Source organism: Brucella tritici (assembly GCF_008932295.1).
Classification (GTDB): Bacteria; Pseudomonadota; Alphaproteobacteria; order Rhizobiales; family Rhizobiaceae; genus Brucella; species Brucella tritici.
Map to the genome: position 1 here is coordinate 52,616 of NZ_WBWA01000002.1, position 57,671 is coordinate 110,286.

Below are 57,671 nucleotides of genomic sequence, written 5' to 3' on the forward strand. Positions count from 1 at the left end.
CGCTAAACAAACGATGGACGGATACAACGCCGCACTATCGACCGAACTTTCGGCCGCCGAGGCGCAGATTGACGCGTTCATGGCGCGCATCAAACAGAAAATGGCGACGACCCTTAGCCCGGTGATTTCACCGCGCCTTGATACGTCGTCAATCTCGGGGCTTCACGCTGATATAGGGGTTGAATGATGCTTTTCCTTCTCGGCGCATTGTCATTCGAGATTTGGCCGCTCAATCCGACTGGCACCGATAGCGAGAACGGCGGCGACTATGTCGAGAAACCAGTAATGGGCCGACGCCCCCCACTGGAATTTGTCGGCGAAGCTACAGAGAGTTTTTCGTTCTCGGCCGTGCTGTTCCCTGAAAAACTTGGCGGCCTTGAAAAGCTCGACCAGCTTCACGCCATCCGAAAGAGCGGTATTCCTCAATACCTCATGCGAGGAGACGGAAAGCCGCTCGGTTGGTTCGGTGTAACGGCCGTAAAGGAGCAAGGGACGTATCTTTCGGCGAAGGGTGTCGGACAGCAAATCAACGTCGAAATTAGTTTGCTGCGGGGCGACCCTCCGCAAGACGCTGACTATTTCGCATCGGTTATAGGGATGCTGGAATGAGTTACCAAGGCAGCGCAGAAATGATCGTCGTCCAAGGGGAAGCTATCACGCTTCCCCTTCTTGTTTGGCGGCGATTTAAACGGCAACCCACCGGCTTTGTTGAGCGTGTTCTTGACTTGAACTCCGGCATTGCAGACCTCGGCCCCTTCCTCCCGGTCGGAACCGAAATTCTGTTTCCGATCGATGCGCCAGAATTGCAGACGAAGGACCGAGACACCGTTCATCTTTGGGATTGATCGCATGGCGACGAGCAAAAAAACCGAGTGCGTTGTCATTGTGGACGGACGCGACATTTCGAGCGCCCTTATGCCCCGGCTTCTCAATCTGAATATCTCGGATAAAGCCGGCGCTTCGAGTGACACGGTCCGCATCGACCTCGACGATGCGGACGGGAAAATCCTCCTCCCGAGTGAAGGGGTTACTATCTCTGTGTCGCTTGGCTCCGGCGGGAAAGGTGCAGGCGTTGCTTTTCGTGGCGTAGTCGACGAGGTTCGTTCAAAGGGATCGCGGAGCGAGGGCCGCGTTCTGTCGATAAGCGGAAAAGGCTTCGACGCACAAGGAAAACCGAAACAACAGCAAGAAAAGCATTGGGACGAAAAGAAACTCGGCGACGTGTTTGCCGAGGCGGCGAAGCTCGGAGGGATCGAAAACGTTCGCGTCGACGAGGAGCTTGCATCGATCATGCGGCCTTATTGGGCGATGCAATCGGAAAGCTTCATTCATTTTGGCGAACGTCTCGCGCGCGAAGTCGGCGGCACATTCAAAATCTCGAATGACGTCGCGATCCTTGCCAAGCGCAACGGAGGCAAGTCGGCCAGTGGTAAGCCGCTCGCGATTATTAATGCCGCATACGGGGACAACCTGATCGCATGGGATATAGCGCCCGTTACCGGCCGGCCTCGATACTCCAAAACAAAAACGCGTTGGTACGATGCCAAAACCGCCACGTGGAAATCGGAAGAAGTTGAGATTGAGGACGAAAAGGCCAAGGCCGAGTTTATGAGCCGGTACCCGGCCGGGGATGCAGCCGAAGCAAAGCGACTGTCAGAAAGCAGAAAAACGGACAGCGAGCGCGCCAAGGGCGAAGGTTCGATCACCATCGACGGCAATGCCGAAGCCCAACCCGAGGGAACCGTCAATCTAAGCGGTTCGCGCCCCGGGATCGATGGAACGTATCGCATCGACACCGTCAATCATGACTTTTCCCGCTCGACTGGTTGGGTAACGCGCCTCGACGTCAAGCAACCGCAAGGCGACGCGGGGACAGACAAGCGAAAGTCTTCAAACAAAAGCCGCACCGGAGGAAGGACGGCCGCCCGGCCGCCTTCTTCGTCGAACGCCGAACAGGCTGGAACGCCTTCCCTGTCAGGCAACCCCGGCACCAATATCGCTTAAGCGCCGCCCCGGCGGCATTCACCGAAAGGAAATCGCATGACTACCGTGCTGACTATTCAGCGGCGGTTGGCTTCGCTCGGCTATAATCCGGGCGCGGCTGACGGCCTGATCGGGCCTAAAACGCTCTCCGCTATCGATGCGGCGCTTACGGCATTGGAGGGCAAAGGGAGCGCGCAACCAAGCCCCGCGGTTCGGTTCCTGCCGGAAGAATGGCTCCCATGGGCGCAGATGCAACGTGTCATCGTCCATTGGACCGCCGGGGCAAACAAGGCGAGCGCGGTCGATAAGGCTCACTATCATGTGCTTATCGAAGGCGACGGCACTCCGGTGAAGGGCGATCCGTCGATCGCTGCAAACCAAGCGCCGGTATCGTCCGGTTATGCCGCTCACACGTTGAATTGCAATAGCGGCTCGATTGGCCTGTCGCTCTGCGGCATGGCCGGTGCGGTCGAGAAGCCGTTCAACGCTGGCAAATATCCAATCACCCGGGCGCAATGGGAGGCGGCAATAAAGGCCGTTGCCGACCTATGCCGCCGCTACTCGATCCCGGTCACCCCGTCGACCGTGCTTTCGCACGCCGAAGTGCAGCGCACGCTTGGCATCCAACAGCGGGGGAAATGGGACATTGCGATCTTGCCGTTTGAGCCTTCGCTCAACACGGCCGCTAAGGTCGGCGACGCATTCCGCGCCGCCGTCAAAACCATCCTCTAACCGAAGGAGAATTCGGAATGAGATTTTTTTCTATGATCGGCGTGGCAGTGTGCGCGGTTGCGGCTCTTGCCCTCGCGCTCCCGGCCGTTGCGACGGCCGAGGCCGCTTCGTCACCGCCGGGCTTTTTTGAAAGCGTGAACCCGCTTCTCTTTAACCTCGTGTCGGCTGCGATCGCCGTCGGCGTGGGCTACGCGATCAAGCGGTTTACCGATTGGACCGGGATCGCAATCGAGGCGAAGCATCGCGAGGCGCTTCAATCGGCTCTCGAAAACGCCGCTCGGCTCGCTATCGGGCATCTGGAAAGCAAGCTGGTTGGCAAACCTGTCGACCGAAGTAATCCGGCCCTCTTGGCTGCGACAAAATACGTTCGGCAATCGGTTCCCGATGCGGTCGGCTTCTTCAAGCTGACGGACGATAAGATTACCGACCTTATCAGTCCTAAACTCATTCCGAAGGCATAGCGCCAATGACTGCGACCCTTCTCGGCATTCTCACGGGGGCGGCTGCAATAGCCGCCCTTTTCTACAAGGCGTTTTCTGCGGGCAAACGGGTGCAATCCGCCGAAGACTTAAGGGGCAAGGCGGATAGCTATGAAAAGGAAATCGAAAGGATTGGTCGCGCTGCCGATGCTCGCGCTTCTGCCGAGCGTAATGCTCGCGGCGGGATGCTCGATGACGAATGGACTAGGGATTAAGCAAGATGTGGATACGGACGCAGTTTGCGCAGTCTGGTTGCCGATCTCGTCGAGCAAGAGCGACACGGCCCAAACGAGGATCGAGATTAAGGGCAACAATGCCGCCCGGAAAGAATGGTGCAATGTCGCTTCATGAATTCTTGACGAGCCTCGGCCTCAATCCGAACTTCATCGTTGCGGGCACTGCCGGCGGCTTCCTGCGGGCGCTATCCCGAAAGCAATTCAAAATCCGCGAAGTCGTGTTCTCGCCGATTTGCGGCGCACTTGCAGCCGCTTATCTAACCGAGCCGATCATCCATTACGCCCGCATGATGAATTGGCCTATGCCGACCGACGGCGCTCCCGAGGCGACGAACAACGCTGCGGCCTTCATTGTCGGCGTCATAGCAATGTGGATTACCGACATTCTGGCCGACCGCCTTTTGCGCTTTGTAAAATCGCGAGACAAAGAATAGTAAAAGCCCCGCTCGGTTAATCGCCGAGCGGGGCTTTTTTTGTTTTCCGGCTTTATCAGGCGTAAAACCGGCCGATCCTATGCGAAATCCGTTGTTTTTGGTGTGGTAGCGTATGGGGAGTTCGAACAGAACGGGCCTCCGCTACCATCGCTCTCCCTCTCCAGACATTTGTGCCATATTCGCATAGCTTGACCGGCTATCCGTGCGCTTTATGTTGTGCGCATCATTATTTAACGTCGGCACGTTCATGCAGATCATCGCTCTTGATCATGTTCAACTGGCAATGCCTGAAGGTCAGGAGCAGAAAGCACGCGATTTTTATGGCTCGATCCTCGGCTTTGCGGAAGTTCCAAAGCCTGAGAACCTGGCCGCGCGCGGCGGTTGCTGGTTTGAGAATGGAGCAATCAGGCTTCATCTGGGCGTCGAGCACCCCTTCACGCCCGCACGTAAGGCACATCCTGCATTTCTGGTCGCCGACTTGCACGAAATGATTGCGCATCTGACGCGCGCAGGCATCGAAACTATCGTGGATGAGCCACTGCAAGGTTATGAGCGTTGCTACATCCACGACCCATTCGGCAACCGTATCGAATTGATGCAGAAGATAGCCTGACGGCAATAGCCATCAGGCTATAAGTTTTAATTCGCTGCGGCAGCGATGATACGGCATAGTCCGTCGCGTACCACCGACTTGCTGGTCGCCTGCCCCGCCTGAATACTGAAGATCGCGTCGACACGAGTGCCCTTGCCCTGCGCCCGTGCAGTGACGCGCAAGGTTTGAATACGGCCTGATCCGGTCGTTTCCTGAAAAGCGTCTATGGAAGCGAGTTGCTTGTTGATCTTGATGCCCGAAAACCCTTCGGCTGCGACGGCTTGCGCCAGACGCTGCAAGGCTGTCGATGATTTCACACCGGCAAAGCTTTGTGTCGAGCGATAGCTAATCGCAGTGACGAGCGGAACACCCTCGGACTTGAAATTCTGTTCGCACGAAGCGGCAAAGCCTGCTCCGGTTGTCGCCAGGGTCAACAGACCCGCAAGCAGAAACACCCGCATTCATCTCTCCCTCAACTATATTAGACATTTAGACTATTAAATCGTGGCAGCGGTTTCGCCAACGGGAAGTTGATGGCCATGCGGCAACACTTCACTGGATTGTAGCCGGTGCAGCGGCTATATCCGGCTCAGAGTCCGCTTTCCCGCGCAACGACATCAAACAGCGATCATGACCGTTCTCATCAATCAGCCTCATCCGTCCATCGATCCGGCCTCCATTGAAAAGCTGGTGGCCACTTTCTACGGACGCGCACGCGAGGATGAAGTCATCGGGCCGATCTTTGCCGATGCAGTTCACGACTGGGATCATCACATCGCGCAGATCGCTGCATTCTGGTCGTCGGTTATCCTCAAGACCGGCAATTATGATGGGCGCCCCATGGCGCCGCATCTCAAGCTGGGGCTGAAGAACGAACATTTCGATCGCTGGCTCGACCTTTTCGAGAAAACCGCGCGGGAAATATTCCCTCCGGAAGCCGCAATCATTTTCATTGATCGGGCTCGACGCATTGCCGACAGTTTTGAAATGGCAATCGCCACCAACACGGGCCGGATTTCCGCACCACGGCATTCACGCCGTCCGCTTTAACCAAGGTCGCACGCAACCCCTGCGCGCAATGCAACATATCTTGTCATCGAATATTTAACTATATAAGCACGTCCACAGAATAGGCGGACTGTAGTTCAGTCACGTCAACAGAAAATAAAGGCTTGTGGGAGCACAAAAGGCCAAACGCACGCTGGTGTGTTTGCGATATCACTAATATTCGCAACATATCACTTGCATAAAGGGGCAGAATTTCGAACAGTCACCACAGCTTTTTTGAAAGCTCGATAGATCGTGTATCGCGTCAACCCAGACGCGAAGCTTCGACTTGAGCGGATATGCAGGGAGTTAAACTATGAATGAATCCATTCGCGAACTTTTGGCCAAGGTCGGCGGACTGCCGGGCGAGGTGACGGACATTGCCGACGACGCTGATCTTTACAGCGCAGGCCTGTCTTCCTTTGCCTCGGTACAGCTCATGCTCGGTCTGGAAGACAAGTTCGACATCGAATTTCCGGACCAGTATCTCAATCGCAAATCTTTCGCGAGCATCAAGGCCATCGAACAGACGGTCACCCAGATTCTCAAGGACAAAGAGGCTGCATAATGAATGCCGGGGCGGGGAACAGTCTTTCAGAGCGCGTGGGCCGCGTTGCGGCCATAGCGGGTAAATTTTCCGATAGCGTCGATAAGGAAGGCCGCTTCCCGCGTGAAGCTATCGATGCGATGAAGGCCGAGGGCCTGCTTGGCATTCAGGTGCCGAGCGAGTTCGGCGGAGAGAGCGCGGAAATCGACCAGGTTGCGGAATTGTGCTGCGTTCTTGGCCAGTCCTGTGCGTCGAGCGCAATGATTTTCGCTATGCATCACATCAAGCTTTCGAGCCTGGTGGAACACGGCCAGACGGTCGAATGGCACCGGGATTTCATGCGCAAGGTCGCAAAAGACCAGCTTCTGCTTGCTTCGGCTACGACCGAAGGTGGCATTGGCGGCGATCTGCGCAACTCGATCTGCGCTATCGAGGTCGAAGGTAATATCTGCCGTCTGGAAAAGAATGCCACCGTCATTTCCTATGGCTCTCACGCGGATGCCATTCTGATCACATCGCGCTCCCACAAGGATGCCGCGTCGTCGGATCAGGTGATGACCGTGTTCCTGAAAGACCAGTACACGCTCGAAAAGACCCATGACTGGGACACGCTCGGCATGCGCGGCACCTGCTCGGAAGGCTTTGTGTTCCGTGGTGAAGCGGACAAGGTGCAGATTCTGCCACATCCCTTTGCTGAAATCGCAGCGCAATCCATGCTGGCGCAGTCGCATACGCTGTGGAGCTCGCTCTGGTATGGCATCGCCGTCGATGCGGTCAACCGGGCGCAGGCATTCGTGCGCGCCGCCGCAAAGCGCAATCCGGGCGCGCCGCAGCCGGGCGCCCTGCGCGTGGCTGAAGCATCGAACATGCTGCAGATGCTGAAGTCCGAAATCGTCGCCTGCCTCAAGACCTATCGCGAAGCGAAGCACGATCCGGACAAGCTGGCCTCCATGGGCTTTGCGATTGCAATGAACAATCTCAAGATTGCCGCGTCACAGACGATCCTTCAGATCATCAATCACGCCATGCTGGTCTGCGGCATCATGGGCTACAAGAACGGTACGCCTTTCAGCCTTGGCCGCCATTTGCGTGACGCGCATTCCGCGCAGCTGATGATTTCAAACGAGCGCATCCTCGGCAATACGGCCACCATGCTGCTCATTCACAAACAGAACACCAGCCTTTTGGGATAATTGCCATGGATGCTCAGAGATCATTTCTAGACCGGCTTTTCGATTCCGGTCTCCTGATCGACACCGGCGTGGAAGGTCTTTACGGACGCTCCGGCCAGTTCGAAGATGTCATACAGGCATTTGAACGCCTGATCGACCGCACCGGAGGCAATGACGGCGCCGAAGCGATCCGCTTCCCCCCCGGCATGAACCGCGCTTTTTTCGAAAAAAGCGGCTATATGAAAAGCTTTCCGCAGCTCGCTGGCACGGTGCACAGCTTCTGCGGCTGCGAGCTTGACCACGTCAATCTCATCAAATGCATGGATGAAGGCACGGACTGGACGCTGGAGCAGAAGGCGACGGACATCGTGCTGACGCCTGCGGCCTGTTATCCGCTCTATCCGACAGTCGCCAAGCGCGGACCGCTGCCGCAGGGCGGCGGACTCTACGACCTGCAATCCTATTGCTTCCGCCATGAACCGTCGGTCGACCCTGCGCGCCAGCAGCTTTTCCGCATGCGTGAATATGTGCGCATGGGCACGGAAGCCGATGTGATGTCGTTCCGCCAGCTCTGGATCGACCGTGGCACGGAAATGATGAAGAAGGTCGAACTGCCGGTCGAGATCGACGTCGCCAACGACCCGTTCTTCGGACGTGCTGGCAAGTTGCTGGTCAACAACCAGCGCGACCAGAACCTGAAATTCGAACTGCTGATCCCGATCACCAGCGTCGAAAAGCCAACCGCCTGCATGAGCTTCAACTATCATCAGGACCAGTTCGGCGTGAAGTGGGGGCTCTCGCTTGATGACGGTGCCGTGGCACACACGGCTTGCGTCGGGTTCGGGCTGGAACGTATCGCGCTGGCGCTCTTCCATCATCACGGTCTGGATGTTGAAATCTGGCCGGAAAACGTACGCAAGGAATTGTGGGGCTGATCGCGACCATGCAGGCAGTTTTTCCGAACATCGCGCCCGACCGTTACACGCCGCACGCTTTGCATGCCCAGACGCGTATCTGGCCGGAAACCAACTGCTATGTCGATCTTTGGATCGAAGTGCTCGCAACATTGGGTGCCGCCCCGGAAGCCATGCTCGGCTTCACGCTGACACAGGATTTCGAGGGCGACCAGTTCACCTTCTTCAAGGTGCCGCTGGAAGACCTCGAAGCCCTTTATGGCGTTCGGGCGACGGAGCTTGCGATTTTTGATCATGTGGAAAGCCATGTCGCCGAGCAGATCGCGCGCGGACGTCTGTGCATGATCGAAATGGACAGCTACTTCATGCCGGATACGCATGGCGTCAGCTACCGCACAGAACACGGCAAGACGACCATCGCCATCAACCGTATGGACGTCGAAAACCGCTCGCTCGATTATTTCCACAATGGCGGTTTCTATCACCTCGAAGGTGAGGATTTCGACGGCGTTTTCCAGCGCCATCTGACGGAAACCGACTTGCCCTTCCTGCCCTATACGGAATTTGCCAAGTTTCCGAAGAATGTGCCGGATGAGGCGCATCAGCGACGCATCGCCGAAATCCTTCTGACGCGCCATTTTGCGCGCAGACCGAAGGAAAATCCGATCCGCGCTTTTGCCAGCGTGTTCCCCGCTCAGGTCGAAGCAATCGCGGAACGCCCGTTCGGCTTCTTCCATAAATATGCGTTCAACACGCTGCGCCAGCTCGGCGCGAATTTCGAACTCGCGGCAAGCCATCTCGACTGGCTCGGCCAAGGAAAGCACTTCGCAGCGGCCTCGGCAGACGCCTTGCAGATTGCGGAAACGGCAAAGGCTGTTCAGTTCCAGCTCGCCCGTGCGGTCATGCGCAAGAAATTCGACGCATTGGCCGGAACGCTACAACCGGCGGCAGATGCCTGGGATCGGATGACGGCAGCGCTTGCAGCGGAACTTGGTCGCGATGCGGCTTGAACTAAACCCGACCAGCCGACCGCTCTCGACCGGGTGGCGGCTTGTCATCACCGGCCCGGATGCGGCGCAAACGCCGCTTGACGCGAAGTCCGGTGAGGCGATCGATGACGCGCCGGTGCCCGGCACAGTGGCGGAAGCTCTGGAGAAATCAGGACGTTTCGACAGAAACAATCCCGTAGCGCTCGACAATCAGGATGCTTGGTATTTCCTCGATGTCGAGGAGGCACCCGGCCCCGCCACACTCCGCTTTTCCGGGCTTGCCACGATTTGCGACATCTTTTTCAATGGCGAATTGCTGCTGCAAACCGACAGCATGTTTCTCGGCTATGATTTGCCGGTTACACTGACCGGCAAGGACGAGCTTGCCCTCTGTTTTCACGCGCTCGCGCCTCGCCTCAGCCAGAAAGGCCCACGCGCCCGCTGGCGCACGCAACTGATGAACACACAAGGCCTGCGCCTTATCCGCACGACAGCACTCGGCTATATGCCGGGCTGGTGCCCGGAAGTGCATGCCGTAGGTCCATGGCGTCCGATTTCAATCAGCCGTTCCGATGCTGAAGCCATATCCGACATCGCCATTCAGGCAAGACTGACCGAAACCGGTGATGGCGAACTTCAAGTCAGCTTTACCTATAGCGGCAAGGCCGAGGCACCCATTCTCCATTGCGAAGGGCAACAATTCGCCTGCAAGCGCCAGACTGACAATCAGTGGACGGCAAGACTAACGCTTCCCAGCGTCGAGCCGTGGTGGCCGCACACGCACGGCAATCCAGCGCTTCACAATGTCGAACTTTCACTTGACGGCGAACTACGCCCGCTCGGCCGCACCGGCTTCCGCCGCATCGAGGTTGATCGCGGACCGGACGGCAAGGGCTTTGCACTCAGGATCAATGGCGAGAAGATTTTCTGCCGCGGCGCGGTATGGAGTTCTGCCGATATCGTCCGCCTTCCCGGCGCCCGCGACGATTACGAACCATGGCTGAAGCTCGCGCAGGACGCGGGCATGAACATGCTGCGGCTGAGCGGCATCACCGCCTATGAGACACCGGATTTCTATGCGCTTTGCGACGAGCTTGGCATCATGGTGTGGCAGGATTTTATGTTCGCCAATTTCGACTATCCGGTGAAGGACGAAGCATTTGTCGCAAAAGTGCAGGCAGAAGCGTCTCAGCTTCTGGCCGCTGTCAGGCATGCGCCATCGCTGACGGTCTTTTGCGGCGGCAGTGAAATTTACCAGCAGGGCGCAATGATGGGCCTGCCGGAAGCGACCTGGAAAGGCCCGCTTACCGAGGAGATCCTGCCCAGTATTGTCGGCAAGCTTTGCCCCGATATTCCCTATGTGCCGAATTCGCCCTGTGATGGTGCCCTCCCCTTTATCAGCAATGAAGGCGTCAGCCATTATTATGGTGTCAGCGCCTATTGCCGTCCTCTGGAAGATGCGCGGCGTGCGGAGGTACGTTTTGCGACCGAATGTCTGGCCTTCTCCAACGTGCCCGAAGCGCGCACGCTGAAAACCCGCCTCGATGTGCCGCCGGTTCACGATCCGCGCTGGAAAGCACGTGTGCCCCGCGACCGCGGCGTATCCTGGGATTTCGAGGATGTGCGGGACGCCTATCTGGAGATGTTGTACGGTTACGATCCAGCGCGACTGCGACGCGAGGATGTGGAACAATATCTCCACCTTTCCCGCGCCGTCACGGCGGAAGTAATGGAAGCGACCATCGCCGAATGGCGGCGACCGGGAAGCACCTGTTTCGGTGCGCTTCTCTGGATGTTTCAGGACCTGTTGCCCGGCGCGGGTTGGGGCATAATCGATGCGACCGGTGCACCCAAAGCCTCATGGCATGGCCTGAAACGTGCTTTCCGTCCACAGCAGGTCGCCTTGACAGACGAAGGCGTTAACGGCCTCGCGATCCATGTTTTAAACGAACAGGCCGAAACCGCTGATCTTTCGCTTGAACTGACATGTCTGCGTGCCGGTTCGCAGCCGGTGGTTTCCGGTCGTCGCGATCTTTCGATTGCCGGTCGCTCAGCGATCACCATTGCCGCAACGGATATGTTCGGCGCGTTCTTCGATGTCACTTATGCCTATCGTTTCGGCCCTCCGGCCCATGACGTGACCGTTGCGCGACTGAAGCGCAATGACATTACGATTGCTGAGGCGTTTCACTTTCCGCTCGGACGAACAAAAGCCTTTCATGACGCCGCTGTCGAAGCCGCTCCATTCGAAGAGAACGGCAACTGGTTCCTCGATCTGAAAACGCCGGTTCTGGCCCAATCTATCAGCATCGATGCAGGTGACTGGCTGGCTGCCGAGAACTGGTTTCACCTTGCTCCCAACGAGGCGAAACGCATCGCCCTTATTCCGCGTAAGGCGACATCTGAAAAGCCGTCTGGAGAAATCCGCATCGCCGGTTCGTCACGGATCTTCTGGTTCTAATCCCGTAAGGTCATTGCGCGGATCGTGTCGATATAGATTTCGCGCGAATGTTCCGGTGTGAGATTATGATCGGCATCTGGAATGATGGCGACTGACGCATTGTCGAAGCCCTTCAGGCCGGTGCCCATCTGATCGAAATAGAAATTGAAATGCTCGCGCCCAACATCCTTCTCAGCGTAAACGAGCGCCAGTGGCACCTCACGCTGCTTCAGTTCGTCAAAAGCCGAATAGACTGCCCGTCCTTCCACTGTGCGGCTGCGCAGAAGCTTGCGCGCCAGCCCGCGAATACGCCCTGCAACCCCGCGCGTGAGGTTGCGCAGGATGGCACGGATATCCAGTTCACCGCGAAACAGGCGCTGGAATGTTTCGGCGCGGAGCGCGCGACTGCCATAATCCTCCAGCGTGCGCTTGCCTTCTCGAACTGCATCTTCGACCGAGCGTCCCGGCGCCCAGTAGAATGTCTCCGGATTGACGAGGACCGCGCCTGAAATGCGCTCATCTTTCACAGCGCTGTGGAACCCCAGAAATGCACCGCTGCACCGCCCGGCGATCACTGGACGGCCCCAGTCAATGGCGTCGAGATAGTCGAGGGCTTCGGCAACATCGGCCTCTGCCCCGTTGGTGTAAAGTACCTGTTCCGGCATCCCAGGATTGGGCGGGCTGTCGCCTGCATTCGCAATATCGAAGCGCAGTGACGCTATCCCTTCCCGCGCGAGCTTGCGCGCCATATCGACAGTCGTGCGTCCCCATCCTATACGTCGATCATAGGCTGCGGAGAGAAACAGGACCGCCCTGCCCCGCCGCTCACCCAAGGGGGCGCAGAGAACACCGGAAAGTCGATTGTCGGAACCGAACGAGACAGGCGTTTCGACAAAACCGCCGCCCGTCAAAGTGCCGCCAAGTGCACTTTCATCCGGCTTGTTCCGTGCGGGCGCGGAACCTGCAATAACTGCCGCCCAGTCCACAAGCCGGTCCGCGACTTCCACCGGCAGGCGCGAGATGACCGGGTTCGAAATCAGCTTGTCATAATCGGTAAAGGCTTCAACCGTCACATCCGCGCCAAGCTTTTCCAGATGCGTTGCCAGTTCGGCATCGTTCGGACGATCCGTCCGCGCCAGCAAAAGACATTGACGCGCAGGCTTCGTCTCCAGCGACAGAAGATTTATCTTCTTCACACCGGCTGCCACTTCCGGCTGCATTGTCAGCGATGCGATGGAAACGCTGTTCTTGATCCTTTGCTCGTCCGTCAGTCCCAGATCGGCATCAACCATGCTCGACCAGACGGCCAGTTCACGCGTGTAGAACCGCCCGGAAATGACAGGTGCCAGAAGCGCCAATGCCGCAACACCTTCGATCCGGGCCGCCGTTTGGGCAGCAATCGCTGCACCAAGGCTCTGTCCAATGATGATGATGCGGCTTGCCCCCGACAGGTCACGCGCCTTCCGGGCAGCTTCGGCAAGCGTATTGTGCCAGAGTTCCAGCCCGTTGGAAAAATCGATGTCGTCGCGTCCGTCACCCGTACCGGGCCAATCGAAGCGGAAGGAACCTATCCCCCGCACCGCAAGTCCGTCGGCGATGATGCGCCAGAATTTGCGTGTCGTGCAGAGTTCCTCCAGCCCCCAGGGGCTTGCAAAGACCACAACCGTATCGAGAGATTGGCCGACGGGCGCCTGATAAAGGCCCAGCGTGTCGCAGAAGACGACCGGACTGGCGGCAGACCGCACAACATTCGCCGTTTGCCTGTAGGATGTTTCGTTTTCCACCCTGTCGCCCATGTCTGATGCACCCCATCACAGAAATCACATCCTGCAATAATGGAAATCGCGCAAGGCACCAAGGATTTATCGCATTGATTGCGACAGTTCGACCCCGCCGTGCATCAAGCGCGGCAGGGTTGCAACAGGTAGAGCCCATCTTCCAAAAGTGGAAGCTGGTCAAAAGACCGGATCAGGCCGCTGGCTTGGTCTTTTCGCCTTCCAGCAGCTTTTCGTGACGCAGCAGCATGCCATAGAGATCGCGCGGCTCATCCGGATCAGCAAGCAGATCAAGCTGCTCATAGAGCCCGGTATCCTTCAGCTTGTCACGCACATAGCGCAGAGCCGAGAAATCCTCGGTCGCAAAGCCGACAGAGTCGAACAGCGTAATCTGGCGGGCATCGTTGCGTCCGGCGATCTTGCCAGTGATAACCTCCCAAAGCTCCTTGACCGGATAATCTTCCGGCAACTGCTGGATTTCGCCTTCGATGCGGGTCTGCGGCGGATATTCGACGAAGATGTCCGAACGGCGCAGAATATCGCCGTGCAGTTCCGTCTTGCCGGGGCAGTCGCCGCCAACCGCATTGATGTGCACGCCCGATCCGACCATGTTGTCGGTCAGGATCGTCGCATTGGCCTTGTCGGCAGTCACGGTCGTGATGATGTCCGCACCTTCGACAGCCTCTTCGACCGTCTTGCAGGCAACGATGTTGAAACCCGCACCCTGCAGGTTGCGCATGCACTTGGCAGTCGCTTCCGGATCAAGATCGTAGAGACGCAGCTTGTCGACGCCGAGCAGCGCCTTGAAAGCCAGAGCCTGGAATTCGCTCTGCGCGCCATTGCCGATGATGGCCATCGTGCTGGAATTCTTCGGGGCCAGATGCTTGGCGGCAACTGCCGAAGTCGCGGCGGTGCGCAGTGCGGTGAGGATGGTCATTTCGGTCAGCAGCATCGGATAGCCGCTGCCCACATCGGCAAGAACGCCGAATGCCGTAACGGTCTGGAGACCTTCACGCGTGTTCTTCGGGTGGCCATTCACATATTTGAAGCCGTAGAGCGTACCGTCGCTCGTCGGCATCAGCTCAATCACGCCTTCCTTCGAATGCGAAGCCACACGCGGCGTCTTGTCGAAGTTTTCCCAGCGACGGAAATCTTCTTCGACATAGTCGGCGAGTTCCTTGAGGAAGGTTTCCACGCCGACGGACAGCACCAGCTTCATCATATGATCGACGCTGACGAAGGGGACGATATTGAGGTTCGGTTGGGTCATTATTGCTCCTTGAGCGCATCCCGAAAAGTGCGAAGCGGTTTTCGGAACAAGATGCGCGTAATACAATTAGCTTGAGCATTCTACCCCGGATGAACCCATCCGGCGCTTTACGAATGCGGCCTCCTGAATTCAGTAATTAATGGTTGGACGGTCCATGACGCTGCGGCCCAGCAGGCTCGCCATCAGGTCGACCATCACCGTTGCGGTACGTCCGCGCTCATCGAGAAACGGATTAAGCTCCACGAGATCGAGGCTCGTCACCAGATCGCTGTCATGCAGCATTTCCATGATGAGATGCGCTTCACGGAAGGTCGCGCCACCCGGAACCGTGGTGCCAACAGCAGGTGCAATCGAAGGTTCAAGGAAATCGACATCGAGGCTGACGTGCAGAAGGCCGTTTTCGTCCTTCACACGCTGCAGGAAGCGGCGCAACAGCGCTGCCACACCATGCTCATCGATGAGGCGCATGTCATAGACGGCAACTTCGGTCTGCTTGATCGCAGTGCGTTCTGCCGGATCAACACTGCGAATACCCATCATGCAAACATTGGCGGGATCAATCGGTGCTGCCAGAGCCGGGAAATAACCCTCAAAGCCCTTCTGTCCTGTATAATAGGCAACAGGCGTACCATGCAGATTGCCGCTGCCCGTCGTTTCCAGAGTATGGAAATCCGTATGCGCATCAAGCCACAGCACAAATTGCTTGCGACCCTTTTCAGCGGCCCGGCGTGCGATGCCCGGAACGGTGCCGGCAGCGAGCAAATGATCCCCGCCAAGGAAGATCGGAAAACCTTCTTCGCTCTCACGATAAGCGGCTTCGCTGATTGCTTCGATCCAGGCAACAGCCTGCGGCAAGGCATTGATTACAGGATTAGGATGAGACACCGGGCGCAGTTCAGCCGGAGCCAGATTGCCGAGATCGGTAAACTCGTGACCGAGTTCGCGAATTGCATCCGCAATGCCAGCGGCACGATAACCGTCTGGTCCCATATTGCAGCCCAGACGACCCGTGCCTTCCTGAACCGGCAATCCCAAAATCTTGCAATGCATAAAGTGCTACTCCAGAGAAATTATTATCCTAGATTGACCATTTACGCTTGGCGATGTGAAGCAACCGGATTGGCAATTTTAACGGTTTGGTTTATCAGAATGTCGGATTGGCTTTTCAAAATGGAGAAAACATGGACGATCTGGATGAAAAGCTGATTACGCTTTTGCGCCACAATGGACGACGCAGCATTTCGGATATTGCAATCGATCTCGGCGTTTCACGGGCCACCGTGCGAGCACGCATGGAGCGCCTGGAAAATTCCGGTGACATCATCGGCTATACGGTGATCCTGCGCTCGGATGCTGTCGATCTGCCGGTGCGCGGCATCATGATGATAGAAATCGAAGGCAATGTCGCCGACCGTGTGGTCAAGGCGCTTGGCGGTTTTTCGGAAGTTTCCGCCGTCCACACCACCAATGGCCGTTTCGACCTTGTGGTGGAACTGGGCGCTGCCACGCTCACCGATTTTGATGCCGTGCTGCGCCGCATCCGGCTGGTGCCGGGCATCAAGGCCAGCGAAACCAATCTACTGCTGGCAACACCACGTTCGACGCGAGCGCGTCTGTAACAAAAAGCCCGGCAATTCGCCGGGCTTTTTTCGCTGTTAGGCAAGGATCGGATAATCCGTATATCCCTTGGCGCCGCCGCCATACATATGCTGCTGGTCCAGCTCATTAAGCGGCGAGTTGTCCTTCAAACGGCGAACCAGATCAGGGTTGGAGATGAACGGCTTGCCAAAGGCAACCACATCAGCGCGACCGCTTTCGATTTCCTGTTCAGCCAGTTCGCGATCGTAGCCATTATTGACCATCCAGGCAGCTTCGCCACCGGCATCGCGATAAACCTGCTTGAGACGCGTATAATCGAATGGCTGCGGACCCTGCTGGAAGTCGCGCGGACCGCCCGTCGCACCTTCAATGATATGAACATAAGCAAGACCGTAAGAGGCAAGCTTTTCGACCACATAGTCGAACAGCGGCTGCGGATCGGAATCCGATGCGTCATTGGCTGGCGTCACCGGCGAAAGACGGATACCGACCTTTCCAGCACCGACCGCCTTCGTCACGGCGTCAACGACTTCGAACAGGAAGCGGGCACGGTTTTCAATCGAGCCACCATATTCATCAGTACGGTGATTGCTGCCCGAGCGCAGGAACTGGTCGATCAGATAGCCATTTGCAGCATGGATTTCCACACCGTCGAAACCAGCCACTTCAACCGCATCCTTGGCCGCCTTGCCATAGGTGGCGACGATTTCCGGAAGCTCGCTCTTTTCAAGTGCACGTGGTTCGGAGGTTGGTGCGAAGCCGCCCGTGCCATCAGGCTGAACCAAATAGGTCTTGGACTTGGCCGTGATGGCCGAAGGCGCCACCGGCTTGCCACCATTTGGCTGCAACGTATTGTGCGAAATACGGCCCACATGCCACATCTGCACGACGATCTTGCCGCCTGCGTTGTGAACAGCGTCGGTGACGCGCTTCCAGCCTGCAAGCTGCTCGTCCGAATAAAGGCCCGGCACATCGGCATAGCCCTGCCCCTGATGGCTGATCGGCGTTGCCTCAGTGATGATGAGACCAGCACTTGCGCGCTGTTCATAATAGGTGACGTTGAGATCATTCGGCACGGCGCGAGGCGAGCGATTGCGCGTCAAGGGGGCCATGACGATGCGATTGGCAAGCTTTAAATCACCGATAGTGACTGGATCGAACAATGTGGCCATGGATACATTCCTTCAAATGGGAAAGATTGGGCAAATGGGAAAGATTGGACTGGTGAATTAAAGATCGGATACAGCTTTGATGAAGGCGGCTATCGCCTCTTCATCACGCTTGTAGAACGTCCATTGGCCAACGCGGTGGGGCATGATCAGCCCCGCCTTTGTCAGCACGGATAAATGAGCAGAAACGGACGACTGGGAGAGGCCGCACCGCTCGAACTGGCCCGCGCACACGCCCATCTCCAGAGGCATGTGCTGATCGGAGAAATGGTTCTCCGGTTCCTTGAGCCAGCTCAAAATGTCGAGACGCACCGGATTGGCGAGCGCCTTGAGTATCTCGTCCAAGGGTATAGATTGAACATCCGACATCGCAGTCACCTCGCTGATCTTTTGATATGTATCGTCATTTCCCGATATAAGTATTGATTGAATCCGATTTAAAAAGGGGTGAGGCGTTCACATCGCCGTGAGCGTCCAAATCCATACCTTTCCTGTGGACCACCATAACGGCCTTGATTGCGTCAAACGGGCATCCGACTATGTTCGCCGTAAAGATTTGAGATTGGAATGAATATGGCCAACGATATTAAGCGCATTGCCGGGATTATAGCGGCTGAGATCAATGCAAAGCCGGAACAGGCAATCGCCGCCATTGGTCTTCTTGACGAAGGCTCAACCGTGCCATTCGTCGCCCGTTACCGCAAGGAAGTCACCGGCGGCCTTGATGATACGCAGCTGCGCCAGCTTTCAGAGCGCCTCGCCTACTTGCGCGAACTCGAAGCACGTCGCAGCTCTATTCTCGAATCGATCCGCGGGCAGGAAAAGCTGACGCCGGAACTGGAGCTGAAAATCGCAGGCGTCCAGACCAAGGCCGAGCTTGAAGATCTGTATCTTCCCTATAAGCCTAAGCGCCGCACCAAAGCGGAAATCGCCCGCGAACGTGGTCTTGGCCCGCTTGCCGAAGCTATTCTGAGCGACCGCAGGCTGGTTCCAGCGGATATTGCTCCGCAATATGTCACCGGCGACGTAGCCGATGTCAAAGCAGCCCTTGAAGGCGCGCGCGACATCATCGCCGAAGGCTTTGCGGAAAACGCCGAACTGATCGGCAATCTGCGTAACTATCTCAAAGAACGCGCAGTTCTGCGTTCGCGCGTTGTCGATGGCAAACAGGACGCAGGCGCGAAGTTCTCCGATTATTTCGACCATTACGAACGCTGGGCAAATGTTGCAGGCCACCGCGCTCTGGCCATGCTGCGCGGTCGCAACGAGGATTTTCTGTCGCTCGACATTGAAATCGATGCTGATGATACCTCGCCGGTAAAGCCGGTCGAACGCAAAATTGCAGCCGCCTATAACATCGGCGCAACCCTGCCCGGCGATCGCTGGCTGATGGAAGTTGCAGGCTGGGCATGGCGCGTCAAGCTCTCGCTCTCCTTGTCACTCGACCTCATGCGCGACCTGCGTGAACGCGCCGAGGAAGAAGCCATCAACGTCTTCGCCCGCAACTTGAAAGACCTCTTGCTCGCCGCCCCTGCCGGTTCGCGTGCCACCATGGGTCTTGATCCGGGCATCCGCACCGGCGTCAAGATCGCAATCGTCGATGGCACTGGCAAACTGCTCGACACAACGACGGTCTATCCGTTTCCGCCAAAGAACGATGTGCGCGGCACACAGGCCGAACTCGCAAGCCTGATCCGCAAACACAAGATCGAGTTGATTGCGATTGGCAACGGCACAGGCAGCCGCGAAACCGAACGTCTTGTCGTGGATATGCTCAACGACCTGCCAGCGCCAAAGCCGCTCAAAGTCATCGTGTCGGAAGCAGGTGCATCGGTCTATTCGGCGTCAGAAGCCGCAGCGAACGAATTTCCGCAGCTCGACGTATCGCTGCGCGGTGCGGTTTCCATTGCCCGCCGCCTGCAAGATCCACTGGCGGAGCTCGTCAAGATCGAACCGAAATCCATTGGCGTTGGCCAGTATCAGCATGATGTCGATCAGTCCCGTCTGGCGCGTTCACTCGATGCAGTGGTCGAAGATGCAGTGAACGCTGTCGGGGTTGATCTCAACACGGCATCCGCCTCACTGCTCGCTCGCGTATCCGGCCTTGGAAAGTCGCTCGCCGAAGCAATTGTTGCGCATCGCGATGACGCCGGTGCCTTCAAGAACCGCAAGGAACTTCTGAAAGTCGCTCGCCTCGGCAACCGCGCTTTTGAACAATGCGCAGGCTTTCTGCGTATCGCCAACGGCACCGAGCCGCTTGATGCGTCCTCCGTTCACCCGGAAGCCTATGGCGTTGCCAAAAAGATCGTTTCCGCCTGCGGCCGCGATGTGCGCAGTCTCATGGGTGATAGCGCAGCACTCAAAGCGCTCGATCCGCGCGTCTTTGTCGATGAGCGTTTTGGTCTGCCAACCGTGCGTGACATTATCGCCGAGCTCGACAAGCCGGGCCGCGATCCGCGTCCTGAATTCAAGACAGCTACCTTTGTCGATGGCATCGATGACATCAAGGACCTGAAACCCGGTATGATGCTGGAAGGCACCGTCACAAATGTTGCGGCCTTTGGTGCCTTTGTCGACATCGGTGTGCATCAGGACGGACTTGTCCATGTTTCGCAACTCGCTGATAAGTTTGTCAAAGACCCGCATGAAGTGGTCAAGGCTGGTGATGTGGTGAAGGTGCGCGTGACCGAAGTGGATGTGCCACGCAAGCGCATCGGCCTCACAATGCGCAAGGAAGGTGGCGAAGCCCCTGCCCCACGCAACAATGCGCAGCGCGACACGAAACCTGCACAGAAGCAAAACTTCGCTCCGCGCAAACAGGAACAGCCGTCAACCGGCGGTTTCGGTGCAGCCCTTCTGGAAGCGATGAAGAAGAAATAAGCTAAATCTTGTTGCCAATTGGAAAGCCGGTTGAGACTTTTCTCACCGGCATTTCATCGGTGGGAATAATCCAGCCACCGCGAATAGCGATGCGAACCTCATCGCCTTCTTCCAGTCGTACTGGATCGCGGACTTCAAAATGCAGGTGAATATCCGGCTTGGTGAGCGGATGCGCCTCGATGCGCGAACCGCCACCGCGATAGACTGAACGCTTGACCCGCACAGGGATGCCGCCGGTTTCGGTCAATGCCAGATCTTCTGCGCGAACGCAGAGCTGCGCATTGGCACGCGGCATTTCAATGCCGGAACAACGCACCTGCGCACGGCTTCCCAGCACCAGCGCCTCGCAATGTCCCGCTTGCGCAAAGGACACGACCTCCGCGGGCAAAACCATGCCATGCGCGATAAAGGACGCGACCATTTCGCTGGCCGGTTCCTCGTAAAGCTTGCGCGGCGTATCGAACTGCTGAAGCTTGCCGTGATCAAGCACCGCAATCCGGTCAGCAAGCGCCATGGCTTCGGCCTGGTCATGCGTGATGTAGATAATCGTCGTGCCGGTGCGCTTGTGGAAAGCCGCAAACTCGTCTTCCATCGAAGCGCGCAAATGCACGTCGAGATTGGCAAGCGGTTCGTCAAACAAGACCAGCGAAGGAGCTGCCACCAGACAGCGGGCCAAAGCCACACGCTGCCGCTGACCACCCGAAAGATTGGCCGGGCGGCGATCACCAAAGCCATCCAGATCGACCAGCGCCAGCGCTTGCTTCACACGGGCCTCGCGTTCGGCTTTGGCAACCTTTGCCACCCGCAGACTATAGCCTACATTCTCGGCGACCGTCATATGTGGCCAGAGCGCATAATTTTGGAAGACGATACCGACCTGCCGCTTTTCAGGTGGCACGTTACCGTCAACATGGGAAACGCGGCTGTCACCAATGTGGATTTCGCCGCCGTCAACATCTTCAAAACCTGCAATCATCCGCAGAAGCGTGGTCTTGCCGCAACCGGATGGTCCGAGAATAGCAACAAACTCACCGTCCTTCACATCAAGCGACACTTCAGACAGGGCCTGAAACTCGTTGAAGGCCTTGGAAACAGAAGCGATTTTCAGTCGCGCCATGGCAGCACCCCGTTTGGAAGACGCCGCGCAAACAGATTTGTTGCAAGCATCAGCATGAATGTCACCGCAACGGCCAGAATGGATATGGCAGCCGCATAGGCGGAATCGCCCGCCTGTTCAAAAGAAAACATCACCACGCCCAGCGTTTCCGATCCCGACGCCCAGAGGAGCGCTGAAACCGTCAGCTCACAGAATGCGGTCATGAAAATGAGCACGCCGCCTGCAAGCGTCGCCGGGGCGACAAGAGGGAATATAATGGTGCGCAAGCGATAGAAAAGCCCCGCCCCTGCAACGCGCGCTGCTTCTTCCAGCGCACGGTCAATCTGGTGAAGGCCAGCAACCGTTGGCCGCAGCGCCAGCACGAAGAAGCGCGCAAGATAGGCAAAGAGGATGATCCAGAGCGAGTTGTAAAGGCTGACGCCAACCACCGGCAGCGGCTTCAGGAACATCAGCAGGCAGGCGATTGCCAGCACAACACCCGGTAGCGCATAGGGCATCTCGGCTGCGAAATTGAGGATCGGCGTCCAGCGCCGCTTACGCCACGCCAGCATGTAGGCAAGCGGAACTGCAATCAGCACAGCAAAACCCGCCGCCCCCAGCGACAGAACAACACTGTTTCGGAAAGCACGCGCCGCACCTGCATGTTCAAGCAACACAAAGCGGAAATTTTCAAACGTTGCCGTCGCAAATGTAAGCGGCACGCCATAGGCCGGAACCAGTGCTGAAAGCGTCAGGCCGATCAGCGGCAGAAACAGCACGATCACGATCAGCAGCCATGCCGCAGCTTCCACCGGCACACGCCAGCGACCAAGCGCGAAGGGTGCAGCAGGCAGCGACGTCGAAACAATGCGGAAATCGCGTCTGCGCGAAGCATAATCCTGCGCTGCGATCCCTGCCATGGCGATCAGACCGATTAGCACAGAAAGCACTGCGACGCTGGAGAGCACCGCTGGCCCACCGCCCGCAAGACGCTGATAAATCAGCGTTGGCAAAACGAGGTAATTCGACGGAATCCCCAGAAACGCCGGGATGCCGAAATTGCCGACACACGACACGAAAGCCAAGGCAGCGGCACCGATGATCGATGGCGTCATCAGCGGCAGGATAATGGTGCGCAGAACGGTCCATTTGCTGGCACCGGCACTCAAGCCCGCTTCCACCAGTTCGCGTGGAAGCTTGCGTAAGCCTGCCCGCACGATCAGAAAGACCAGCGGTCCGTATTGCACACCAAGCAGAAAGATAATGCCCCAGACGGAATAGAGCGGATTGCGGCTGCCAAGTGGTGGCGCCATGCCGATGATCTTGAGAAACTGGCTCGAAGGCCCGAAAAGCTGGAGCCAAGCCAGCGCTGTTACCTGCGGGGCGATCAACAGCGGGGTCACATAGAAAAGCACGAAGACATTGCGTCCGCGCATGTTGGTGAGACCGACCAACAACGCCGCAACAATACCGAACACGAGCGCGAGTACGGTACCGCCAATGCCAATCTGCAGCGAATGCCATGTCGCAATCCAGGTCGACTGGCTGCCAAGCGTTTCCACCAGCGCCGAAGTCGAAAGCTGTCCCTGTGGTGCGACCAGTTCGACCAGCAGCCTGCCCATCGGCAAAAGCGACAGAACAGCGACGATCAGGGTTACGCCAGCAATCAGGGCCGCATCGCGGCCCTGAAGGTCTTTCATGATGCGCATCGAGATGCCTTATCCGCCAAACAGCTCGGAGAACTGCTTCTTGTCGGCATCAGTCTGGTTGAGAACCTTCTGGGTGTCGATAGACATGATATTGATCTTGGTGCCTTCCGGCAGCCATGCAGGGCGGCCTACACCTTCCTTGGCAGGCAGATAGCCCTGCTCAAGTGCCAGCTTCTGGCCGTCATCCGACAGGATGAAATCAACAAACTTCTTGGCACCATCGACGTTCTTGGCGGTCGCCATGATCGCAACTGGTTCTGTCACGGCAGGCACGCCTTCCGACGGGAAGACGAACTCGACCGGCGAACCCTTGGCCTTGGCATTGAGCGCCATGAAGTCAACGAGAATGCCATATGGCTTTTCGCCACTTGCAACCGACTTCAGCACAGCGCCGTTGCCCTTCACGCTTGCCAGTTCATTGGCCTTGAGATTCTTGAAATAATCCCAGCCGAGTTCCTTGTTGAGCGCGAAGCCGCTCAGGAGATAGGCAGCAGCGCCTGAATAAAGCGGGCTAGGCATGACAACCTGCCCCTTATAGTCGGCCTTGGCGAGATCTGCCCAATGTTCAGGCTTTTGGGCTGCGCCGGTATTGTAGGCAATGCCGGTGGTGATCAGCTTGGAGCCGAAATAGGTCTTGTCGGCATCATAAGCGTCGGCGGTAAAACCATCGACCTTGGCTTCCGGATAGGCGAGCAGACGCTTGTCCTTCTTCAGACCTTCCATCGTCACCGCATCAGCGATCAGCAGAACGTCAGGCTGCGGCGCACCGGCGGAAAATTCAGCGGCAAGCTTGGTGAGGAGTTCGCTCGTACCGGAACGGAAAATCTGCACATCCGTATCCGGATTGGCCTTGCGGAAAGCTTCGACCGTCTTGGTCGCATCCGCTTCCGGTTGCGACGTATAGAGCGTCAGCGTATCGGCCTGTGCCACGGCGATGGAAAGAGCAAGAAGCGCAGGTACGACAGCAGCCCGCTTCAGCATCTTGTTCATGGGATTCGCTCCTCGAATTTCTGTATAATGTTCGCCAGCATGACCAGCGATGCCGGTGCAATCCTGACGCGTGCGAAGTGATAGCGCGCAGATACTGCCATGGCGATAGGCACGATCATTTCCATTCATGGTGCACCTGTCAAACATCCTGCAACGTGAACCCGGAAAACAAAAGCCTCCCGGCGGAATCTTATCCATCGGAAGGCTTGTAAGACATTGAATGTTTTGCCGAACAGCCATCCGTATCTCCAAGCACGGAGAAGATGCGGATGGCATTAGAGGAATTACAATGCGGTTTTATGACAACCGCAAACGCATTCCCGGTAAAAAGATCAACAGATCAGATAACGATCTCGGCGACATGCGCAACTTGAGCACCGGCCTCGTAATAGGCTTCGCGCAGACCACGGAAATTCTGCTCTTTCGGATCGCTGACCGGCAGCGGCAGATCATCTTCTTTGATCTCGCCTGAAACGAGCTGCGAAAGCAATTTCCCGAAGACTGTTCCCGGCGCGATGCCGCGACCGTTGTAACCGGAGAACCCGACCACATTACGCGCGAGGCGATGGAATTTCGGCAGGCTGTCATTGGTCATGCCGATCTTGCCATACCATTCGGCTTCAAACTCGACTTCGCCAATCTGCGGGAACAGACGCTTCAACGATTTTTTCGCCCATGCCTTGTGCACGGCAGCACCCGTATTGCGCAACGCACCAACGCTTCCGAAGACAAGGCGACCCTGTTGGTCGAAACGGAAGGACGAAAGAACTTCCTTCGTGTCCCACACACCCTGACGTTCCGGCAGTATGGAACGCTTGATATTATCCGACAGGGGCTTCGTGGCCATGTTGAAATATGGCAGGTGAACCAGCTCGGCGCGCACTTCCGGCCATGGCGCATTGGTGTAGGCATTTGTCGCCACAACGACCCAGTTTGCCGTCACGGAACCCTTGGCGGTCTTGACCACCCATTTGCCGTTCTTTTCCTCGGCTCCGATCACCGGGCTTCCGGTAAACACGGTCGCGCCAGCGGCAATGGCGGCGTGGGCAAGCCCGCGCACATAAGCAAGCGGCTGGATCGTACCGGCGCGCAGATCAAGCAGCGATCCGGCATAAGCCTTGGTTCCAACCTTGGCTTCGGTTTCCTTGGCATCGAGCAGCTTCACATTCGCGCCGCGGCGCGCCCACTGCTCGTGGCGGTCTTGAAGTTCTTTCAGGCCCTTTTTGCCAACGGCGCAGTGAAGCGTGCCCTGCTTTTCGACTTCACAGGCAATCTTGTGCTTCGCAACGATTTCGAAGACGAGCTTCGGCGCATTGCCGAGGACATCAAGCAACCGGTCACCATATTTCTGGCCGAGCACGCCGGGCAGATCATCCGGCATGACCCACATGCCGGCATTCACCAGACCGACATTGCGGCCCGAACCGCCATAACCGATCTCGATACCTTCGAGGACGATGGCACGCGTGCCTTTCTCGGCCAGATGCAGAGCTGTCGAGAGGCCGGTGAAGCCGCCCCCAACGATCACCACGTCCGCAGTCAGATCACCTTGCAGCGCAGTCGTCTTGGGAGCTGCAGGAGCGGTCTTTTCCCAAAGACCATGGGAGCGCGGATCGTTCAACATAGAGAGCAACCATTTCATACCGAGCATTTCCAGCAAATATGTGAAGCTGTTTTGCGTTCGGAAATGCGTAAAAACAAATAGTTAGAGCGGTTTCCGATCTTTTCTCATGACCGACCGCTCTCGTGGATTACGGGCACCCTGCCCGACTGCTTCTATTTCACGCCGCGAAAGCCTGTTGGACAGCGTTATTTGCGCAACAATTCATTCCGGTTTGGAATGAACCAGCATCGAATAATCCGTGTTCCCGACTTGCCCGGCAATCCACTGACAGAACACCTGCGTCAGCGGATTTTCCAGTTTTCCTTCCGGTACAACCAGATAATATTCGTTCTCGGTGCGCATCGGCTTCTCGAAAAGCATGACCAGCTCACCGCTGAGCAACTCCTGCTCAATCAGATAAAGTGGCAGAAGAGCAAAACCCAGACCGGCCAGTGCCGCGCCGATGACCATCGAGAACTGATCGAACCGGTGCCCCCGATAGGCAGACCGGCCCTCGACACCGCAGCTTTCAAACCATTGCGCCCACATTTTGGGCCGCGTCGCAAGATGCAGCAAGGGCTCGTTTTCAAGCTCTTCCGGTGCCGATGGATGGCGCGCTTTCAACAGGCTCGGGCTGGCGACCGGCACAATTACTTCACTGCACAGAAAGGTACAGGTGGCATGTGCCCAGACCGGCTGTCCATAATGGATGGCCAGATCGAATGGCTGCTCCTCGAAATCGAAGACACCAGAGCGCGACGCGACATTGATGGCAATGCCGGGATGCTTTTCGATAAAATCGGAAATGCGCGGCATCAGCCAGCGCGTGCCGAATGTCGGCAGGGTCGCCACACTGAAAGAAGAGGTTGATTGCGCCGAAGCCATAGCACGCAACATCGTATCTTCCGTCTGGTTCAGAAGACGCCGCACTTCCGGCAGAAATTTCCTGCCTGCATCGGAAAGCAGAATGCGCTGGCGGATGCGCTCGAACAGCAGGACGCCAAGCTGGCTTTCAAGATCCTTGATCTGACGGCTGACGGCGCTCTGGGTGAGATTGAGCTCATGCGCAGCCTGCGTGAAACTGCCATGACGGGCGGCGCACTCAAATGCCTGCAGCGTGGCGATGTCCGGGATCAGTCGTCTGCTCAGCTTCATTCCATTCTCGCATTAACATAGTTGCTTTCGTCGCAAGCATAACCGCAAAACGGTCTATATGATACATTTTCATCATAATCCATGCATGATCCTCCCAAACAAGACATGCACCACCCGAAGATGCCCCACTCGACGGAAATTTTCGCCATGAAAGACCAGAAATTCGTTTCGCCGGACGCCATCCGTTCTGCCTTCTCGGCTGCGATGTCCGCCATGTACAAGCAGGAAGTCCCTGCTTATGGCACATTGATGGAACTCGTTGCCGATGTGAATGCCAAGGTGCTGGCCGATGACAGCCACCTGCATGAACGTTTGACGGAAACAGATTCGCTTGAGCGCATTTCAGAAGAACGCCACGGCGCAATCCGTCTCGGCACCGCCGCCGAACTTTCCATGATGCGCCGCGTCTTTGCGGTCATGGGCATGTTCCCGGTCGGCTATTACGATCTGAGCGCTGCCGGTGTTCCGGTTCACTCCACCGCCTTCCGCCCGGTCGATGACGCGGCCTTGAAACACAATCCGTTCCGTGTTTTCACCTCGTTGCTGCGTCTCGACCTCATTGCCGACGAAAAGCTACGCGCCGAATCGGAAGAAGTCCTGTCGAAGCGCAACATCTTCACCGCAGGCGCCATCGCACTTGTCGAAAAGGCTGAAGTCGAAGGCGGCCTCAACGACGACGACGCAAAAGTCTTTGTCGCAGAAGTGCTGGAAACCTTCCGCTGGCACGACCATGCCAATGTCAGCGCCGAACTTTATCATCGCCTGCATGACGCACATCGCCTGATCGCTGATGTCGTGTCGTTCAAGGGCCCGCATATCAACCATCTGACGCCGCGTACGCTCGACATCGACGCCGTGCAGGCTCAGATGCCGGATCGCGGCATCAATCCGAAGGCAGTCGTCGAAGGCCCACCAACCCGCAAGTGCCCGATCCTTCTGCGCCAGACCTCGTTCAAGGCGCTGGAAGAAGAAGTGTCCTTCGTCAGTGCAGACGGCACCTGGACGCCAGGCTCGCACACTGCCCGTTTCGGCGAGATCGAACAGCGCGGCGTAGCACTTACGCCAAAGGGCCGCGCTCTTTACGACAAGCTGCTCAACGATACCCGCGCCGTTGCGCGCCCAGCTCCTGACGGCTCGAATGCGGCTGAATATGTGAAGGCGCTGAGCGACACTTTTGCCGCCTTCCCGGACACATGGGCTGGCGTACGTGAAGAAGGCCTCGGCTACTTCGCCTACTCGGTCAAGGACGCTGCAAAGCTTGAAGCTTACAGGCCGGGCACCGATATTGAGGTTCTGATTGAAGCTGGTGCGGTTCAGTTCGACCCGATCATCTATGAGGACTTCCTGCCGGTGAGTGCTGCCGGTATATTCCAGTCCAATCTGGGCGATGACGACACACAGGAATTTGTTGAAAGCCCCAACCAGAAGCGTTTCGAGGATGATCTGGGTGCAAAAGTGCTTAATGAATTCGAGCACTATGCCCGCATCGAACGCGAATCCATCGAAGCCGTCAAGGCAGGCTTGAAGGGCCTCGAAGCGGCAGAATAAACGCATAACCCCGAAAAGTTGCAGACTTTTCGGACAGGATTATGCGCAAACAACTCATACAGAGAGGAAAGCCATGAACACCGCTGTTAGAAAAATCGACGTGAAGAAGGAAGCCGCCGATCTGCTTTCCAAACTCGGCGTAGATGCATCCGCCTATACCGGCGGCGACCTTGCCGGTTTCAGCCCCGTTTCGGGCGAACAGATTGCTGCGGTCAAGACCCACAGCAAGGACGACGCTGCCAAGATCATCGACAAGGGCGATGAAGCCTTTCGCGCCTGGCGCAACGTTCCGGCACCGAAGCGCGGCGAACTGATCCGCCTTCTGGGCGAAGAACTGCGCGCTTCCAAGGAAGATCTCGGCCGCCTCGTTTCGATCGAAGCTGGCAAGATCACTTCGGAAGGCCTCGGCGAAGTGCAGGAAATGATCGACATCTGCGATTTCGCTGTCGGTCTGTCGCGCCAGCTCTACGGCTTGACGATTGCAACCGAACGCGCTGGCCATCGCATGATGGAAACCTGGCATCCGCTCGGCGTTGTCGGCGTCATCTCCGCCTTCAACTTCCCTGTGGCCGTCTGGTCGTGGAACGCAGCTCTCGCCATCGTTTGCGGCAACTCGGTTGTCTGGAAGCCGTCTGAAAAGACCCTCCTCACCGCTCTCGCCTGCGATGCAATCTTCCAGCGCGCCCTCAAGCGTTTCGGCGATGCACCGGAAGGCCTCTCGCAGGTACTGCTCGGCGACCGCGAAATCGGCGAAGTCCTCGTGGACAGCCCGAAGGTTCCGGTTCTCTCGGCCACCGGCTCAACCCGCATGGGCCGCGAAGTTGGTCCGCGTCTTGCCAAGCGTTTCGCTCGCGCGATCCTCGAACTCGGCGGCAACAATGCCGGTATCGTCTGCCCGTCGGCCGATCTCGACATGGCGCTGCGCGCAATTGCTTTCGGCGCCATGGGCACCGCTGGCCAGCGCTGCACAACGCTGCGTCGCCTGTTCGTTCATGAAAGCGTTTATGACGCTCTCGTCCCGCGCCTGCAGAAGGCCTATGCCAGCGTTTCCGTCGGCTCGCCGCTTGAAACCACTGCTCTGGTCGGTCCGTTGATCGACAAGGTTGCCTTCGACAACATGCAGAAGGCCCTCAAGGAAGCTTCCGCTCACGGCGGTAAGGTTCAGGGTGGTGAGCGCGTCGATACCGGCCATGAAAACGCTTACTATGTGCGTCCGGCCATCGTCGAAATGCCGAAGCAGGAAGGCCCGGTTCTCGAAGAAACCTTCGCTCCGATCCTTTATGTGATGAAGTATTCCGATTTCGACGACGTTCTGGCGAGCCATAACGAAGTCGGCGCAGGCCTGTCGTCCTCGATCTTCACGCTGAACCTGCAGGAAGCAGAGCGCTTCCTCTCGGCTGAAGGTTCGGATTGCGGCATCGCCAACGTCAATATCGGCACTTCGGGCGCTGAAATCGGCGGTGCATTCGGCGGCGAAAAGGAAACCGGCGGCGGTCGCGAATCCGGTTCGGATGCGTGGAAGGGCTATATGCGCCGCGCAACCAACACCATCAACTACTCGAAAGCTCTGCCGCTCGCACAGGGCGTTTCCTTCGACATCGACTAATCGGTCTTATTATAGATCAAAAGAAAACCCCGCTTTTGGCGGGGTTTTTTATTATCTCAACATTCGCGATTAGCGAGATTGTCGTTATGGCGAGCCGAAAATCGTGGCTTTTGAGAACCGGCGCGCAGCGTACTTGAGTACGTGAGCACCGGAAGCGCAAAAAGACGCGATTTGCAGGCCGTCAGAGCGACAATATCACCCCATGCGTTCGGAGGCGAAGGAACCGGGCGAAGCCGGGAATACGACTGTACGATTGCCGTTGAGGAACGAACGGTGATGGATATGTGCGTGAACTGCACGTGCCAGAACCTGTGCTTCAACATCACGGCCAATCGACACGTAATCGGCTGCGCTCTGCGCATGCGTGATGCGCGCCACATCCTGTTCGATGATCGGACCCTCATCAAGATCAGCGGTTACATAATGTGCCGTCGCGCCAATCAGCTTCACGCCGCGCTCATAAGCCTGCTTGTAAGGGTTCGCACCCTTGAAGGACGGCAGGAAGGAATGGTGGATATTAATGATCTTGCCCGACATCTTCTTGCACAGCTGATCGGACAGAACCTGCATGTAACGTGCAAGAACCACCAGCTCGGTGCCTGTATCATCGACAATATCCAGAAGGCGCTGTTCTGCCTCCGGCTTGTTGGCCTTGGTGACTGCAATATGGTGGAACGGGATGTCGTGATTGACGACAACCTTCTGATAATCGAAATGGTTCGACACCACGCCGACAATATCAATCGGCAGCGCGCCAATCTTCCAGCGATAAAGCAGATCGTTCAGGCAATGGCCGAAACGCGAAACCATCAGAAGCGTTTTAGTCCGTTGCGCATTGTCGTGGAATTCAAATTCCATCTCGAACGGAGCTGCCACGGGCGCAAAGCCTTCACGCAGAACATCGAGAGCGACACCTTCTTCGGAGATGAAGCTGACGCGCATGAAAAAACGGCCGGTGTCCAGATCGTCAAACTGGGCGCTATCGATGATGTTGCAACCCTTGCCCGCAAGATAACCCGAAATCGCGGCTACGATACCGCGGGTGGACTTGCAGGTGACGGTCAGGACAAAATTATGCATCGGACTTCCTCAAATTTTCGAAGGCGCAAGCCAGGGCACGCGCCTTGAAACTAGTTCACGATGCGGCCCCCGCCATGCCAGAATGCGTAATGCACTGACCGGATTGCGCTATCAAGCGACTTTGGAAGAAAGATTGCTCTAATTTGATCAAAGATGCGGATTGCGGTCACGATACCGGGTGACAAGTTCCCGGTTCACGTCGCCGGAGCCCGGCATGTTGGCGCTCAGATAAATTGGTGCATCGCCCTCTCCCACCAGCCTTGCCGCTACATCGGCAAAAATGGCATTGAGGATAGTGACGCCAAGGGCAGTCGAAACCGGACCGACCTTCAAAGCACTGCCTTCGACTTCCAGCACCGCATCGCCCGCAGGCGCATCATTGTCCAGTACGACATCGGCCAGAGAAAGCAATTGCGTGCGGCCTTTGGCGATGGCGTTGGAATAGGTGACGGAGGTAACCGCAATGACGGCGGCCCCCTTCTCCCGCGCAAAGCGTGCCGCCTCGATGGGAGCGGCGTTGACGCCGGAGTTCGACACGACGATCAACACGTCGCCTTCGCGAATGCCGTAGCGTTCGAGAATGGGCAACACGGCCCCTTCAATTCGCTCAAAATGCGAGCTTGCCACCGCGCCATCCTGCAGCATGATCGCGCCGCAAAGGATCGGCACGGTAATCGCCAGTCCGCCCGCGCGATAATGCAACTCTTCCGCCATCATATGCGAATGGCCGGTGCCGAACACATAGACCCGACGATCCGCCTTGGCCGCCGTGGCGATGAGTTCGGCGGCTTTGGCCATCGGCTCCGCAAGGCGATCACGCAGACCGGAAAGCCGGGCTATCAGATCATTGAAATAACGATCGGTGATTTCCGTCATCAGCCTTACCCTGCTATCTGCTTTTCGCCCGAAAGCCATGTGGCTTTCGCAAACAGCCCGTCGTCAAGATGGACTGCATCCATCCGCATGCCGGGACGGAACGTGCCGCGATCATTGAGACGCAAATAGCGTGCCGGATAGTGGCTCGCCATGCGCAGTGCCTCGGCCAGCGTCAGCTCCAGTTCGGCCACCCCGAAACGCACCGCCGATGCCATATCGAGATCGGAACCGGCAATGGTGCCATCCGCCAGCACAAGCTTGGAGCAGATACCGCCCGGCACACGACGGACAGCACGCCCGTTGATTTCGAAGCTTTCAGAGTCCGAACCAACCAGAGCCATGGCATCCGTTACGAAGAAAAGGTGGGCATCTCCCCGCTTTGCTCGAAGTGCGAGCCGCAACGCCATCGGATCAACATGGTGGCCATCGGCAACGATACCGCACCAGATGTCGGGATGATCGAGTGCCGCACCGGCAAGCCCCGGCGCACGATGGCCGATCTGGCTCATGGCGTTGAAAAGATGGGTGACGCTGCGTGCACCGGCATCGAAGCGCTTGAACGCCTCTTCGGCTGTTGTGTCACTGTGGCCGATGCTGACGACGACACCGCCTTCGCTCAGGCGGCGCACTTGCTCAGGTGTGACCTGTTCCGCAGCAAGCGTGACCAGCAATGTCCCGACCTGCCTTGCCGTATGGATATAGAGCGCAATATCGGCATCATTGACGGGACGCATCAGTTCCGCCAGATGAGCGCCCTTCCGTGCCGGGGCCAGATGCGGCCCCTCCAGATGGAGACCGGCAACGCCCTTGTCGGCCTTGACCGCTTCAATTGCCGCTTCAATGGCGCGGTCGCGTACCGGCGTTGTATCGGTGATCAGCGTCGGCAGAAGGCTTGTCGTACCGTATTTACGGTGACCTTCGGCAAGCACGAACATGGTTTCCGGCGTCGGCTGATCATTGAGCATACGCCCGCCGCCGCCATTCACCTGCGCATCGATGAAACCCGGCGCAATGACGCCGCCCTTCAGGCGCTCGATCTGATGGGCCTCGCCAAGGGCTGCTTCCGGCACAATGGCTTCGATCTTGCCATCGCTGAACACCAGCGCGCTTTGGTCATGAAAGCGCTCGCCATCAAAAATGCGCGCGCCTGCTATTGCCGATTTCCTGGTCATACCGTCACCGTAACCTTGTTGAGATTGCGCGGCTTGTCTGGGTCAAAACCCTTGCGGCGCGTGACCGCTTCAATGACGCGGTAATAATTGATGAGGGAAACCAGCGGATCGAGATGCGCATTACCCGTGCTTGCCGATGGCAGTCGAAAGCCCGGCGTTTCAGCATCGGACAGCGACACAATGCTCGCGCCAAAGGAATGCAGTCGCTTCAGGGCCTGCATGTTGGTGTCGAAAGCTTCATCACGCGGCAGGAAGGAAATGATCGGGAACCCCTCTTCCACAAGACGCATCGGCCCGTGCATCAATTCCGCCAGCGAAAATGCCTCCGCATGGATATTGGCGGTTTCCTTTGCCTTCAGCGCTGCTTCGAGCGCAATCGCAAAGGCCGTGCCGCGACCGCCGGTATAAAGCGAGCGAGCGTTGAAAAGCAGATTTTCAACAGCTTCGCGACCATCGGGCCGTGTTGCAGAAAGCGCTTCCGGCAGGCGTTGCAGCCCGGCCTGCAGGCTTGCATCGCCGCTGGCCGATGCGACTACGCCCGACAGCGCTGCAACCGCAGCAATGAACGACTTGGTTGCGGCAACGCTCTTTTCTTCACCGGCATTCAGCGCCAGCACGACATCGGCGGCATTGCCAAGCGGGCTGTCGACGACATTCACGACCGCAATTGTGGTTGCGCCGCCCTTTTTGGCAGCTTCCTGCGCTGCAACAATGTCCGGGCTCGCGCCGGACTGCGACACGGTGAAGTGCAGTCCGTTCTTGAGCTTCAGCTTGGAACCGTAGACGGATGCCACCGATGGCCCGATGGACGCTACCGGAATGCCCATCGTGATTTCCATCAGATATTTGAAGAATGTCGCTGCATGATCGGACGAACCGCGCGCAGCAGTCGTGATGACGGCAGGCTCGTTCTTCTGGAAAATGCGCGCGATTTCCGAGAACGTGCCTGCCTCCTTCTCAAGCAGACCGGCGACGACGGCAGGTGACTGTTCGGTTTCCTGCAGCATCAGGGAGGAAGGGCTGTTCATAGTCATTCTCCAATTTTCAGTTCTGCGACGAAGTCATAGGCATCGGCGCGATAATGCGAACGGGTATATTCGACGATCCGGTCGTCCTCGAGATGCGAGACACGCTCGATCAAAAGCGCGGGCGCACCCCTGTGCACGCCAAGCAGGCGTGCCGTACCGGGGTCGAGTGTAACTGCTGTCAGGCGCTGCAAGGCGCGCACCGGCTTGTGGCCACGCCGCGCCAATGCACCATAAAGCGAGGCTTCTTCGACACGATCCTTATCCAGATAATGGCGAGGAACCACAGCCCGCTCGAAGGCCATAGGAACGCCATCGGCAAGACGTAGACGATCCAGCCTCACCACCGTCGTATCGACACCGATCCCCAGCCGGAAAGCCTCGTCGGGCGACGGCCTGTCGACCTTGTTGGTGACAACGCGCGCGCCCGGCTCCTTGCCGCGTGACAGCATGTCCTCGGAAAACGAAGTCAGCCGCCAGAGATGCTGGCTGATACGGGCAGGCCGCTCGGCAACGAAAGTCCCGCTGCCGCGTCGCGCCTCCACTACGCCTTGCGTCAATAATTCCTTATACGCATTGCGAACGGTGATGCGACCGACGCCGAGCTGCTCGGCCAGATCTCGCTCCGGCGGCAATCCGACAGCGGGCGCCAGTTGCCCCTCCTCGATCAACTCACCGAGAATACGCGCAAGGTTCCGGTAAAGCGGCCCTGTAAGCTGCGGATCATGCAAACCGCGCTCTTCGATAGCCGTGATCAATGTGGTTCTATTCATGCTTTACATAATAGAACCTATATAGAACCAATAGCAAGTAACAATCTCATGAAAAAAGCCCGGTCGTGACCGGGCTTTCTGTTTAATGCAGTTGCTGCGCAGGATGTGCTTCGGCTGGCGGCTCATCCGGCTTATGCTCCGGCTCCTTGATCCGGAACCAGGCGACATAGAGCGCCGGCAGGAACAGGAGCGTGATCGCCGTGCCCGCTATGATACCGCCCATCATGGCGTAGGCCATCGGCCCCCAGAACACTTCACGCGCAATCGGAATCAGCGCCAGACTGGCCGCCGCGGCTGTCAGCGCGATGGGCCGCATACGGTGCTGGCTGGCTTGTGTCACCGCATCCCATGGATGCATGCCCTCGGTGATATGTTCCTCGACCTGCACGATCAGAATGACCGAGTTTCGGATGAGAATACCGACCAATGCCAGCACGCCGAGGATTGCCACGAAGCCGAGCGGCTTGCCGCTTGGTAGCAGGGCTGCCACCACACCGATCAGACCGAGCGGAGCCACAGCCACCACAAGGAACAGCCGCTGGAAGCTTTGAAGCTGGATCATCAGCACCGTCGCCATGACGAACAGCATCAGCGGAACGACAGCAGCAATAGGTCCCTGGCTCTTGCCGCTTTCCTCCACCGTGCCTGCCGTCTGGATATAGTATCCCGATGGCAGCTTGTCGGCGAAAGTCTTGATTGCTGGCGCCAGATCCTTGACGATCGTGTCCGGCATCGTCTTGTCGATGATGCCAGCAGCGACCGTAATCGTCGGAATGCGCGAACGACGATAGATAACCGGCTGCTCCAGTTCGTACCGGAAATTCGCAATCGCCGCCAAGGGCACCGACGTCCCGTTACCGGTCGCGATCTGAAGGCTTTGCAGCGTATCAATCGAGTCGCGTTCCTGCTTCTGCGCCCGAGCTATGACATCAATCAGATAGATCGAATCCCGCACCTGCGTGATTGTGATCCCGCCAACGATACCGTTGAGGGTGGTTGCAATATCCTTTGACGAAATGCCGAGCTTTCTTGCCTTGTCCTGCATAACGTCGACGCGAATGACGCGCCCCGGTTCGTTCCAATTATAGTTGACGACACCGAGCCGCTTATCCGCGCTCAGGATACCGGCAAAATCCTGCGCGATGCCACGCAGCTTCTGGATGTCCGGTCCCGAGATACGATACTGCACCGGACGACCAACCGGCGGTCCAAGCTCCAGATATTTTACATAGACGTCCGTACCGACGTAATCCTTGCGCAGAACCTCGTTGAACTTCTGCTTGAGCCGATCACGCGCTTCGATATCCTTGGCAACGACGACCATCTGCCCGAAATACGGATTTGCAGGCTGCACATCGAAAGAAAGAATGAAGCGGATGGCACCTTCCCCGATATAGGTACTCCAGTGATCTATATCGGGATTGTCTTTGAGCATCGTCGCTTCGAACTTTTCCATCTGTGCTCTGGTATCGGTGATGGAGCTGTTTTGCGGAAGCGTCCAGTCGAGCACCAGTTCCGGACGGTCCGATTCCGGGAAGAACTGTCGTTGGATGAAGCCCATGCCGAAAACCGACACAACAAAGAGCGCGATGGTAGTGGCGATGGTGATCCATTTATGCCGCATGGATGCCAGCAGGACCTGCGAGAAGATCATGAAGAAGCGGCTGTGCTTTTCTTCATGCGCCTTCATCTTCTTCGGCAGGAAAGTGACACCCAGCAGAGGCGCGAACAGAACCGCCACGATCCACGAGACAATCAGCGAAACTGCGATCACCACGAACAATGTAAACGTATACTCACCGGCCTGACTGTTGTTCAACCCGATCGGTATAAACCCTGCAATGGTGACGAGCGTGCCCGTCAGCATCGGGAACGCCGTATGCGAATAGACATAGGTTGCGGCCTTGTTGATGGGATCACCGTGCTCGAGCCGCGCCACCATCATTTCAACCGCAATCATCGCATCATCGACCAGCAGGCCCAACGCGATGATAAGCGCGCCAAGCGATACGCGTTGCAGGGAAATATCCATCAGCGACATTGCCAGGAAGGTTATTGCCAGCACCAGCGGGATCGACAGAGAAACAACAAAGCCCGCTCGGACGCCCAGACTGACGAAACTCACGGCCAAAACGATAACGACGGCCTCGAAGAGCGCCCTGGTAAAGCCCGAAACTGCATCCTTGACGACTTCGGGTTGGTCGGCGACCTTGAATACATTGACGCCAACCGGCAGTTCCGCCGTCACCTGGCTCATCATCTTGTCAAGGGCTGCCCCAAACTCAAGCAGATTGCCATTCGGCTTCATGCCGATGCCAAGACCGATCGCATCCTGCCCGTTGACCCGGAAAATGGATGCGGGCGGATCGACATAGCCACGTGTGATCGTCGCGACATCGGAAAGACGGAAGAAGCGATCATTGACACGCAAATTCACTGCACGCAGATCGGCTTCCGAATTGAATTGCCCGCTGACGCGCACGCTGATGCGCTCCGGCCCGGCTTCCACGACACCGGAAGGCGTAATGGCGTTCTGGTCCTGCAAGGCTTGCAGGATTGCCTGTTGGTCCAATCCCAGCGCCGCAATCTGGCGTGTCGAAAACTCCAGATAAATCGCCTCGTCCTGCGCGCCGATCAACTCGACCTTGCCTGCATTGGGCAGTGTCAGAATTTTGGTCCGCGTGCTCTCGGCATAATCGCGCAACTGCCGCATGGAAAGACCATCCGACGTGAAGGCATAGACGTTACCGTAAACGTCGCCGAACTGGTCGTTGAAATACGGTCCATAAACGCCCTGCGGCAGCGTATTCTGAATATCGTTCAAAAGGTGGCGCACTTCGGTCCAGGACTTTTTGACCTGTTCGGCGCGCGTTGTATCTTTCAGAAACACGAACACAACCGACTTGCCTGCTGTAGTTATGCTACGCGTATAGTCGGGCGTATCCAGCTCTTCGAGCTTCTTTTCCAGCCGGTCCGTAACTTGGTTGAGTGTTTCCTCAACGGAAGCACCCGGCCAGTTGGCCTGTACGACCATCGTCTTGACGGTGAATTCCGGATCTTCCTCGCGACCGAGATCGATGTAGGAAATCAGGCCTGCCACCAGAAAGACGAGCATGAAATACCAGACGAGGGACCGATGATTCAGAGCCCAGTCAGACAGATTGAAACCCTTCTTCACAGGCCCGTTCCTTTCGCGTCCAGGCGGACTTTCTGTCCTTCCTTCAACTCGTTCACACCGGCAATCGCAACGTAACTGCCGACATCGACACCCCCGGCGACAAAGCTGTCGCCGCGTCGTTCGATAACCTGCACATCATGAAGGGAAACCGTCTGCTTGTGCGGGTCGATGACCCAGATGCCTGTCTTGCCGTTTTCATCACGCAGGGCCCGAATTGGCATCGTCACAAGGTTCTGTTCGGGTGCAGCCATGGCTGCCCGGATCGTAGCGCCAAGGCGAAAGCCTTCCGGCGGATTATCGAGAGCAATTCTGACACGTCGCGTGCGCGTCTGTGCATCTGCCTGGGGCGCAACCTCACGCACTGTTCCCTGTCCCGTCACTTTCGGATCGGCCTGAAGCTGTACATTGAATGGCGTGCCCTGCTCAAAATATTGCGTCATGCTGTCAGGAATATCGAGCACTGCTTCGCGGATATCAGGACGCGCGACCGTCATTACGGTCTGCCCCGCCGCAACCACCTGACCAACTTCAGCATTCGTTGCCGAAATGACGCCGTCGTAATCCGGGCGTAACACGGCATAGCTGCGCTGGTCCTGCGCCTTTTTCAGCCCCGCCTGAGCCTTTTCCAGCCCCGCCTCGGCGCTGTCGCGCGCCTGTCTCGCCGCATCGTAATCGGCTTGCGAGACATTATTGCCCTTGAGCAGGATACGCTGGCGCTCCTCGCTTGCCGAGGCATTGGCAAATTGCGCTTCGGCGCTCGCCAGATCGGCCCGTGCCGACTGAACGGCAAGATCGAGATTGGATGGATCGACCATCGCAACCATCTCGTCCTTCTTCACGAGATCACCCACCTGAACGGGGCGATTGATAATCCGCCCGAGCACACGGAACGCAAGATCGGTGGAATAACGCGGCTCTATCGTACCTGCAAAACCCGTCTGCGTTACAGGCTTGGGTTCAACCACCATATACAGAACCGGGCGCGCAATGTCCGTATCCGCTTGTTTGTCTTCTTCCTTGCCACAGGCGCTGAGCAGAACCGCTGCGCCAAGCATGACGACATAGCCCATTGACCAGACCGCACGAAACTGGATTGCCGACTTCATTGTGCAACGAGCCCTTCCTGTTCCTGCACGACATCAGCCGGTTCGCCGGAACGCAACATCTGTGCGCCTTTGGTGACGATCAGCTCGCCCTCCTGCAGGCCACCCTCGACGAGCAGCCGCCCCTTTTCGTAGGCAAGCACTTTTATCGGAACCAGCGTTGCCACCTTGGAATCCTTCGAGAGCCTCCAGACAGCCGTGCGTCCTGCATCCGACGTCATCGCGCTCCACGGCAGCACAACGACTTTCACGCTGTCCATATGCACCGTCCCCGTCACCGTGGCTCCGAGCGCCATCTGCGGTGGCGTTTGCGCTATTCCCACCTTCACCCGCACAGTGCCCGTCTGCGCATCCACCACCGGCGAAATTTCGCGGATCTTGCCTTCGGCGCTGATCGAAGCATCGGACAGAAGCGCAATCGTTACGCCCATACCGATCTTGGCATGGTTGACCAGCGTTTCCTGCACATCGAAGATCGCGTCACGCGGACCATCCTCGGCAATAGAAAACGCCGTCTGCGCCGCCTGTACCACTTGCCCGGCCTCGACGTTGCGCGCGGTAATCACGCCTGAAACAGGCGCCTGCAATTCAGTGTAGGACAACTGGTCGCGCGCATCCTTGAGCTGGCTTTCGGCACTGGCAAGAGCGCTCTGGGTTGTCTGAAGATTCTGGTTTGCCTGGTCATAGGTGCTGCGCGTCGTGAAGCCTTGCGCCAGCAAAGCCTTCTGCCGCACAAAATTGGCCTGCGCCTGCACGAGTTGCGCCTGCGCGGCGTCACTGGTGGCCTGTGCAACGCGCAGATTGGCCTGCTGTTCGACATCGTCGATACTGGCGAGAGGCTGCCCTTTTTCCACATGTTGGCCGATCTCGACCAGCCGCCGCACCACCTGACCGTTCAAACGGAACGAAACATTGACCAGCGAACGCGCCGCTATCGCACCGGATAATGTCAGTTTCGGCTGATAATCGCTGGCGACTGCCTTGACCGCCGCCACCGGCACGACATTAAGCTGGTCCGCCCGCACCGGAGACATGGTGCCCGGCACAAGCAGCCCCAGACAGACAAGGAGCATACCGGGCTTTCCAAAACCGGAAGCGGCGGGCTGGATCGCAACACACCTCCATCCATTCTGGATACCGTAAATGAATGATTTTACTGTCATTTACACGATTCTCACTGGTTCGGTTCTGTTGAGAATGCAACTAAAGCCATGCAGAGAAAAGCGGCGTCGTAAAAGATGTTGAATCATAGTTATCGCTGTTAAAATCTTTTCGAAAATGTTCACACAAAACAATTGACAGGCTTTGCCCCTTACGGGAGCGTATATAAGTAGAAATATAGAGATTTATTGATATTCGATAGTATTGGCTGCTGCGAACGGCTTTCTAAAGCTTTGCCTCCTCGACAAGTCTCTGCCCAGCGGCATTCAATTCATAACGCGTGCGTTGCGTGCGCGGATCGCGCTGCCTGATTCGCACGTAACCATGTTCTTGCCCGAGCACTGAAATTTCCCGCAGCACCAGCGCGTGCGCAACACCCAATAACCGCGCAAAAGTTCGACTGTCTGACGCAATATCAAGCACCAGCGCGGCGATAATCCCGGCACCAAGCCCGGTAAGACTGCGGGACGCCGTCATGAGAGCATCAACGAACGCCATATATTCCGCCTCGCCCTCATCCATCATGCGGCAGCCGATTTAAGAGGGCGAAATGAAACAATCACCGATTTCGAGGTCGGCGTGTAGCTTTCATCACCCGAACTGGCGAGCGGCACCAGCACATTCATTTCCGGATAGTAGCCTGCGATACAGCCGCGCGGGATGTCGTAGGGCACAAAGCGGAAATCGCGGGCAATACGCTCCACGCCATCGTCGAATTCGCCGACGATATCAGCCCGGTCACCGGCCTCGACACCGATATCGGCCATATCGGCGGCATTCATGAAGACGACCTGCCGTTCTCCATAAACACCGCGATAGCGATCATCCATGCCATAGATGGTCGTATTATACTGGTCGTGGCTGCGGAATGTCTGCAGCACATAACGCCCCGGCATACCGCGTGCCTGCTGATGCTCAACGGCTTCCGGCAGGGTGCCAGTCCAGAATGTGGCCCTGCCCTTCGTCGTATTCCATTCCAGCTCGCGGGCGGAATTACGCAAATGGAAGCCGCGCGGCACCCGCACACGCTCATTGAAATCATAGAAGTCCGGCAGCACACGGGCGATATGGTTGCGGATGAGATCATAGTCGTCGGCAAGCTCCAGCCAGTCGACCGGATTTGCGCCCAGCGTCGCCTGCGCCATACCAGCAATGATGGCCACTTCCGAGCGCAGATGCGCAGACGCAGGCGCATTGATGCCGCCTGAACCGTGCACCATGCTCATGGAATCCTCAACCGTCACGATCTGCGCCACACCTCTGGAATTGAGGTCGATCTCCGTGCGGCCAAGACAAGGCAGAATGAAAGATTCCCGCCCCGGCACCAGATGCGAATGGTTGAGCTTGGTTGCGATATGGACCGTCAGCCGCTGGCCGGAAAGCGCTTTGGAAATAAGCGGGCTATCCGGCGTGGCCCGGGCAAAATTGCCGCCAAGGCCGATAAATGCCTGAGCAGACCCGTCGAGCATGGCACCAATGGCACCCAGAACATTGTGTCCCGGCTCACGCGGAACATCAAAGCCGAATTCCTTTTCCAGAGCATCGAGAAATGCGACCGGAGGCCGTTCATTAATGCCGACGGTACGATCCCCCTGCACGTTTGAATGGCCGCGCACCGGACACAGCCCGGCACCGGGCCTGCCAATATTGCCGCGCAGCAGCATGAAGTTGGTGATTTCGCGGATCGTGATGACGGAATGGCGGTGCTGGGTGATGCCCATCGCCCAGGTGCAGATGACCCGTTCCGATTCCATATAGATTTTTGCCGCGCGTTCCAGCGACGACCGGAGAAGTCCCGATTGGTCCTCGATCTCTTCCCACGATGTCGCGTCAACAGCGGCCCGATAGGCTTCCAGTTCCGCCGTATGCGTGCTGAGAAATTCCCGGTCGAGGATGGAAGGCTTGCCTGCGGCCAGCGCCGCATCGTCCGCCGCGAAAACCGCCTTGGCCATACCACGGAAAGCGGCAAGATCGCCGCCAAGGCGCGGCTGGAAATAATCGCTCGCTATGGCTTCGCTGCCGCCATGCAGCATTTCAAGCTTGTTCTGCGGATCGGCGAACCGCTCCAGCCCGCGTTCGCGGATCGGATTGAAAACGACAATGCGCGCGCCGCGCTCGGCGGCACGACGCAGATCGCCCAGCATGCGCGGATGGTTGGTGCCCGGATTCTGGCCGACGACAAAAATGGCATCGGCCATTTCGAAATCTTCCAGCAGGACCGTCCCCTTGCCGACGCCAACCGACTGCTTCAGCGCAACACCGCTAGCCTCGTGGCACATATTGGAGCAGTCGGGGAAATTGTTGGTCCCATAGGCGCGCACAAACAACTGATAGAGAAACGCTGCCTCATTGGAGGCGCGGCCTGACGTGTAGAACTCAACCCGGTTCGGACTGTCGAAACTCTTGAGAATATCGCCGATAGTCCTGAACGCCTCATCCCATTCGATGGCTTCATACTGATCGGTCGAGGCATTGTACCGCATCGGATGGGTCAGGCGACCGGTATTCTCCAGATCGTAATCCGTCCAGCTACGCAGCTGCGAAACCGTATGTTCGCGGAAGAAGGCAGGCGTCGTGCGCCGGTCGGTTGCCTCCCAGGCGACAGCCTTCACGCCGTTCTCGCAAAATTCGAAGGAAGAGCCATGTTCCGGATCACCCCAGGCGCAACCGGGGCAATCGAACCCGTCAGGCTGGTTTGCCTTGAGAAGCGTGCGCGCACCGGAGAGCGGAGCTCCGCTTGCAAGCAGTTGCTTGCCGCAGCTTTTCAATGCGCCCCATCCGCCTGCCGCAGCGGATCGTTTGCCAATGAAACCGGTTTTGGTGGCCTTGCTCATCCGTTACCCTCTAACCCAGTTGCGAGCCCGCCTTCTTCAGTTGGCATAAACTTGCCTTGGGCGGGTGCCAATATCATAAGTGGAATTGCCTGGTCCTTCAATTAACCGCGAGGCAATTGTTATTCGATACTTGTTCGCACTTGATTTCAGTCGCACGATCCGTCATGCGATTGGTCAAGAAAAATTACCACAAGGGGTGGGATAGATGCCCAACATCGTTGAAATCGCCGATCTGAAGCGGCTTGCCCAGCGCCGCGTCCCCAAGATGTTCTTTGATTACGCGGATTCTGGCGCCTGGACCGAGTCGACCTATCGCGCCAACGAAGACGACTTCAAGAAGATCAAATTACGCCAGCGCGTTCTCGTCGACATGACGAACCGTTCGCTCGAAACAACGATGATCGGTGAAAAAGTGTCGATGCCGGTGGCGCTCGCCCCGACTGGCCTGACAGGCATGCAGCATGCCGACGGCGAAATGCTCGCCGCGCAGGCCGCCGAAGCCTTTGGTGTTCCCTTCACCCTTTCGACCATGAGCATCTGTTCCATCGAAGATGTCGCTTCGGTCACCAAGAAGCCGTTCTGGTTCCAGCTCTACGTGATGAAGGACCGCGACTTCGTGAAGAATCTGATCGGTCGCGCCAAGGCCGCCGGTTGCTCGGCATTGGTACTGACACTCGACCTTCAGATTCTCGGCCAGCGCCACAAGGATATCCGCAACGGCCTTTCCGCCCCGCCGAAATTCACCCCGAAGCATATCTGGCAGATGGCAACCCGCCCCGGCTGGTGCCTTGGCATGATGGGCACGCAGCGCCGCACATTCCGCAACATCGCCGGTCACGCCAAGAACGTCACCGACCTTTCCTCGCTCTCCTCCTGGACGGCGGAACAGTTCGATCCGCAGCTCAACTGGAACGACGTGGCCTGGATCAAGGAACAATGGGGTGGCAAGCTCATCCTCAAGGGCATTCTCGATGCCGAAGACGCCAGGATGGCGGCAAAGTCAGGTGCAGACGCAATCATCGTGTCAAACCACGGTGGACGTCAGCTCGACGGCGCACCGTCTTCAATCTCCATGCTGCAGCCGATCGTTGACGCTGTCGGGGACAAGATCGAAGTGCATGTCGATGGCGGTATCCGTTCCGGTCAGGATGTACTCAAGGCCCGCGCGCTCGGTGCGCAGGGTGTGTATATCGGTCGCCCGTTCCTCTATGGCCTCGGTGCGATGGGCAAGGATGGCGTAACGCTGGCTCTCGACATCATCCGCAAGGAACTGGATGTCACGATGGCGCTCTGCGGCAAACGCGATATCAACGATATCGACAAGTCGATCATCCATTCCATAAATTTTTGAGCCATAAACTTTTGACAATGTTCGGAGCCGGCCCCGTGTCGGCTCCGATACTTTAGCAATTACTTGAATAATATCGCGCCACACGCGAGTACCGGTGAATGATGCACCGCAAGGTTACTTAAAAATAACCAAGTGTTAAACATATCTCTTTACCATATTCGGCAGTACGGCTCGTGGCCGTTTTTCTGTTCGGATTTGGAGTGGGAACCGATGAAGTGCACTTCCGCCATTGCCATCGTGGCTATCAGTCTGATGGCGGGATCAGGAGCGGCATTTGCCGCCGATATAATTGCAGACCCTGTCATTGAGCCCATGCCGGAACCGGTTAATTCCTCCGGCTGGTATATTCGTGGCGACCTCGGTTACAATTTCAAATCGAGTACGGATGGCGACTGGAGCTTCTGGAACCAGTACGATCCGCCCTATCGCGGCATTGACGATACGCTGCGCTACGACGATTTCAGCCTCAAGGCAGGCGCGACTTACGGCGTGGGTGTCGGTTACCGCTTTACCGACATGTTCCGCGCCGATGCCACGCTCGACTTCTTCCGCGCGGGCATCAACGGGCGCACCGCCTGCCCAAGCTATGTGAAATCCAGCAAGGGCTTCAACCCGGTTGAGGATAATTGCAACTACGAGGATTCGTCCACGGCCAATATCTGGACGGCCATGGCCAACGCCTATGTTGACCTGCCGCGCGTTGGACCAGTCACGCCTTATCTCGGTGCCGGTCTGGGCGCTGCCTATGTCAAATATGATAACTGGAAATCCCATGAAGTCTGCGCTGGCTGCACCTATTCCAGCGAAAAGGACGGGCTGGACAGTTGGCGCTTTGCAATGGCTCTCATGGCCGGTGTCAGCTACGATCTGACCGAGCAACTCAAGCTTGATGTCGGTTATCGTTATATGCGTATCAATGGCGGCAAAGCCTATGGTTTCGACGCAGCAGATCGCAGCACCAACCCTTACGGCAATGCTGAAGGACCGGGCGCAACCGGAACGCAGGCCAAGGACAACGGCTTCAACATGCACACGATCCGTGCCGGTCTTCGTTACGAATTCCGTTAAACACAGTGATCTTTCGAATAGAAAGCCCGGTCAGTACCGGGCTTTTTTCATTTCAGTTGCGTGAAGTCGGCGCTTTTGACAGAAGCACTGTGCGGATGGCAAAACTGGAATGGATGCGCGCAACACCGGGCAATCGCGACAGGATTTCCTTGTGAATGATCTCATAGGCTGCGGCATTTTCCGCTTCGACGCGCAGAATATAATCCGCGTCGCCTGTCATGAGATAGCATTCCTGTACTTCCGGGTGCCGCCGCACGGCCTCCTCAAAACGGTTCAGGAATTCCTCCGTCTGCCGGTCGAGCGTAATACGCACGATGGCGACCAGCCGCTCATCACCATCGGATGAGCCGACGATGGCCGTGTAGCCACGAATGACCCCGCTTTCCTCCAATATCTGCACCCTCCGCAGACAGGCGGACTGCGAAAGCCCCACTTCGCTGGCAAGATGACTGTTGGTCATACGCCCGTCCCGACGCAGGCAGCGGATGATATTGCGGTCGATACTGTCGAGTGTTGGCATGAATAATCTTCAATCTGAAAGCTAAAATATGCGCAAGATGTGCGAAAATTCGCATAATATGCGACAAATAGCAAAAACATTCGAATAGTCTTCGACTAATATGCGGGCAAGCTTTGGGAGTGAGGAGTCACAAGGTTTCTCAACCAAGGCTTTATGCTTTGGGCGGCAGGCGATCCATATCGACAATGACGTTCCAAGCGTTCTCGTAGCGTAGTGAGCAGTTTGGAAAGAACCGTGTAAATGGTTGATATGTCGATGCAATTTTCACAGGATGAGCGCGATCTTGCTGCCGGTGGCGTATTGACCATCGACCTGTCGGCGCTGCGCCACAATTATTCGGCCATTGCCCGTCATATCGCGCCCACCCGCGCTGCTGCCGTCGTCAAGGCAGACGCCTATGGGCTTGGCGCCAGCCGTGTCGCGCCTGCCTTTTACGATGCCGGTTGCCGTGATTTCTTCGTCGCCCATCTCGGCGAAGCCATTGCGCTGAAGCCGTTTCTCAAACCCGATGCGACCCTTTACGTCCTGAATGGTCTTCAGCCGGGAACAGAAGAAGCCTGCGCCCGCGAAGGCATTGTGCCAGTACTGAACTCGCTGGAACAGATTGAAAACTGGGCGACGCTCGCCGCCAGACAGGGCAAGAAGCTGCCTGCCCTGCTCCAGCTCGATACCGGCATGTCGCGTCTCGGCCTGTCGCCGAAGGAATTTGAACGCCTTCTGGAAAGTTCAGCTCTTCTGGACAACATCGACATCAAATTTGTCATCAGCCATCTGGCAAGCGGTGACGAGCCGGAAAATGCGGCAAATGCCCGTCAGCTTGCCAATATGACCGCCCTGCTTGCGCGTCTGCCAAAACTGCCGGTTGCCTTTGCCAATTCCGGCGGCAGCTTCCTCGACAAGACCTATCATTTCGACCTCGCCCGCCCCGGTGTCGCGCTTTATGGCGTTGGACCTAAAAGCGAGATCGTTCCTGTCCTCACCCTTTCGGCGCGCGTCATTCAGGTGCGTGACATCGACGTGGGCGCGGCGGTTGGCTATGGCGGCACCTATATCGCCGAAGGTCCAATGCGGGTGGCCACAATTGCCGTCGGCTATGCCGATGGCTGGTTCCGTTCTCTCAGCAACAAGGGCGCGGCCTTCTTTGGTGATACGCGCCTGCCAATCATCGGGCGTGTATCGATGGACTCGATCACGCTCGACGTCAGCGCATTGCCGGAAGGCACGCTGAAACTCGGCAGCCTTGTAGAGCTGATCGGTCCGCACCAGCGTCTCGAAGACGTGGCGCGCGACTGCGACACCATTCCCTATGAAATTCTGACTGCGCTCGGCAACCGTTATGCACGTGTCTACGTGGAGAGCGGCGCAAGCGGCATAAAAGCATAAGACAAGAGGCGAACATGCAGATCACCATCCTCGGCAGCGGCGTTATCGGCGTTACGACCGCTTATTACCTCGCCAAGCTCGGCCATGAGGTAACCGTTGTCGACCGCGAAGAAGGCCCGGCACTGGAAACAAGCTTTGCCAACGCAGGTCAGGTTTCGCCAGGCTATGCCTCGCCATGGGCCGCACCCGGCATTCCGTTCAAGGCTGCGAAATGGCTGTTCCAGAAGCACGCGCCGCTCATCCTGCGCCCAACCTGCGACCCGGCTCAATATAGCTGGCTCATGCAGATGCTCGCGAATTGCACCGACAGCCGCTACAAGGTCAACAAGACCCGCATGGTACGCGTTGCCGAATATGCGCGCGATTGCCTTGTCGACCTGCGCAAGGAAACCGGCATCGAATACGACCAGCGCATGCAGGGCACGCTCCAGCTTTTCCGCGAGCAGTACCAGCTTGACGGCATCGGCAAGGATATTGAAGTGCTGCGTCAGGACGGCGTGCCATTTGAAGTCCTCGACCGTGAGGGCTGCGCCAAGGTGGAACCGGCACTTGCCCGCGTAAAGGACAAATTCGTCGGCGGCTTGCGTCTGCCGCATGATGAAACCGGCGACTGCTTCAAGTTCACCAACGCTCTGGCAAAGATCGCCGAAGGGCTCGGTGTCAAATTCCGCTTCGGCGTCAACATCAAGTCGTTGCTGATGTCCGGCGGCAAGGTTTCCGGTGTCGAGACCTCCGAGGGCGTTCTGACCGCCGACCGTTATGTCGTTGCGCTTGGCAGCTATACGCCAGCGCTCGTTAAATCGCTTGGCCTCAACGCCCCGATCTATCCGGTAAAAGGCTATTCCATCACCGCGCCGATCATCGATGAGGATCGCGCTCCGGTTTCAACAGTTCTCGATGAAAGCTACAAGATCGCCATCACCCGACTTGGCGACCGCATCCGCGTCGGCGGCATGGCGGAAGTCTCGGGCTTCACGAAGGACCTGCCCGCCGCGCGGCGGGCGACGCTTGATCTGTCGGTGACAGACCTGTTCCCCGGCGGCGACCTGAAAGCAGCAACCTTCTGGTCCGGCCTGCGCCCGATGACGCCTGATTCCACGCCGATCATCGGTGCAACGCGCTACGACAACGTGTTCATCAATGCCGGTCATGGAACGCTCGGCTGGACCATGTCCTGCGGTTCCGGCAAATTGCTCGCCGACCTTATTTCCGGCAACAAGCCGGATATCCGGGCCGACGATCTCGGCATCTCCCGCTACGAATAAGAATACGCGTACGAAATTGAATCGCCTTTCCGAGGCGATTCAAAAGCTCGGTGGCGTGCAGGCGCTGACGATTTCGCATGGCACCGGCCCGACACAACGGAACCGGTGCGGCAGCTTGCTGGAAAAATAATAGGCGTCGCCCGGTCCCAGAATGCGGCGCTCACTGCCGACAGTCACTTCGATGCGACCCGAAATGACGATGCCGCCTTCCTCCCCCTCGTGCATCAAAAGCACTTTTCCCGTGTCGGAACCCGGCTCATAACGCTCCTTCAGTATCTGTAAAGAGCGCGAAAACAGATGGTCGCCCACCTGACGATAGGAAATCGGACCCTTGCCGATTTCCACCAGCTCCTCAGCCTGATAGAATACCTTATGCGGCGCATCCGGTTCGAGCGCGAAAAACTCGGCCATGCCGATGGGAATACCGTCGAGAATGCGCTTCAATGCGCCAACGGACGGATTGGACTGATTGGCCTCGATCAGCGATACGGTGGAGTTGGTCACGCCTGCCCTTTTGGCAAGCTCGCGCTGCGACAGATTCTGCCGCATGCGCACATAACGAAGCCTCCCGCCAATATCGATGCTCATCGAACCTTCCCCTTATGTTTATGATGTTCGATATAGCACAAATTTGATAATTACCCCACATAAAAACAATAGCTTAATGTTTTGAAGAAAAGGACTTGTTGCCTTTCGCAAAGCGTGGCCTGCTGCTTACAAATAGGAGGTAACTATGCTCACCAAAACCAACACGCCTAGCCTTGAGAACTTCTGGATGCCGTTCACCGCGAACCGGCAGTTCAAGGCCGCGCCGCGCATGCTCGCAAGTGCCTCGGGCATGTATTACACCGACACTGACGGCAATCAGGTTCTGGATGGCACGGCAGGTCTTTGGTGCTGCAATGCCGGTCACGGCCGCAAGCGCATTACCGAGGCTGTCGAGCGCCAGATCTCGACGATGGATTTCGCACCCACCTTCCAGATGGGCCATAATGTGGCTTTCGACTTTGCAGAAAAGCTCGCAGCCATTGCGCCGGGCGGACCGGATGCAAAACTCGACCGCGTATTCTTCACCAATTCCGGTTCGGAATCGGTCGATACAGCACTGAAGATCGCCATCGCGTATCAGCGCGCCATCGGTCAGGGCACCCGCACCATGATTCTGGGCCGCGAAAAGGGTTATCATGGCGTCGGTTTCGGCGGCATTTCCGTCGGTGGCCTCGTCAACAACCGTCGCGTCTTCCCGCAGATTCCTGCTGACCACCTTCGCCACACGCTCGACATCGAAAAGAACGCCTTCTCCAAGGGCCTGCCAGCAAACGGCATCGAGCTTGCCGATGATCTGGAACGTCTCGTCCAGCTACATGGCGCTGAAAAGATCGCTGCCGTCATCGTTGAACCGATGTCCGGTTCGGCTGGCGTCATCCTCCCGCCGAAGGGCTATCTGGAACGCCTCCGCGCCACAGCAGACAAGCATGGCATCCTCCTGATCTTCGACGAAGTCATCACCGGTTTTGGCCGCCTCGGCACGCCGTTTGCCGTTGATTACTTCGGCGTCGTGCCTGACCTCGTGACAACCGCCAAGGGCCTGACCAACGGTGCCATCCCGATGGGCGCAGTCTTCGCCGCCCGCAAGGTCTATGATGGCCTGATGACCGGCCCGGAAAACGCTATCGAGCTGTTCCACGGCTACACCTATTCCGGCCATCCGGTTGCTGCCGCTGCCGGTCTTGCAACGCTGGAAGTCTACGCCGAAGAAGGCCTGCTGACACGCGGTGCAGAGCTTGCCAATCACTGGCAGGAAGCGCTCCATTCGCTCAAGGGCGTTTCGAACGTCATCGACATTCGTAACCTCGGCCTGGTTGGTGCTATCGAACTCTCGTCGCGCAAGGATGCACCGGGTGCCCGCGCCTACGATGTTTTCGTGGATTGCTTCAAGAAGGGCCTGCTCATTCGCGTAACTGGCGATGTGATCGCGCTTTCGCCGCCGTTGATCGTGGAAAAGGAACAGATCGACACGATCGTGTCCGTCCTCGGCGACGCCATCAAACGCGCAGCCTGACCTGCACCCCGGTCACGCTGCCTTTTAGCCGCCGCTGTTCCCCTGCGGCGGCTTTTTTCTTTCTGACATGCTTATACCAGGGCGCTGAGATGCTAGCGCATCACGCCCTGAAAATACTCAATCGCCGCACAGGCTTACCCCTGCGATGGCGTGAAATTCGCCACCAGCGCATGGCTATCGCCCGGATAGGTAAAACGCACATGCGTCACCGGCTGGTCGGAATTCCAGGTCTGGCGCTCGATCACCAGACAGGGCGAGCCCAGCGGAATGCCAAGCATCCCCGCATTCTCCTGCGTGGCGGCAATCGCACGTATCGAGTGTTTTGCGCTGCTCCACGGCACACACGAAACCAGCCATGGCCCCGGAGAGTTTTCGGCAAAATTGGTCTGCGCCGCTGTCGGAACAGCATGCAGACTGATAATGCGCTCTTCCAGCGCAAAGACGCGCTTGCCCGCATAGTGACGGCAGACAAGCTCAACCAGCGGCGTGTGGCGCGGCATATCGATATGCCGTGCATCGGCAGGCCCGCTCAGTCGCTCGCGCCTGCTTGTCAGCTCGAACCGATAGGCGGCACCAAGCGCTGCCACCTCATCGCGGATATCGTGGATTTCCAGGATCGCCGCCTGCGATTGCGGAAAGGAAACGAAGCTGCCGGATCGCCGCTTGCGCTCAATCAGGCCTGCTTTGGCAAGCTGGGTCAGCGCCTTGTTCACCGTCATGCGCGAACAGCCATACTGCTCCGTCAGCTCGTGCTCGAAAGGGATGCGATGGCCGGGCAGCCATTCTCCCGTCAGGATGCGCGATTCTATATCGTCCAGAATACGCTGATGCAGCGAAAGCACCGGTACATTCTTTGCGATCAAATCTTCGCCAGCCATGCCGTCTCCTGTCAGGCGAGCAATTCGCCAAGGGTTTTCTGGAAAGCACGCTCCGCCTGATCACGCAAGCGGTGACGCCCGCCTTCCACCTGTTTAACGCCGCGCACCCACACGTCGGACGGTCGTGCGCGACCGCCGAACAACCATCCATCCAGCACGGCATCGCCTTTCGCATGAGGCAGGCGCGCCATATCAAGTGCGACGAAATCGGCCGAAGCGCCCTCTCTCAAACCATCGCCTGCACGGCCCATGGCAATGTTACCGCCCATCACTGCGCCATCGAAAAGGGCACGCCCCGTCGAGCCTTCATTTTCAGCCAGCACATTGCGGGCGCGATGGAGCAAACGCTGCGAATATTCGAGCTGTCGCAATTCATCGCCAATGCCGATCAGCACATTGGAATCCGAGCCGACGCCGAACTTGCCGCCGGCAGCAGTAAACACCGTCGCGTTGAACGTTCCGTCACCGAGATTGGCTTCGGTCACGGGGCAGAGACCGGCAATCGCCCCGGCCTTGGCCATGCGCTGCGTTTCGTCATCGGTCATATGGGTCGCATGAATGAGGCACCAGCGCGAAGACAAATCCTGATTATCGAGAAGCCATTCGACCGGGCGTTTGCCCGACCAGACGACACAGTCCTCAACTTCCTTCACCTGTTCTGCCACATGGATATGCACCGGCGTCTCGGGAAGAAGCTTCGTCACAAGGCTGAGTTCATCCGGCGTCACGGCGCGCAGGCTGTGGGGTGCAACACCTAAAACCGCACCGTCGAAACCCGCAAGCGCTTGTTTGCAGCCTTCGATCAGCCGCGCGAAACGTTCAGGATTGTTGATGAACCGCCGCTGTCCTTCATTCGGAACAGCACCGCCAAAACCCGAATGCGCATAAAAGACTGGCAGAAGCGTCAGACCGATGCCCGCCGCCTTTGCGGCTGCGACAATGCGGTCAGCCATTTCGGAGAGATTGGCATAGGGTGTGCCGTCGCGATCATGATGCAGATAATGAAACTCGCCCACGCGGGTGAACCCGGCCTCCAGCATGTCGACATAAAGCCGCAATGCCACAACTTCCGCCTGTTCGGGCGACATGGTGAGCGCGAATTTGTACATGATCTCGCGCCAGCTCCAGAACGAATCGGCAGACGGTCCGCGCTTTTCAGCAAGCCCCGCCATCCCATACTGGAACGCATGGCTGTGCAGGTTTGGCATGCCGGAAATGATTACTGCATGACGTTCATCACCCGACTGCGCGCTGACGCCAGCTTCCACAGATGCGATTTTTCCATCCGCCATGCCAAGCCGCACATCATTCGCCCAACCGGTTTGCAGAAGCGCCTGTCCGGCATGAATAAATTGCATTTTGGTGGCTGCGGCAGACATTCGAACAAGCTCCTCATTTCGCCAAATTTTCACGCCGATCTTTCAACAGATCGCAAATGGATGCATTTTTTCTCTTGGCGGTTCCGTTAATATGTATATACATTATTGAAAAACAGGGGAAGCGAGAAAACGCTCATGTCAGATAAAACAGGCTACATTTTCAGCAACGCCCGTATCGCCACACTGGGTGAAAACTCCGAAGGCCTGGGCCTCATCGACAATGCAGCGCTTGCCGTTAAAAACGGCAAGATCGCTTATGTCGGTCCGGAGAATACCCTGCCCGCTGAATATGCATCCTTCGAGAAGATAGATTGCGGCAACCGGCTCATCACGCCGGGATTGATCGATTGCCACACCCATCTCGTTCATGCCGGAAATCGCGCGCATGAATTCGAGCTGCGCTTGCAGGGCGCTTCCTATGAAGAAGTTGCACGGGCCGGTGGCGGCATTGTTTCATCGGTCAAAAACCTGCGCGCGGCCAGTGAAGACGATCTGGTGCGCGAAACCCTGCCCCGTCTCGATGCTCTAATTGCCGAAGGTGTCACCACTGTCGAAGTCAAATCCGGTTACGGTCTCGACCGCGACAGCGAAATCAAGTCGCTGAAAGCCGCCCGTCGTTTGGGTGAAGAGCGCGACGTTGCGATCCGAACCACCTTCCTCGGCGCGCATGCCCTGCCGCCGGAAATGAATGGCGACAAAGCCGCCTATATCGACCGCGTCATCAACGACATGCTTCCGGCTATTGCCGATCAAGGATTGGCTGATGCGGTTGATGGTTTTTGCGAAGGGATAGCCTTCCTGCCCGACGAAATCGCCCGCGTCTTCGATGCCGCCAAGGCGCATAGCATCGCGGTCAAGCTTCACGCCGACCAGCTTTCCAATCTGCATGGCGCAGCCCTTGCCGCGTCCTATGGCGCATTGTCCGCCGATCACCTTGAATATACCGATGCCGATGGTGCTGCCGCCATGGCCAAGGCCGGAACAGTGGCCGTGCTGCTTCCCGGCGCTTATTACTTCATCCGCGAAACCCAGAAGCCGCCGGTTGAAGCCTTCCGCGCTGCGGGCACAAAGATGGCGCTTGCCACCGACAACAATCCGGGCACATCGCCGCTGACCTCGCTTCTGCTCACCATGAATATGGGCGCAACGCTCTTCCGCATGACGGTTGATGAATGCATCGCAGGCGTCACCCGTGAGGCCGCACGCGCTCTTGGCATTCTCGATCAGACCGGCACGCTGGAAGTTGGCAAGGATGCAGATCTCGCCATCTGGAACGTCGAGCGCCCCGCCGAACTCGTCTACCGCATCGGCTTCAACCCGCTGTGGAAGCGGGTTTTCAAGGGCCGAATTTAATATTGTCCGTATGGGCCTGGCCCATACGGGAACCCAACGGAGCCTTTCATGACCATTATCCTCAAGCCCGGTTCTGTTCCGCTTGAAACGCTGGAAACAATCTATCGCGATGCGGTTCCCGTCCGCATCGACCCCGCATTTCATGCCGGTGTCGAAAAGGCCGCCGCGCGCATTGCGGAAATCGCAGCGGGCGACGAGCCGGTTTACGGCATCAATACCGGCTTTGGTAAACTCGCCTCAATCCGCATCGCGGCAGGCGATGTCGCCACCCTCCAGCGCAATTTGATCCTGTCGCATTGCTGCGGCGTCGGCGATGCACTGCCGGAAAATATCGTGCGCCTCATCATGGCGCTGAAGCTGATTTCGCTCGGTCGCGGTGCGTCCGGCGTGCGGCTTGAAGTCATCACGCTTCTCGAAGACATGCTGGCAAAAGGCGTGATCCCGATGATCCCGGAAAAGGGTTCTGTCGGCGCGTCCGGCGACCTTGCGCCGCTGGCCCACATGACTGCCGCCATGATCGGCGAAGGCGAAGCCTTCTATCAGGGCGAACGCCTTTCCGGCGCAAAGGCGCTGGAAAAGGCTGGCCTGAAGCCGGTCGTACTTGCCGCCAAGGAAGGGCTGGCGCTGATCAACGGCACGCAGACATCGACGGCCCTCGCACTGGCGGGTCTGTTCCGCGCTCATCGCGCAGCGCAGACGGCTCTGATCACCGGCGCATTGTCCACCGATGCCGCGATGGGATCGGATGCGCCGTTCCACGAGGAAATCCATACGCTGCGCGGTCATAAGGGCCAGATTGATGCTGGTCGTGCATTGCGCGTCCTGCTCGACGGTTCGGTCATTCGCCAGAGCCATCTTGAAGGCGACCAGCGCGTGCAGGACCCCTATTGCATCCGTTGCCAGCCGCAGGTCGATGGCGCTTGCCTCGACATTCTGCGACAGGCCGCCCGCACGCTGGAAATCGAAGCCAACGCGGTTACCGACAATCCGTTGGTTCTCTCGGATGGACGCGCCGTATCGGGCGGCAATTTCCACGCCGAACCTGTCGCCTTCGCCGCCGACCAGATTGCGCTTGCCGTCTGCGAGATCGGCGCAATCGCCCAGCGCCGTATCGCGCTGCTGGTCGATCCAGCGCTGTCCTTCGGCCTGCCGGCCTTCCTTGCCCGCAAGCCGGGGCTCAATTCCGGCCTGATGATCGCGGAAGTCACCTCTGCCGCGCTGATGAGCGAAAACAAGCAGATGGCGCATCCGGCGTCCGTCGATTCCACGCCAACCTCCGCCAATCAGGAAGACCATGTGTCCATGGCCTGCCATGGCGCGCGCCGCCTGTTGCTGATGACCGCCAATCTCAATGCCATTATCGGCATCGAGGCTTTGACCGGCGGACTGGGCGTCGAGCTGCGCGAGCCGCTGAGCACCAGCCCGGAACTGGCCAAGGTCATTGCCGTGTTGCGCGGCAAGGTGCCGACGCTGGAAGACGACCGCTATATGGCCGACGACCTCAAGAATGCCGCCGATCTGGTGGCTGACGGTGCGCTTGCCGGTGCGGTTTCGAGCGGCATCCTGCCCGCACTGGAGGCGTGATCATGAGCCCGTTTGAAGTTCGTCAGGGAACATCGCCGGTCATTATCGGCCTGCCGCACACCGGAACCGATGTGCCGCAGGATATCTGGGCGCGTCTCAACGACACTGGCAAAATTCTTGCCGATACCGACTGGCATATTCACAAGCTCTATGACGATCTCATCGACGACGCGACCATGGTGCGTGCAACCTTCCATCGCTATTGCATCGATGCCAATCGCGATCCGGCGGGCGCAAGCCTCTATCCGGGACAGAACACCACGACGCTGATCCCAGAAACCGACTTCGACGGGGTTTCGATCTGGAAGGATGGAGAAGCGCCGACTGAAGCCGATATCGCCGACCGCACAGCGCGTTTTCACAAGCCCTATCACGAGGCGCTGGCCGCCGAGATCAGCCGTGTGAAGGCGATCCACGGCGTTGCCATCCTCTATGACTGCCATTCGATCCGCTCGCATATTCCGTTCCTGTTTGAAGGCAAATTGCCCGATTTCAACATCGGCACGGATATGGGCAAGACCTGCGATCCGAGGATCGAGGCGGCAGCTGTCGAAGTAACCGCCAAGGCAGATGGTTACACGTCGATCCTCAATGGCCGTTTCAAAGGCGGCTGGACGACGCGCCATTACGGCAAGCCGGAAACCGGCGTCCATGCCATCCAGATGGAGCTTGCCCAATCGACCCATCTTGCAACCGAAGCCGTTCCCTTTGCCTATGATCAGGCCAAGGCGGACAGGCTGCGCGTCCATCTCAAAACCCTTTTGCAGCGGCTGGAAAAGCTTGCGCACGACCTGAAAGCCTGAGGAGAACACCATGTCGAACCCACGCCATAACGAGCGCGAAGTCCGAGCGCCGCGCGGAGACGAACTCAACGCCAAGAGCTGGCTGACTGAAGCCCCCCTGCGCATGCTGATGAACAATCTCGACCCCGATGTGGCCGAGCGCCCGCATGAGCTGGTGGTTTATGGCGGCATTGGCCGCGCTGCCCGCACCTGGGACGATTTCGACCGCATCGTTGCAACCCTCAAGACGCTCAATGAAGACGAAACCCTGCTCGTGCAGTCGGGCAAGCCGGTCGGCGTTTTCCGCACCCACAAGGATGCGCCGCGTGTTCTGATCGCCAATTCCAACCTCGTGCCGCATTGGGCGACCTGGGATCATTTCAACGAACTGGATAAGAAGGGTCTTGCCATGTATGGCCAGATGACCGCCGGTTCTTGGATTTATATCGGCGCGCAGGGCATCGTTCAGGGCACTTACGAAACCTTTGTCGAAGCCGGTCGCCAGCATTTTGACGGCAACCTCACCGGCAAGTGGATTCTGACCGGGGGCCTCGGCGGCATGGGCGGTGCACAGCCTCTGGCGGCGGTGATGGCTGGCGCCTGCTGCCTCGCCGTTGAATGCGACGAGACCCGCGCCGATTTCCGTCTGCGCACCCGTTATGTTGATGAAAAGACCCACAGCCTCGACGAAGCGCTGGCCAGGATCGATGCCTGGACCAAGGCAGGCGAGGCAAAGTCCATCGCGCTGATCGGCAATGCGGCTGAAATCTTCCCGGAACTCGTCAAGCGCGGCGTGAAGCCGGACATCGTCACCGACCAGACCTCCGCGCATGATCCGGTGCATGGCTATCTGCCGCTCGGCTGGACCGTGGCCGAATG

Annotated in this window: 53 protein-coding genes (2 of these 53 running past the window's edge); 28 read left to right on the plus strand and 25 right to left on the minus strand. The window is 57.7% G+C overall.

The annotated features are described in order from the left end of the window. The 9 genes from F9K91_RS02420 to F9K91_RS02460 all read left to right on the plus strand — a co-directional run. Positions 1-187 carry the final stretch of a phage tail tape measure protein gene (locus tag F9K91_RS02420; RefSeq protein WP_151677118.1) on the plus strand. 2,087 nt of this gene lie to the left of the window's left edge, so 187 of the gene's 2,274 nt are visible here — the last part of the coding sequence; the start codon falls outside the window, past its left edge; its stop codon occupies positions 185-187. Then, a complete protein-coding gene (locus tag F9K91_RS02425; RefSeq protein WP_235912741.1) occupies positions 184-609 on the plus strand; it encodes a phage tail protein in 426 nt (141 codons plus the stop codon). The genes F9K91_RS02420 and F9K91_RS02425 overlap by 4 nt, the downstream gene beginning before the upstream one ends. After that, positions 606-845 carry a tail protein X gene (locus F9K91_RS02430; protein ID WP_151677119.1) on the plus strand — a complete coding sequence of 80 codons (240 nt, stop codon included), beginning with the start codon at positions 606-608 and terminating at the stop codon, positions 843-845. Before F9K91_RS02425 ends, F9K91_RS02430 begins: the two co-directional genes overlap by 4 nt. 4 nt (positions 846-849) lie before the next feature. Continuing rightward, positions 850-2,004 (plus strand): phage late control D family protein, encoded by a 1,155-nt coding sequence (locus F9K91_RS02435; protein WP_167522166.1) that lies wholly within the window; start codon positions 850-852, stop codon positions 2,002-2,004. Positions 2,005-2,040: 36 nt separating this feature from the next. After that, positions 2,041-2,715 carry a peptidoglycan recognition protein family protein gene (locus F9K91_RS02440; RefSeq protein WP_151677121.1) on the plus strand — a complete coding sequence of 225 codons (675 nt, stop codon included), beginning with the start codon at positions 2,041-2,043 and terminating at the stop codon, positions 2,713-2,715. A 17-nt stretch (positions 2,716-2,732) separates the two neighbouring features. After that, the gene (locus tag F9K91_RS02445; protein ID WP_138785364.1) at positions 2,733-3,176 is read left to right on the plus strand and encodes a hypothetical protein; all 444 of its coding nucleotides are present in this window, start codon (positions 2,733-2,735) and stop codon (positions 3,174-3,176) included. A gap of 5 nt (positions 3,177-3,181) precedes the next feature. Then, positions 3,182-3,409, plus strand: coding sequence for a hypothetical protein (locus tag F9K91_RS02450; protein ID WP_063881995.1), 228 nt, complete (start codon positions 3,182-3,184; stop codon positions 3,407-3,409). 122 nt (positions 3,410-3,531) lie between these two features. Further along, a complete protein-coding gene (locus F9K91_RS02455) occupies positions 3,532-3,864 on the plus strand; it encodes a hypothetical protein (protein ID WP_063881994.1) in 333 nt (110 codons plus the stop codon). 247 nt (positions 3,865-4,111) lie between these two features. Beyond that, a complete protein-coding gene (locus F9K91_RS02460) occupies positions 4,112-4,477 on the plus strand; it encodes a VOC family protein (RefSeq protein ID WP_151652567.1) in 366 nt (121 codons plus the stop codon). Between the two features lie 26 nt (positions 4,478-4,503). Here the strand turns inward: F9K91_RS02460 and F9K91_RS02465 are convergent, their stop codons facing one another. Continuing rightward, complete coding sequence (locus F9K91_RS02465; protein WP_061345857.1) at positions 4,504-4,917, minus strand: hypothetical protein; 414 nt, start codon at positions 4,915-4,917, stop codon at positions 4,504-4,506. A 169-nt stretch (positions 4,918-5,086) separates the two neighbouring features. On the opposite strand from F9K91_RS02465, the gene F9K91_RS02470 reads away from it, so the two are divergent. The 6 genes from F9K91_RS02470 to F9K91_RS02495 all read left to right on the plus strand — a co-directional run bounded on the left by F9K91_RS02470 (position 5,087) and on the right by F9K91_RS02495 (position 11,586). Next, complete coding sequence (locus F9K91_RS02470) at positions 5,087-5,506, plus strand: group III truncated hemoglobin (RefSeq protein WP_061345856.1); 420 nt, start codon at positions 5,087-5,089, stop codon at positions 5,504-5,506. 313 nt (positions 5,507-5,819) lie between these two features. Next, the gene (locus F9K91_RS02475; protein ID WP_151652568.1) at positions 5,820-6,071 is read left to right on the plus strand and encodes an acyl carrier protein; all 252 of its coding nucleotides are present in this window, start codon (positions 5,820-5,822) and stop codon (positions 6,069-6,071) included. Further along, positions 6,071-7,243: an acyl-CoA dehydrogenase family protein gene (locus F9K91_RS02480; RefSeq protein ID WP_151652569.1), complete on the plus strand. Its 1,173-nt coding sequence runs from the start codon at positions 6,071-6,073 to the stop codon at positions 7,241-7,243. The genes F9K91_RS02475 and F9K91_RS02480 overlap by 1 nt, the downstream gene beginning before the upstream one ends. Positions 7,244-7,248: 5 nt before the next feature. Beyond that, positions 7,249-8,157 carry an amino acid--[acyl-carrier-protein] ligase gene (locus F9K91_RS02485; protein ID WP_071633097.1) on the plus strand — a complete coding sequence of 303 codons (909 nt, stop codon included), beginning with the start codon at positions 7,249-7,251 and terminating at the stop codon, positions 8,155-8,157. An 8-nt stretch (positions 8,158-8,165) separates the two neighbouring features. Next, entirely contained in the window at positions 8,166-9,146 is a 981-nt protein-coding gene (locus F9K91_RS02490; protein WP_151555950.1) for a DUF1839 family protein, read from the plus strand. Further along, positions 9,136-11,586 carry a glycoside hydrolase family 2 protein gene (locus F9K91_RS02495; RefSeq protein ID WP_151677122.1) on the plus strand — a complete coding sequence of 817 codons (2,451 nt, stop codon included), beginning with the start codon at positions 9,136-9,138 and terminating at the stop codon, positions 11,584-11,586. Before F9K91_RS02490 ends, F9K91_RS02495 begins: the two co-directional genes overlap by 11 nt. Here F9K91_RS02495 and F9K91_RS02500 read toward each other — a convergent pair. The 3 genes from F9K91_RS02500 to rocF all read right to left on the minus strand — a co-directional run bounded on the left by F9K91_RS02500 (position 11,583) and on the right by rocF (position 15,660). Continuing rightward, positions 11,583-13,361: an alpha/beta fold hydrolase gene (locus F9K91_RS02500; RefSeq protein WP_151677123.1), complete on the minus strand. Its 1,779-nt coding sequence runs from the start codon at positions 13,359-13,361 to the stop codon at positions 11,583-11,585. The two genes, F9K91_RS02495 and F9K91_RS02500, sit on opposite strands and share 4 nt — an antisense overlap. A gap of 172 nt (positions 13,362-13,533) precedes the next feature. Beyond that, positions 13,534-14,610 carry an ornithine cyclodeaminase gene (locus F9K91_RS02505; protein WP_151555953.1) on the minus strand — a complete coding sequence of 359 codons (1,077 nt, stop codon included), beginning with the start codon at positions 14,608-14,610 and terminating at the stop codon, positions 13,534-13,536. A gap of 129 nt (positions 14,611-14,739) precedes the next feature. Beyond that, a complete protein-coding gene (gene rocF / locus F9K91_RS02510) occupies positions 14,740-15,660 on the minus strand; it encodes an arginase (protein ID WP_151652573.1) in 921 nt (306 codons plus the stop codon). Positions 15,661-15,791: 131 nt separating this feature from the next. On the opposite strand from rocF, the gene F9K91_RS02515 reads away from it, so the two are divergent. Next, positions 15,792-16,229 (plus strand): Lrp/AsnC family transcriptional regulator, encoded by a 438-nt coding sequence (locus F9K91_RS02515; protein WP_061345848.1) that lies wholly within the window; start codon positions 15,792-15,794, stop codon positions 16,227-16,229. 36 nt (positions 16,230-16,265) lie between these two features. Here F9K91_RS02515 and F9K91_RS02520 read toward each other — a convergent pair whose 3' ends face one another. Both F9K91_RS02520 and F9K91_RS02525 read right to left on the minus strand, forming a co-directional pair. Further along, positions 16,266-17,381: an alkene reductase gene (locus F9K91_RS02520; protein ID WP_151555954.1), complete on the minus strand. Its 1,116-nt coding sequence runs from the start codon at positions 17,379-17,381 to the stop codon at positions 16,266-16,268. Positions 17,382-17,438: 57 nt separating this feature from the next. After that, the gene (locus tag F9K91_RS02525) at positions 17,439-17,747 is read right to left on the minus strand and encodes an ArsR/SmtB family transcription factor (protein WP_012091525.1); all 309 of its coding nucleotides are present in this window, start codon (positions 17,745-17,747) and stop codon (positions 17,439-17,441) included. Positions 17,748-17,951: 204 nt separating this feature from the next. Between F9K91_RS02525 and F9K91_RS02530 the strand changes: the two genes are divergently transcribed. Next, positions 17,952-20,258 carry a Tex family protein gene (locus F9K91_RS02530; RefSeq protein ID WP_151677124.1) on the plus strand — a complete coding sequence of 769 codons (2,307 nt, stop codon included), beginning with the start codon at positions 17,952-17,954 and terminating at the stop codon, positions 20,256-20,258. Position 20,259: 1 nt separating this feature from the next. Here the strand turns inward: F9K91_RS02530 and F9K91_RS02535 are convergent, their stop codons facing one another. The 5 genes from F9K91_RS02535 to F9K91_RS02555 all read right to left on the minus strand — a co-directional run bounded on the left by F9K91_RS02535 (position 20,260) and on the right by F9K91_RS02555 (position 26,811). Next, positions 20,260-21,375 carry an ABC transporter ATP-binding protein gene (locus tag F9K91_RS02535; RefSeq protein ID WP_151555957.1) on the minus strand — a complete coding sequence of 372 codons (1,116 nt, stop codon included), beginning with the start codon at positions 21,373-21,375 and terminating at the stop codon, positions 20,260-20,262. Next, the gene (locus F9K91_RS02540) at positions 21,363-23,063 is read right to left on the minus strand and encodes an ABC transporter permease (RefSeq protein WP_151677125.1); all 1,701 of its coding nucleotides are present in this window, start codon (positions 23,061-23,063) and stop codon (positions 21,363-21,365) included. Before F9K91_RS02540 ends, F9K91_RS02535 begins: the two co-directional genes overlap by 13 nt. 9 nt (positions 23,064-23,072) lie before the next feature. Further along, positions 23,073-24,053 carry an ABC transporter substrate-binding protein gene (locus F9K91_RS02545; RefSeq protein WP_151555959.1) on the minus strand — a complete coding sequence of 327 codons (981 nt, stop codon included), beginning with the start codon at positions 24,051-24,053 and terminating at the stop codon, positions 23,073-23,075. Between the two features lie 340 nt (positions 24,054-24,393). Continuing rightward, a complete protein-coding gene (locus F9K91_RS02550) occupies positions 24,394-25,677 on the minus strand; it encodes an NAD(P)/FAD-dependent oxidoreductase (protein WP_151652603.1) in 1,284 nt (427 codons plus the stop codon). Positions 25,678-25,878: 201 nt separating this feature from the next. Beyond that, a complete protein-coding gene (locus F9K91_RS02555) occupies positions 25,879-26,811 on the minus strand; it encodes a LysR family transcriptional regulator (RefSeq protein ID WP_061345843.1) in 933 nt (310 codons plus the stop codon). A gap of 147 nt (positions 26,812-26,958) precedes the next feature. On the opposite strand from F9K91_RS02555, the gene hglS reads away from it, so the two are divergent. Together hglS and amaB are read left to right on the plus strand one after the other, a co-directional pair. Beyond that, entirely contained in the window at positions 26,959-28,359 is a 1,401-nt protein-coding gene (hglS, locus tag F9K91_RS02565) for a 2-oxoadipate dioxygenase/decarboxylase HglS (RefSeq protein WP_151652578.1), read from the plus strand. Between the two features lie 73 nt (positions 28,360-28,432). Further along, the gene (gene amaB / locus F9K91_RS02570; protein WP_151652579.1) at positions 28,433-29,965 is read left to right on the plus strand and encodes an L-piperidine-6-carboxylate dehydrogenase; all 1,533 of its coding nucleotides are present in this window, start codon (positions 28,433-28,435) and stop codon (positions 29,963-29,965) included. Positions 29,966-30,160: 195 nt separating this feature from the next. Here amaB and purU read toward each other — a convergent pair whose 3' ends face one another. From purU to F9K91_RS02625, 10 genes are all read right to left on the minus strand, one after another. Further along, positions 30,161-31,045 carry a formyltetrahydrofolate deformylase gene (gene purU, locus F9K91_RS02580; protein WP_061345840.1) on the minus strand — a complete coding sequence of 295 codons (885 nt, stop codon included), beginning with the start codon at positions 31,043-31,045 and terminating at the stop codon, positions 30,161-30,163. Between the two features lie 147 nt (positions 31,046-31,192). After that, positions 31,193-31,921, minus strand: coding sequence for an SIS domain-containing protein (locus F9K91_RS02585; RefSeq protein WP_061345839.1), 729 nt, complete (start codon positions 31,919-31,921; stop codon positions 31,193-31,195). Between the two features lie 5 nt (positions 31,922-31,926). Further along, positions 31,927-33,093, minus strand: coding sequence for an N-acetylglucosamine-6-phosphate deacetylase (nagA, locus tag F9K91_RS02590; protein ID WP_151677126.1), 1,167 nt, complete (start codon positions 33,091-33,093; stop codon positions 31,927-31,929). Then, positions 33,090-34,121: an SIS domain-containing protein gene (locus tag F9K91_RS02595; protein ID WP_061345837.1), complete on the minus strand. Its 1,032-nt coding sequence runs from the start codon at positions 34,119-34,121 to the stop codon at positions 33,090-33,092. The genes nagA and F9K91_RS02595 overlap by 4 nt, the downstream gene beginning before the upstream one ends. 2 nt (positions 34,122-34,123) lie before the next feature. Beyond that, positions 34,124-34,891 (minus strand): GntR family transcriptional regulator, encoded by a 768-nt coding sequence (locus F9K91_RS02600; protein WP_151555964.1) that lies wholly within the window; start codon positions 34,889-34,891, stop codon positions 34,124-34,126. Positions 34,892-34,973: 82 nt separating this feature from the next. After that, the gene (locus tag F9K91_RS02605; RefSeq protein ID WP_151677127.1) at positions 34,974-38,069 is read right to left on the minus strand and encodes an efflux RND transporter permease subunit; all 3,096 of its coding nucleotides are present in this window, start codon (positions 38,067-38,069) and stop codon (positions 34,974-34,976) included. Further along, entirely contained in the window at positions 38,066-39,175 is a 1,110-nt protein-coding gene (locus F9K91_RS02610) for an efflux RND transporter periplasmic adaptor subunit (RefSeq protein WP_151677128.1), read from the minus strand. Before F9K91_RS02610 ends, F9K91_RS02605 begins: the two co-directional genes overlap by 4 nt. Next, the gene (locus F9K91_RS02615; protein ID WP_412842139.1) at positions 39,172-40,245 is read right to left on the minus strand and encodes an efflux RND transporter periplasmic adaptor subunit; all 1,074 of its coding nucleotides are present in this window, start codon (positions 40,243-40,245) and stop codon (positions 39,172-39,174) included. The genes F9K91_RS02610 and F9K91_RS02615 overlap by 4 nt, the downstream gene beginning before the upstream one ends. Positions 40,246-40,558: 313 nt before the next feature. After that, the gene (locus tag F9K91_RS02620; protein ID WP_151677130.1) at positions 40,559-40,858 is read right to left on the minus strand and encodes a hypothetical protein; all 300 of its coding nucleotides are present in this window, start codon (positions 40,856-40,858) and stop codon (positions 40,559-40,561) included. After that, entirely contained in the window at positions 40,855-43,167 is a 2,313-nt protein-coding gene (locus F9K91_RS02625) for an FdhF/YdeP family oxidoreductase (protein ID WP_151677131.1), read from the minus strand. The genes F9K91_RS02620 and F9K91_RS02625 overlap by 4 nt, the downstream gene beginning before the upstream one ends. Positions 43,168-43,372: 205 nt before the next feature. On the opposite strand from F9K91_RS02625, the gene F9K91_RS02630 reads away from it, so the two are divergent. Then, positions 43,373-44,518 carry an alpha-hydroxy acid oxidase gene (locus tag F9K91_RS02630; protein ID WP_151555970.1) on the plus strand — a complete coding sequence of 382 codons (1,146 nt, stop codon included), beginning with the start codon at positions 43,373-43,375 and terminating at the stop codon, positions 44,516-44,518. A 210-nt stretch (positions 44,519-44,728) separates the two neighbouring features. Continuing rightward, complete coding sequence (locus F9K91_RS02635) at positions 44,729-45,586, plus strand: outer membrane protein (RefSeq protein ID WP_151555971.1); 858 nt, start codon at positions 44,729-44,731, stop codon at positions 45,584-45,586. 52 nt (positions 45,587-45,638) lie between these two features. Here the strand turns inward: F9K91_RS02635 and F9K91_RS02640 are convergent, their stop codons facing one another. Continuing rightward, positions 45,639-46,106 carry an Lrp/AsnC family transcriptional regulator gene (locus tag F9K91_RS02640; protein ID WP_151555972.1) on the minus strand — a complete coding sequence of 156 codons (468 nt, stop codon included), beginning with the start codon at positions 46,104-46,106 and terminating at the stop codon, positions 45,639-45,641. A 240-nt stretch (positions 46,107-46,346) separates the two neighbouring features. Between F9K91_RS02640 and alr the strand changes: the two genes are divergently transcribed. Together alr and F9K91_RS02650 are read left to right on the plus strand one after the other, a co-directional pair. Further along, entirely contained in the window at positions 46,347-47,489 is a 1,143-nt protein-coding gene (gene alr, locus F9K91_RS02645; RefSeq protein WP_151677132.1) for an alanine racemase, read from the plus strand. A gap of 14 nt (positions 47,490-47,503) precedes the next feature. After that, the gene (locus tag F9K91_RS02650) at positions 47,504-48,754 is read left to right on the plus strand and encodes a D-amino acid dehydrogenase (protein ID WP_061345826.1); all 1,251 of its coding nucleotides are present in this window, start codon (positions 47,504-47,506) and stop codon (positions 48,752-48,754) included. Positions 48,755-48,793: 39 nt separating this feature from the next. Here F9K91_RS02650 and F9K91_RS02655 read toward each other — a convergent pair whose 3' ends face one another. Further along, on the minus strand, positions 48,794-49,342 hold the full coding sequence (locus tag F9K91_RS02655) for a cupin domain-containing protein (RefSeq protein WP_109987312.1): 549 nt from the start codon (positions 49,340-49,342) through the stop codon (positions 48,794-48,796). Positions 49,343-49,487: 145 nt separating this feature from the next. Here F9K91_RS02655 and aptA point away from each other — a divergent pair, with 145 nt between their 5' ends. Further along, the gene (gene aptA, locus F9K91_RS02660; protein WP_061345824.1) at positions 49,488-50,816 is read left to right on the plus strand and encodes an omega-aminotransferase AptA; all 1,329 of its coding nucleotides are present in this window, start codon (positions 49,488-49,490) and stop codon (positions 50,814-50,816) included. A 134-nt stretch (positions 50,817-50,950) separates the two neighbouring features. On the opposite strand, the gene hutC is transcribed toward aptA, so the two are convergent. Together hutC and F9K91_RS02670 are read right to left on the minus strand one after the other, a co-directional pair. Continuing rightward, a complete protein-coding gene (gene hutC, locus F9K91_RS02665) occupies positions 50,951-51,694 on the minus strand; it encodes a histidine utilization repressor (protein WP_151555975.1) in 744 nt (247 codons plus the stop codon). Between the two features lie 11 nt (positions 51,695-51,705). Further along, on the minus strand, positions 51,706-53,073 hold the full coding sequence (locus F9K91_RS02670) for a formimidoylglutamate deiminase (protein WP_151677133.1): 1,368 nt from the start codon (positions 53,071-53,073) through the stop codon (positions 51,706-51,708). Between the two features lie 135 nt (positions 53,074-53,208). Here F9K91_RS02670 and hutI point away from each other — a divergent pair, with 135 nt between their 5' ends. The 4 genes in view from hutI to hutU are tightly spaced (at most 48 nt apart) and all read left to right on the plus strand, a layout consistent with a single transcriptional unit that may run on beyond the window. After that, positions 53,209-54,426 carry an imidazolonepropionase gene (gene hutI, locus F9K91_RS02675; RefSeq protein WP_151677134.1) on the plus strand — a complete coding sequence of 406 codons (1,218 nt, stop codon included), beginning with the start codon at positions 53,209-53,211 and terminating at the stop codon, positions 54,424-54,426. Positions 54,427-54,474: 48 nt separating this feature from the next. Beyond that, entirely contained in the window at positions 54,475-56,010 is a 1,536-nt protein-coding gene (hutH, locus tag F9K91_RS02680) for a histidine ammonia-lyase (protein WP_151677135.1), read from the plus strand. 2 nt (positions 56,011-56,012) lie between these two features. Next, positions 56,013-56,813 carry an N-formylglutamate deformylase gene (gene hutG / locus F9K91_RS02685; protein WP_151677136.1) on the plus strand — a complete coding sequence of 267 codons (801 nt, stop codon included), beginning with the start codon at positions 56,013-56,015 and terminating at the stop codon, positions 56,811-56,813. Positions 56,814-56,823: 10 nt separating this feature from the next. Then, positions 56,824-57,671, plus strand: partial view of a urocanate hydratase gene (gene hutU / locus F9K91_RS02690; protein WP_151677137.1) — the 5' portion only. Its footprint extends 826 nt past the window's final position; only the first 848 of its 1,674 coding nucleotides appear in the window; it begins with the start codon at positions 56,824-56,826; the stop codon falls past the right edge of the window.

Coding starts and splice junctions, on each gene's coding strand:
- F9K91_RS02425 (WP_235912741.1), top strand. CDS start 184: ATGATGCTTTTCCTTCTCGGCGCATTGTCATTCGAGATTTGGCCGCTC.
- F9K91_RS02430 (WP_151677119.1), top strand. CDS start 606: ATGAGTTACCAAGGCAGCGCAGAAATGATCGTCGTCCAAGGGGAAGCT.
- F9K91_RS02435 (WP_167522166.1), top strand. CDS start 850: ATGGCGACGAGCAAAAAAACCGAGTGCGTTGTCATTGTGGACGGACGC.
- F9K91_RS02440 (WP_151677121.1), top strand. CDS start 2,041: ATGACTACCGTGCTGACTATTCAGCGGCGGTTGGCTTCGCTCGGCTAT.
- F9K91_RS02445 (WP_138785364.1), top strand. CDS start 2,733: ATGAGATTTTTTTCTATGATCGGCGTGGCAGTGTGCGCGGTTGCGGCT.
- F9K91_RS02450 (WP_063881995.1), top strand. CDS start 3,182: ATGACTGCGACCCTTCTCGGCATTCTCACGGGGGCGGCTGCAATAGCC.
- F9K91_RS02455 (WP_063881994.1), top strand. CDS start 3,532: ATGTCGCTTCATGAATTCTTGACGAGCCTCGGCCTCAATCCGAACTTC.
- F9K91_RS02460 (WP_151652567.1), top strand. CDS start 4,112: ATGCAGATCATCGCTCTTGATCATGTTCAACTGGCAATGCCTGAAGGT.
- F9K91_RS02465 (WP_061345857.1), bottom strand. CDS start 4,917: ATGCGGGTGTTTCTGCTTGCGGGTCTGTTGACCCTGGCGACAACCGGA.
- F9K91_RS02470 (WP_061345856.1), top strand. CDS start 5,087: ATGACCGTTCTCATCAATCAGCCTCATCCGTCCATCGATCCGGCCTCC.
- F9K91_RS02475 (WP_151652568.1), top strand. CDS start 5,820: ATGAATGAATCCATTCGCGAACTTTTGGCCAAGGTCGGCGGACTGCCG.
- F9K91_RS02480 (WP_151652569.1), top strand. CDS start 6,071: ATGAATGCCGGGGCGGGGAACAGTCTTTCAGAGCGCGTGGGCCGCGTT.
- F9K91_RS02485 (WP_071633097.1), top strand. CDS start 7,249: ATGGATGCTCAGAGATCATTTCTAGACCGGCTTTTCGATTCCGGTCTC.
- F9K91_RS02490 (WP_151555950.1), top strand. CDS start 8,166: ATGCAGGCAGTTTTTCCGAACATCGCGCCCGACCGTTACACGCCGCAC.
- F9K91_RS02495 (WP_151677122.1), top strand. CDS start 9,136: ATGCGGCTTGAACTAAACCCGACCAGCCGACCGCTCTCGACCGGGTGG.
- F9K91_RS02500 (WP_151677123.1), bottom strand. CDS start 13,361: ATGGGCGACAGGGTGGAAAACGAAACATCCTACAGGCAAACGGCGAAT.
- F9K91_RS02505 (WP_151555953.1), bottom strand. CDS start 14,610: ATGACCCAACCGAACCTCAATATCGTCCCCTTCGTCAGCGTCGATCAT.
- rocF (WP_151652573.1), bottom strand. CDS start 15,660: ATGCATTGCAAGATTTTGGGATTGCCGGTTCAGGAAGGCACGGGTCGT.
- F9K91_RS02515 (WP_061345848.1), top strand. CDS start 15,792: ATGGACGATCTGGATGAAAAGCTGATTACGCTTTTGCGCCACAATGGA.
- F9K91_RS02520 (WP_151555954.1), bottom strand. CDS start 17,381: ATGGCCACATTGTTCGATCCAGTCACTATCGGTGATTTAAAGCTTGCC.
- F9K91_RS02525 (WP_012091525.1), bottom strand. CDS start 17,747: ATGTCGGATGTTCAATCTATACCCTTGGACGAGATACTCAAGGCGCTC.
- F9K91_RS02530 (WP_151677124.1), top strand. CDS start 17,952: ATGGCCAACGATATTAAGCGCATTGCCGGGATTATAGCGGCTGAGATC.
- F9K91_RS02535 (WP_151555957.1), bottom strand. CDS start 21,375: ATGGCGCGACTGAAAATCGCTTCTGTTTCCAAGGCCTTCAACGAGTTT.
- F9K91_RS02540 (WP_151677125.1), bottom strand. CDS start 23,063: ATGCGCATCATGAAAGACCTTCAGGGCCGCGATGCGGCCCTGATTGCT.
- F9K91_RS02545 (WP_151555959.1), bottom strand. CDS start 24,053: ATGAACAAGATGCTGAAGCGGGCTGCTGTCGTACCTGCGCTTCTTGCT.
- F9K91_RS02550 (WP_151652603.1), bottom strand. CDS start 25,677: ATGTTGAACGATCCGCGCTCCCATGGTCTTTGGGAAAAGACCGCTCCT.
- F9K91_RS02555 (WP_061345843.1), bottom strand. CDS start 26,811: ATGAAGCTGAGCAGACGACTGATCCCGGACATCGCCACGCTGCAGGCA.
- hglS (WP_151652578.1), top strand. CDS start 26,959: ATGAAAGACCAGAAATTCGTTTCGCCGGACGCCATCCGTTCTGCCTTC.
- amaB (WP_151652579.1), top strand. CDS start 28,433: ATGAACACCGCTGTTAGAAAAATCGACGTGAAGAAGGAAGCCGCCGAT.
- purU (WP_061345840.1), bottom strand. CDS start 31,045: ATGCATAATTTTGTCCTGACCGTCACCTGCAAGTCCACCCGCGGTATC.
- F9K91_RS02585 (WP_061345839.1), bottom strand. CDS start 31,921: ATGACGGAAATCACCGATCGTTATTTCAATGATCTGATAGCCCGGCTT.
- nagA (WP_151677126.1), bottom strand. CDS start 33,093: ATGACCAGGAAATCGGCAATAGCAGGCGCGCGCATTTTTGATGGCGAG.
- F9K91_RS02595 (WP_061345837.1), bottom strand. CDS start 34,121: ATGAACAGCCCTTCCTCCCTGATGCTGCAGGAAACCGAACAGTCACCT.
- F9K91_RS02600 (WP_151555964.1), bottom strand. CDS start 34,891: ATGAATAGAACCACATTGATCACGGCTATCGAAGAGCGCGGTTTGCAT.
- F9K91_RS02610 (WP_151677128.1), bottom strand. CDS start 39,175: ATGAAGTCGGCAATCCAGTTTCGTGCGGTCTGGTCAATGGGCTATGTC.
- F9K91_RS02615 (WP_412842139.1), bottom strand. CDS start 40,245: ATGCTCCTTGTCTGTCTGGGGCTGCTTGTGCCGGGCACCATGTCTCCG.
- F9K91_RS02620 (WP_151677130.1), bottom strand. CDS start 40,858: ATGATGGATGAGGGCGAGGCGGAATATATGGCGTTCGTTGATGCTCTC.
- F9K91_RS02625 (WP_151677131.1), bottom strand. CDS start 43,167: ATGAGCAAGGCCACCAAAACCGGTTTCATTGGCAAACGATCCGCTGCG.
- F9K91_RS02630 (WP_151555970.1), top strand. CDS start 43,373: ATGCCCAACATCGTTGAAATCGCCGATCTGAAGCGGCTTGCCCAGCGC.
- F9K91_RS02635 (WP_151555971.1), top strand. CDS start 44,729: ATGAAGTGCACTTCCGCCATTGCCATCGTGGCTATCAGTCTGATGGCG.
- F9K91_RS02640 (WP_151555972.1), bottom strand. CDS start 46,106: ATGCCAACACTCGACAGTATCGACCGCAATATCATCCGCTGCCTGCGT.
- alr (WP_151677132.1), top strand. CDS start 46,347: ATGGTTGATATGTCGATGCAATTTTCACAGGATGAGCGCGATCTTGCT.
- F9K91_RS02650 (WP_061345826.1), top strand. CDS start 47,504: ATGCAGATCACCATCCTCGGCAGCGGCGTTATCGGCGTTACGACCGCT.
- F9K91_RS02655 (WP_109987312.1), bottom strand. CDS start 49,342: ATGAGCATCGATATTGGCGGGAGGCTTCGTTATGTGCGCATGCGGCAG.
- aptA (WP_061345824.1), top strand. CDS start 49,488: ATGCTCACCAAAACCAACACGCCTAGCCTTGAGAACTTCTGGATGCCG.
- hutC (WP_151555975.1), bottom strand. CDS start 51,694: ATGGCTGGCGAAGATTTGATCGCAAAGAATGTACCGGTGCTTTCGCTG.
- F9K91_RS02670 (WP_151677133.1), bottom strand. CDS start 53,073: ATGTCTGCCGCAGCCACCAAAATGCAATTTATTCATGCCGGACAGGCG.
- hutI (WP_151677134.1), top strand. CDS start 53,209: ATGTCAGATAAAACAGGCTACATTTTCAGCAACGCCCGTATCGCCACA.
- hutH (WP_151677135.1), top strand. CDS start 54,475: ATGACCATTATCCTCAAGCCCGGTTCTGTTCCGCTTGAAACGCTGGAA.
- hutG (WP_151677136.1), top strand. CDS start 56,013: ATGAGCCCGTTTGAAGTTCGTCAGGGAACATCGCCGGTCATTATCGGC.